Raw genomic sequence first — 57,671 nt, forward strand, 5'->3', positions numbered from 1 at the left:
GCGTCAGGTTTAGAAGATGGTAGCGGTCTCGTTCGCAGCGAGTCTTGGCCGCTTCCTTCGTTCCGTAGGTTTTGATTTGTTTCGCCCATTGGTTGCGTTCGCGGCGTCGCGTTCCCGTCGAAGCGTAGATGGCTTTTTCGTGGTTCGCGATCAGCGAAATCAGGCGAGCCAAGGCCGCCGCGTCGCCGTTCCAAGAGATGGTGATATGAAGGCCGCAGGATTCGTTGACCCGCGCCCCTCGATCCCGGATCGCGTCAACCGCGGTTTCGACCGTTCGCAATCCTTCGTGTCCGCGAAGGACCGGCGATACGAATTCGCAGGGTTTACGGCCGGCCGGTGTGCGGATGCTACTGTCGCGTTCTGCTGTCCAACCCGCCGGCAACCAAGCGACCGGCAATCCGTTGTGGTAGCCGCCGATCGGCGTGGCGTCGTTTCCGGGCATGTGGGTTTCGATTTCGATACCAAAGGCGATGTCGTTGGCGTGCATGGCGTGTCTCCGAAAGGCGTGTGTAATTCGTTTGCGTTGACACACATGAGCCATGCGTTTTGAGACACCTCAAGGCAATCTCGGCAGTAATGTTCCAGTAATCTCCAATTTTCTTTTTACGCCAACACGTTGCCAGTTTTGGCCCCCTGTGGCCGACCGAAACATGCGGCCGATCATGCCAAACATGCAATCCTGCCGCACAGTCGCCAACGTGTTTGCGCAGTCGCGATTCTTCCCACGGAGCCCGCCATGGAAGGCGATAACAAAGAACTGAACCCGAATGCGATGACCGCCGAACAGACGGCCGCGTTGTTTTCCCAATTGCGCCGACGAAAGGTCTCGGTCGTGGAGATCGAAACCGACATCGAAGCCGGCGCACCGACAAACACCGCCGGTCGGCTGAACCTGCTGACCTATACCGCATGGATGCTCAAGGAGGCCGGCCGTGGCGAATGACCCACGCAAACTGAAGCCGAGCGAGTGCTGTCGGCTACTCAACTCAACGCCGCTTGGCACCGTGATCAATGAACGCCAATTGCATCGGCACCGAGTCGAGGCGGGAAATCGCATTGGCGATGGTCGGCACGTCGACCTGCTAGCGTACGCCGATTGGCTCCATGAGAAACGTCACGCACCGAAACGAGTTTCCGAGGCCGATCCGTATGCGAAGCTCAAAGAGAGTGCTCGCGCACGCAACGCTGCGATCGCACTTGCCGGTCGCGACATCGGAGAGTTGCCGGCGGTTGATGATCCCGAGCGAAAAGCCAAGGCGGCCGGTTCATTCCGGTTTTTCTGTGAAGCCTACTTTCGAATGACGTTTCACCTTGCGTGGTCGCCGGACCACTTGAAGGTAATCAACAAGATCGAAATGGCGGTCGTCTGCGGCGGCTTGTTCTCTTTGGCGATGGCTCGCGGCAGCGGCAAGAGTTCACTCGCTGAAGTTGCTTGCATCTGGGCAGTGCTTAATGGCTACCGCGACTTTGTCTGTCTGATCGGCAGCGACGAAGGCCACGCCTGCGACATGCTCGATTCGATCAAAACTGAATTCGATAGCAACGATCTGCTCGCAGCCGACTACCCTGAAGTTTGCTTCCCCATCCAAGCCCTTGATGGAATTTCTAACCGCGCTAACGGACAACTCTTTCAAGGCAAGCGGACACAGATTGGATGGACGGCCAAGGAAATAGTGTTGCCGACCATCGCCGGCAGCAAAGCCAGTGGCGCGATCATCAAGGTCGCCGGCCTAACCGGCCGCATTCGCGGCATGAAGTTCAAACGTCCCGACGGCAAAACCGTCCGACCATCGCTTGTCGTCTTGGATGACCCACAAACCGATGAGTCAGCTCGTTCATTGTCCCAATGTGCCAACCGCGAAGCCATCCTTGCCGGCGCGGTGCTCGGACTTGCCGGCCCCGGCAAAAAGATCTCGGGCATCATGCCTTGTACGATCATTCGCCCCGGTGACATGGCAGACAATATTCTCAACCGCGATCTACACCCGGAATGGAACGGTGAACGAACTCGCATGGTCAATGCGTTTCCGAGCAACGAATCGCTATGGCAGCGTTACGCCGAAGTCCGAGCAGAGGGTCTGCGTGCGGGAGATGGCGGCGCGGCCGGAACCGAGTTCTATCGCCAAAATCGCGATGCCATGGATGCCGGCGCGGATGTCTCCTGGAAGGAACGATTCAACCATGACGAACTGTCGGCAATCCAGCATGCAATGAACCTGAGACTTCAGGACGAAGCTGCATTCTTTGCCGAGTACCAGAACGAACCATTACCGGAAGAAACCGTCGGCGCCGATCAGCTAACTGCGGACCAAGTCGCCGCCAAGATCAACAACCTACCGCGACGCCGAGTCCCGATCGCCGGCAACCATCTGACTGCATTCATCGATGTTCAAGGCAAGCTGCTGTTCTACGTCGTCGCCGCCTGGGAAGACGACTTTACTGGCTATGTCGTCGACTATGGAACGTACCCTGATCAGCAACGATCGTACTTCACGCTTCGCGATGCCCGTCATACACTTGCGTCTGCCGCCGAAGGCACCGGACTCGAAGGCAGCATCTATGCCGGCCTCCAGGCATTGACGGGCGAACTGCTTGGTCAAGAGTGGCAACGAGACGACGGTGCAGCGATGAAGATCGGTCGCTGTCTGGTCGACGCAAACTGGGGACACTCCACCAACGTCGTCTATCAATTCTGTCGGCAAAGTCCCCACGCATCGGTCCTATTGCCCTCGCACGGTCGCTTCGTCGGTGCGTCGTCGAATCCGTTCAGCGAATACAAACGCCGGCCAGGAGATCGAGTTGGACTCAACTGGCGAGTCCCGACCATTCATGGAAAACGGGCGATACGCCACGTGATCTACGATACTAACTGGTGGAAGTCCTTCACCCATGCCAGGCTCGCCGTCGCTATGGGCGACCGAGGTTGTCTATCCATCTTTGGCGACCGTCCAGATCAACATCGGATGTTCGCCGAACAGGCCACCGCCGAATACTACGTCCGCACCGAAGGTCGCGGCCGCACTGTGGACGAATGGAAAGCCAGGCCAGAGCAGCCCGACAACCACTGGCTCGACTGTCTCGTCGGCTCTGCCGTCGCAGGGTCCATGCAGGGTGCACTTCTCTTCGGCACGGATGTCCCCGCACAGCCTAAACGTAAGCGAGTCAGTTTCAGTGAGCTTCAACGCAAGAAAAGAAGTTAATCTAGCAATCCAAAAGCCCACTGTGACCGATGAAACCGCAGTCTTTCGTAGATGCCCGTTTCGGCGCGTCGGTGTCTCATTTAATAAACACCGCTGCAATGTCGGCCGCGATCTTCATGCCAGCGGTCGATGCACCCGCCGCGCCGAACAAGACCGTGGCGACGGCCAATCAAGGGCGGTTTCATGTCCGTTACGCGGTCCGATCTTTCCCGATCTTCCTGTGCCTCTTGGACAAATTTAGCGCAGTAATTCCCAAAAACATCGCGCGGCATTCGCGTAACAGTGGGCTCTTTTGGATGATACGAGGAAGACTTGTATGGTCGATGCCCCGTAGTGCGATTGAATCCGGACGATGAAGTGACTTCGGGTTTTGACTCGCCTGTAGTACACCGTCCGTTTTCCTTCAGTTGCTTCGTCTTCTGCCGGTTCGTGTTCGCGTCGGTACCGTGAAGTTACCAGCACATCTTGCGATTTTGAGCATCGTGCGCCGAGTCGCTGGTGAACTCCTGTCCGATCATAGATCTCAACTAGGAAATGAATCACCTGGTCAGCAGTAATTTGCCAGCGCGTCGTGCTTGACTCTTGAATCGTTATCATGAGCCGCGCTTGCCCGCATCACCTCTAGATTGATATTCAAATGATGGTTGCTTCTCTTCCGCTTCGCTCGGCGCTCATGAGCTTTCTGGCAGTCGCGATGATCGCGATTTCACCCGATTCTCTCAGTGCGCTGGGGCCTTCGGAAATAGTTGGAGCGTGGGTGATGTCCGTCGACTCACGCCTGTCACCCGAGTCGGTCGATGTCGAGATTGATCATCAACCAGACGTCTGGAAAGTAACGCTGCGAAGTGGTGCGGGCGCAGTCACGACCAACCGCGTGAACCTCGAAGAAGATGTCCTGAGAATTCGATACGGAGTCAAGCCTCTAGAAGTCCGAGTCGAGCTAACAGTACTTGGCAAAACCATGAGTGGGTCTGTTGTAACCGGTGAGGGCGATACGCTACGTAGGCAATCCATCACGGCTCACCGAGTCCCCGTGACCGATGCGTCCCCCGCGCCGAAGCAGTTGGTTGAATCGAAAAAGACGGTCGTGCAAGCTCGCGAGTTCTTCGGTGCATGGGAGCTCTCGTTGCGGCGAGTGAATGCCGAGTCGACCAGGGCTATTCGTCTGGGAATGGTCGTGACGGAATCAGATGAGGATCTTATCGTGGGCCACAGCGGGTTCGAGATGAAGGGACCGCAGAAAAGGGTCGACCAGGTTCAGAGCACGCCTGACGGACTCCGTTGGATCCTCGACGGCGGCATGTTTGGACTGCTGAACGTCGATTTGGTTTCGGAAGGTGAAAAGCTCCGCGCTAAGGTTAGCGGCTCGGATCAAGAGGCATTTTTAGTGGGAACAGCGATCCGCAAGCCCAAGGCAAGCGATGTCGGTGTTGATCGGGAACAATTGATCCAAAAGCCGGGTGCCCAACTGGTTGGTATTATCGGTGGCGAGGCACGAGTGGTCGAGGTCGATGGTGACAGGATCATCATTCAACAGCGTGAAGTCGTATCACGGATGTTTAACGACGATCCATTACTTGTTCTTTTTGAATGGTTCCGTCTTCCCGAAAAGTCGCGATTGATCGCAGCCGAATCAAATACAGCGTGGTCCGTCAACGGCGCGACCATTCAGAGCTGGGATATCCAGAATGCAGAGACACCTTCGGCACTCGGCAGTTGTAAGTTGCCGGGTAACCCACCAGAGATTGTCCACCGTTCGGGAAAACTGGTGTTCGCCGCGAACTGGAACGGCCATGCGGATACACAGCAATTCCACGTGATCGACGTATCTGATCCAAGCAGTCCGAGGCTGCTTGCGTCGCACAGTACGCCTAAGGGCTTAAGCAACTACGACATCGCTGTCGCGGGATCGACAATCTATCTTGCAAACGCGGGGGGGCTTCGCATTGCTGACGCGACGAGTCCGCAAACGCTTGTGACGCGAAGCAATTTCGTGGGGCGGGGGCGTTGGGTAAGAGGGGTCGACGTTGTCGGGGCAACGGCTTACATCGCAACTTCGATGCATGGTGGTGCCTCCTGGTTGCAGATCATCGATGCTTCGGACCCAATGGCTCCCGTTCAGACAGGAGTCTACAGATCGACGGGTGGAGCTCAGGACGTCTCCGTCTCCGGCGATTTGGCAGTGCTTGCTGATCGCGCAGCGGGCATTGTAGTGCTTGACGTTTCGGAACCTCAGAACGTACGCCGTGTCGGTTATTACCAAACAAAGGGGCGGGCAAACGGGGTAGACATCTTCGGAGAGCTGGCGTTTGTCGCGGTCGATGACGACAAGGGAGCGAGAGCACTGCAAGTGATTCGCTATACGGAGAAGGTCGAGGGAACCGAGTAGTCATCAACCCAAAACACATCGCTCTGTTGCGAGCGCAATTCAATTTACCCGGGAAAGAAATGGTACGCGGACTCTTTTTCGGGAGCTGCCGGTCGGTTGCAGTGTTCCGGTGGCCGACCGCGGATTGTCTGGTTAGAGCTACCGGTTGATGAAACCGGAGCACTTTCGGTGAGGACCATTTCGGCGCGTCGGTGCCCGGATTCTGAAGACACCGACGCGAGTTTCACCCCGACCGAACTCCGTTCGGTCGATGCAACTTTCATATCTTACAGGGAAAATTTCAAGAACATGTAAGGCGGAGGACGCACCCTAATATGTTCCGACTGATCAGTCATACCCGCCGAACTTAACGCTTTGCTTGCGTTTTCTAACCTACTGCAAAACGAAATTGAGTACATGACTCGAAACAGATTTTCGGTTCAGATAGGATAAGGCTTCGTGCTCACACGCTGTTTCCGTTTCTAAGCGTCTTTGCGGGAGCATTTGATTATTTGCGTCGCGACGCTTCAATTTCCTCCGATGTGATCTTGCCGTCGCCATCGATGTCCATCTTGGCAAACATTCGCTCCGCGTTGCCGATGGCTTCGGCGCGAGTCAGGATGCCGTCTCCGTCGCGGTCAATTTCTTTGGAATGTCCTTTCAGGAATCCGCCCATCGCACTTCGTGAACCGCCTCGACCGCTCAGTTCGGCAGCGCTCAGCTTGTCGTCGTTGTTCGCGTCATAACCCGCAAAGGCATTGGTGGCCTCGCCAACGATTTCGTCTCGGCTGATGATCTTGTTCTTATCGATATCAATCTCATCGGCATGAACCAGAATCCACGGTTGACGGGGACCATCGCCCGGTTGTGGCCCCTTCGGACCGCCAGCTTGTCCCGGAGGCGTTTCACCACGCGGTCCGCCACCTTCGCCACCGCGCCGCTGACCACCGGGGCCTCGAAGTTCGTCTGCCGTGATCTGGCTATCTTTATTGGTGTCGAGCTTGCGTAGTGCGGCTGCGGCTTCGCGAAGTTCTGCCTTGTCGATTTTGCCGTCGCCATTTACATCCAACGCCGCGACGATTGGATCACCACCGGTCCTACCACCATCAGGGCGTCCGCCGCCTTCGCCAGGACCTTGATTGCCTTGCGGTTCATTGCCGGTTGGACGCTGTGACTCTGGGCGTTGGGCATTCCGACGACCGTCGCCACCACGTCCTTGACGTGGCGTATAGTTCTCAGTCTTCGTTCCTTGCGTTGAAACAAAGTTGAACGTCGCCGATCCATTGGTGGCGACCGTGTACTCGACGGAGCGTGGGTCTCCGAAAACTTCGTAACGCACAATGAAGCTGCCCGGCTTCGGCCTCTCAAACCCGACGATCTTTGCCCCTTTCAGACCAGGAAGCGATGGCCGAACACCTTGTGCCCGCGGTTGAGGATCGACCTGGCCGTCGCGTTCAACCACTTCGCCGTAGAAGCCACCGTTTAAATAGGGGAACGTTTTCGTTGCATGGTAGTGATACTCGCCGTTCGGGCCGTTGTGTCCGTTCAACCAATCGAGATTCGTTGGCGGCTTGCCGTTCGGATCGTTGTAGCCGTAGATCGGATAGCCATCGAGAGCCACCGCAATCGGGTTTCCGGCACCGACGATCTTTTCCAGGTGCACGGGAGCGATGTGATAGTGGTAGTCGTCGGCTCGCCCACAATGCCCGCCCCACTGATCGAGTTCACCGGCCAGAAGAGTGTCTGTCTTTCCATCGTTCTTGATCGGATTGAAGATTGGTACGCCGTTGACCGCTAATGCAATCGCGCCACGAAAGAAATGCTCCTTCGTCGACATCGGGTTCTTCGCGGGAACCGGGTGTAGCGGAATTCTCCACGCGTTGTTGCCTGTGTACGACTGAGGCAGAGGAACTTGTTGTTGCCACGCTGTGATGCCGGTCATCATGGGATGATCGGGCATGCCTGTCGATTCAATGTACAGGAAGTTTTGATCGAAACGAACGTTGACTGTTTTATTGAACGGCTCAAACAGCTTGGCCAAATCGGGTGTTTTCGGCTCCGTCGCATTTTGGAATACGACCAGATGGTGTTTCGGCCGCTCTGTGTTGAGCCGAATGATCTTCTGCTCCGTTTGAGCCGAAGGCGCATGTGAATGCCCTTCATGAGCGACTGTCAGGCTGGGCACTGCAACGAGCAATCCGAGCGTGGTGATGATTTTGTGCATTGATTATCCTGTTCGTAAATATTCAGTGGTCTCACGCAAAGGCGCCAAGCCGCAAAGAATGAACTGCGAGATAAAACCTCTGCGCCTTGGCGCCTTGGCTTGAGAATTCATTTAACGTCGCTTCTTTTTCCGCCTCGGCGTCCACCGCCTCCTTCCGGAACGACGTTAGTCAAACCACGAAAATCGGGTCGGCCTTTCCCGTCGGGTGGCGACTTCACAACCGTGCGAAACAGGACGAGGTTGTCGAGCTTGATGTCCTCAGACCAGATGAACTTCGCTCCCGTGAAGTCGTGTTCAAAGAACGGCTCCTTCGGTCCGACTTCTTCTTCGGTGAACTCTTTGGCATTGGGCCACCTGCTGTCATCGAAGTCGATCGCGAACCAGTCTTTCGGTAGCGTGATATTTTCGACTCGTGGGTTCTTTGTGTCGCCACCAATCGGCCCCCATGAAAACTTCTTCGCTTTCCATGTCGCGTTGGTCACGGTGCCGTCGCCTAGTTTTAGGATGAAGCCGCCATCGCCGATATTCGTGTTGGCGTATTCCATCCCGGTTTTGGGGTCGGCGTTGTCAATACCCATCACTGCGATCGTCATCGGATAAGCTGGCAACACATCAACGGATACCACATTGTGGGGAACAAACGAGATGGAATCGACGGCGACCAGTTCTCCGTTGATGTACAGCTTGAACGAATTGTCCGCGTAGACGTTGGCTTTGATGGTGTCGTCGATGCGAGGCTTTCGTGGTGGCTGTTGGGCATTCGCGGTTGTTAGAACGCCCGACACAGACAGAATCGCAGCCAACATGCATGGAATTCGATTCATTACTTCTTTTTCCTGTTCGGAGTTGGCTTCTTTGTCTTGTTGGTCTTGTTTCCGCCACCGCCTCCCTTACGTGCGACCGGTGCTTGGTTCGGGTCGTACTGCGGATTTGGAATCGCCATTTGGGCGTCAACGTCGTCGAGATACTTCACCAGCAAGCCGTCCAGTTCTTTCGCCTTCTGAGGCAACTGTTTCGACAGATCGTTTTGTTCTGAGATGTCCGTATTCATATCGAACAAGGCAAGCCGACCGTCTTCGTAGAATTTCATCAGCTTGTGATTGCCGAGGTACAAGGCCGAATGGGGACCGTCACCACCTTGATAATGCGGGAAGTGAAACACCATTTCTTCACGCGGACGTTTGACGGTTCCCGTGCCGTTATCGAGCAGGCCGGCAATGCTGCCGCCTTCGATGCCCGGAGGCAGTTTCGATCTAGGAATACCGGCCCATTCGCAGTAGGTCGGATAGAAGTCGTAGCCGACGACTCGTTCATGGCACCATGAATCGGCTGGAATGCCGGGGCCGCGAATGATCATCGGACTGCGAATGCCGCCTTCCCAGACGCCGCCTTTGCCGCCAGCCAGACCGCCGCGTGCCCCGCCTTTGCCTCCCTTGCCGCCACCTCCGCCACCGCTACCGTTGTCGGACATGTAGATCACGAAAGTGTTGTCCGCCAGCCCGAGCCGGTCGATCGCGTCAACGACCATGCCGACTCCGGTGTCCAGATTCTCTGCGATCGCTGCACTGCCAACGCGTTTCTCTTCGACACTGGTGTTCATCCGCTGCGCGTACTTGGCAAGCGTTTCTTTCATCGCGTTTTGTGGTGCGTGCAAGGCATGCCACGACATCTGAATGAAGAACGGTTTGTTCGCTTGCTTGTTCTTCTCCATAAAGGCCACGGTCCGCTTTGCCATGCCAAAGATGTCTGCGGGGTTCGGGTCGCCGTACTGGTGAGCGTACTCGTTGCCAATCTCGCCATCGCCTTCGTCATATCCATGAGCGGCAGGGCCGCCGCCATTGATGTGCCACTTGCCATAGTGAGCGGTCGCGTATCCGGCATCACGAAGCAGTTCACCAATAGTAACATCCTTGCGGTCAATTTCGCGAATGTTGCGTGGCCCGATCATCTTGTATCCATCCGCTGCGGTGACGCTACTGGACGCTTTGGTCCAATGCATCGCCGCCGGACTTCTGCCCGTTTGCAGACTGATTCGAGTTGGCGAACATACGGATGCCGGAGCATAGGCCGCCGAGAATCGCATCCCTTGCGCCGCCAGTTTTTCGAGGTTCGGCGTGTCAACGATCGAACTCTTCGACCATTCGAGATCAGGGTGCATGGGGACGGATAGTCCGTTCCAAGCCTGATCGTCGGACATCATGAACACGATGTTCGGACGTTCTGCCGCGGCGGATGAGGCGGCACAGACGAGCGAAGAAAGCAGGAGGAAGGTTTCACGCAAAGGCGCAAAGACGCAAAGTTTTTTCATCAATCTCATCTCTCGTTTTCCTTTCTTTGCGCCTTCGCGCCTTTGCGTGATTCTCTTCCATCCAGCAGGTAGGAATAGCTCACATCACCGTTTCGCTGACTCCCGCCTTCAGCCGACGGCAAATACGCTCGGACATAATCCACGCGAGACGAGTCGGCATTGACGCGAACTCGAACATGTCCGCTACTGCCCTGGATTTCGCCGCCCAGATAGCCGTATTCGGCGGCGCTCTTGGTTCCGGATCGTGGATGTCCCGGTTGCGGAACAAGCTGATAGACGATGCCGTCAAGGTCTTGTTTGATGAACATGTGATCGTGACCGTGGAAGACAACATTCACGCCGTGATCAACCAGCATCTGATGAACGGGCTTCCCCCAGCCGGGACGATGCTGTGCAAATTCGTCCTTCCCAGAAGCACCTTTCCCACCCCATTCCCAGAACGGAGCCGCCTCTTTGCCGCCACGTTGATTGCGGTCACTGCCACCGACCAAGTGATGCAGAAACACAAACCGCAACTTCGCATCACTTTCTTCCAGCGACTGTTTCAGCCACTGGTATTGATACTCGCCGAGCGTCCAGTACCAGTTGTCGCTGTTTCCGCCGCGAGAGCGCGTTGTTGTGTGTCGAAACGGATCAAGCACAATGAATTGAGCGTCACCCCATTCGAACTGGTAGTAGTTCTCTGGCAAACCAACTTCCCGTTCGAGCCTGTCGTTGCCCGTGAAGAAGTCATTCGGAACAGGATTCGGCAGGTAACGTTTGCGAGTCGTTGTCGCCCAGACGTTTGAACCACGGTTACCGGATTCGCCGTCGTGATTTCCCAAAGCGAAGTACAACGCGGCGGAATGGCACAGGTGGCCGAGATAGTATCGCTGAGCCAGATACTGCGGCTCCGACAATTCGGGCTTCACGTATTTGCCCGTCATGAACGTGTCGCCCAGAGCAAAGTGGAAGTCGGGCTGATCCGCCAGAGCGTTTTCCAACGTTCGGAGGTAGACATCGCCACTGGTGTTTTCGTCCAGATGGGAATCGGCCTGCACGGTAAAGACAAAAGAGCTACCGTTGTCTCGCTGCGTGTGAAACGAAAATTCGTCGGTCTGCTGGTTTCGGCCGTCACCCTGATACATCACGCGATAAAAGTAGCGAGTGTTCCTCGCGAGCGAATCGATCACAAAGTCGAATGGTTCACCGGCGGCAAGACGTTGAACGGCCGTTTTGCTAGACAGCCTTCCTGCCTGATCGCCATAGGCCACATATGCTTTCACATCGCTGTGAAACAGTACGCGAACGGTCCCGCTGTTGTCCGTGAGTCGCCCCACGATGATATTGAACGGATGGTCGGGAACATTGTTCGCTGACGGTGGTTCTGTGTAGCCCCCGAGCCTGCTGCCGCCGCGTGGTTGCTTTTGAGCCATCGCATCGATCTGCCCACATAGAATCATCAGGGCAGCAACAAAAATGCCCCACCGACCGAAACCTTTGCGTCTTCGCGTCTTTGCGTGCACAAACTTTACGCAGGAAAGCAGAGTCTCACGCAAAGTCGCAAAGTCGAAAAGGAAAAGATATCGGCGAAGATTATTCACTTTTGATTCTCCGACCGGGTTCGTGATGCGCGTCGTGCGAGAAGAAATCTGAAGCCAGTTCGGATTGGTCCACCAACTCCAGCATCACGCTCTTCGGGCCACCTCGGCCTCGCGGAAGACCATCAAGCAGCATCTTGTGAACCGTTCCATCTTCAGCGTCAAACCAGACGTCAACCTGTTTGGGACCGCGAACGTCGCTTGATTTGCGAATACAGGTGAGCCGCGAAAGCAACGTGCCGTCGGCACCCGTTTCCTGCTCATCTGCAAGTTCAACGTCAAACCCGATTTTCAACTGTGACAGGTTGGCGTGAATATTTAGGAACGGCATATCCTGCTGATTGCCCGGCATTCCACCGCGGAAGCGATTCAAATCCGTGGAGACATGCACTGGTCCGTTTTCGCGGAACGACCAACTGACCTGACCGTCGCAACCAGAGGTTCTTGTCTCGCCCGTCTTCAGCAACACGGTCATCACGTATTCATCAGCACCACGTACATGAATCGTCGCCCCGTCGATTTGCTCGGGTGCCTCGCGATCCCACGCCTCCTGCGAGAGATTTCGCGGACGCTTATCACGCGGATACTCTTGGGCGACGCGAACTTTATAGGTGCGGTCAAACGGCTTAGCCGCTGCTTCCACCACCTTCTCAAGCGAAGCCATTGCCGCCGACACACTTTGGTGCGGGCCAAACACAACGAACATCACCATCACAGCGGCCGCGATCGTCAAAGCCGACGTCAAAATCGCAAACCTGCGTCGACTAAGCGGCACACTCTTTAGCGCAACATTCACAGAATCCGCCGCAAATTCTGCATCGATCCGCTGCATCACTGCGTGGATGCGCTCGGCCTCAGAATCGTCGTCGCGGCTGCCGATATCTGCCAGCATGCCATGAATCAGCAGCGACTGGGCAACAGTCTCACTCGCTTCGCTTATAGGCACATCGCTATTGCCTTCAGGACTTTCATCCGCATCATCCAGCCAGTCCGAAAGTAAATCGTCGATCCGATCGTTCATGATGTCGCCTCCGACGCCGCCAAAACGCCCTTCGTCTTCAAACACTCGGCCAACATCGCGCGACCACGCTGAAGCCGCTTTTTGCACGCTTCCAGCGACAACTCGAATCGCTCAGCCACTTCCGCAGCGGACAGACCATCAAAGTACCTGCCGCCGATCACCGACTTCTGCCGTTCGGGCAACGCATCGATGCATTCACGCAGAGCAGCAACTTTGTCGTCCCACGTGTCGCCCGCCAACAGGTTGATGTTCTCAAAGTGCCGGTCCACCACCTGCAGCACCGCCTCATGCAGCAGCACTGGAGCCGTTTTCCGTTTCCGGTAGTGAGCCAGCACCAATCGCGAAGCGATTCCTCGAAGCCACGGCCCAAATGGACGGTCCAAATCGCATTCATCGAGTCGCCGCCAAGCGACGACCATGGCTTCCTGAAACAGGTCATCGACTGCGGCCTCATCGCGGACCAGACTACGCAGATACACCATCAGCATCCGCGAATTTTCGCGGGCCAGAATCTCAAATGCTGTTCGTGCTTTCGTGTCCAAAACAACGTCCAATGATGGTTTGCCAAATCTGACGACACCCTTACTGTCGCGACTGGGCCATTTGGGGACAAAAAACCGGCAGAACGCTGAAAACCTAAGCTCGGTCCACATCAATTTGCAGCATTCCTTGCTTCGTCAAGCACGTTCGCTGCGCAATGATGCTGCAATGGTCCGTCGTTCGCAAACGGGAGGAGGTCGAATTGAAATGGCACAGCGAGTTAAGTTGCGGTGAAGCCATCACAATCTAAGGGCGTTGTTATTTCCATTGGAAGTCTCCGCTTGGTCACTCTCAACTGGCCGAGATTAGACCAACCTCAGCATTTTTAGCGATCGCCGAACTGCAGTAGGTGCAGGACACCGAAGCGGCTTTTCACGATTCTGTGCGGTGCACCGGCGGCCGACGCCGGTGTGTTTTCCAGCAGGTTCCGGCTTCATCGACCGACGCGAGTTCCGGTACTATCAAACTGAACGAGGTTGGACAACCCTCAGCATTTTAGAGGATCTCCTAACTGCAGGAGGTGCGTGACACCGAATCGATTTCGGCCTGCTGCTTGCATCGCCCGATGACCGACACCCGAAGTTCTACGTCGAACATGACCAATTCCGAGCGTGCGTGCTCGAAACCTTAAGCAGTCCGTCACTGTCGCGTGTTTCAACTTTGCCGGAATGCGGTAGCGAACGCGAAATCGAAAAAGTTTGTGCGTTCATCCGCCAGTTTGGTCGCCTCCGGAGTAGCTCAAGGAGTAGAGAGACAACTTCCCTCAGAGCGACCGAGACTGTGGCTGACGATCTGCAAGACGAAATACGAGAGAACGCATCGGGACCGGCAAAGGCGTCTGGCGACGCTGGAAGTGTCGAGCAGCACAAGCTGACCGAGCAAATCGCTGCGGACAAGCATCTCGCTGGCAAGGAAGCGGTTCGCAAAGCAAATCGCGGTTTGCGTTTTAACAAGATCGTGCCGCCATCGGCTGGCTGATCTTTCTTTTCGTATCGCGATGCGTATAGGGCTGCCGGGGACGGCAATAGGATATCAACACGGATGTTGAAGCGTTTGTCAGGGATAATCGAGCAAGCATGGCGCGGCGGAGCTTCTCGCTCCTCATCCACGCCAGGACGCTCGCCCCGGCAGCCCTTCTTTTCGCGGCTTCGTGCAAAGTACGACGCGGCGAATACAACGCTCGACAACATGAAACATTGGTCGCAGGCTGACGGATTGTCGGCGGCATCTGCAAACTCACCCGACGTGCGGCGAACACTTCGCAATCGTTCGCGATATGAGGTCGCGAATAACAGCTACGCTCGCGGGATTACATTAACGCTCGCGAATGACGTCGTTGGCACGGGCCCGCGATTGCAGATGCTTACGGCCGACGACGCCGCAAATCGCTTTGTTGAAGCGGAGTTCTTCGCGTGGGCCGAGGCGATTGGCCTGGCCGAAAAGCTGCGAACGATGCGGCTTTCCCGTGTCGCCGATGGTGAGTCGTTTGGGTTACTGACCAGCAACGATCGAATCGACGCACCCGTCAACTTGGACCTGCGACTATTTGAAGCCGATCAAGTCGCGACTCCAACGCTTACGCCCGAGACGCGTCGTTACCTCGACGGCATCCGTTTCGATGAAGCCGGCAATCCGGTCACCTACGACATCCTTCGCCAACATCCAGGCGACGGCATGTTTATGGTCGATGAAGAATACGACACCGTGCCGTCCGCCGCAGTGCTGCACTACTTTCGCTGTGACCGTCCAGGACAAATTCGAGGCATCCCGGACATTACGCCAGCATTGCCGCTGTTCGCACAACTCCGCCGGTTCACGCTCGCGGTGCTTTCGGCTGCTGAAACGGCCGCCGAGTTCGCCGGCATTCTCTACACCGATGCGCCGGCCAATGGTGAAGCCGATGCCGCCGAACCTTTCGAACCGATCGAACTCGAAAAACGAATGCTGCTGACGATGCCGGGCGGCTGGAAGATGGCTCAGATGAAGTCGGAACAACCTTCGACGACCTACGCGGAGTTCAAGAAAGAGATTCTCAATGAAATCGCCCGCTGCTTGAACATGCCGTTCAACGTCGCCGCTGGAAATTCCTCGGGATACAACTACGCCAGCGGGCGACTCGATCACCAAACTTATTTCAAATCGATCCGCGTTGAACAAACGCAACTCGCTCGTGTGGTGCTTGACCGCATCCTGCACGCTTGGCTTCGCGAAGCCATTCTGATCGAGGGCTATCTGCCCCATTCGCTTCGCACGCTGGATTCCACATTTGAGCATCAATGGTTTTGGGATGGTCACGAACACGTCGATCCAGCCAAAGAGGCCAACGCCCAGAAAATCCGTCTCGCCAGTCATACGACGACTCTGGCCATCGAATTTGCGCGGCAGGGGCGCGACTGGGAGACGGAACTTAAACAACGTGCAAAAGAAATCGCCCTGATGCGTGACCTCGGTCTGACGATCGAGTCCGAAACTGATTCCCCATCCGAACCCGATGTCACGGAAGACCATGCCGAAGACGCAGAACCCCAAACCGCTTGAAGCGGAAGCCGAATCCGTCCCCAGTTCGCTGCGTATCGTATGTGACGATGCCGCCACGATCACTTTGGCAGCCGCTGAAACGCCGGCCGAAGGGGAGGACAAACCGTCACTACGCAAGTTCTCGATGACGGCGTACACCGGCGGTGCGATGCGGCTGGGCGGGTGGCCCTATCCGGTGGTCGTCGATCTGGCCGGCATGCGAGTGACTCGCAAGTCACGGCCGATTCTGAAAGATCATGATCGCGGCAGCATTGTTGGACATACCGACGACATCACGATCACGGACAAAGCCTTGCAGGTCGCTGGCGTGATCTCAGGTGTCGGCGAAACGGCCCAAGAAGTGATCGCGACCAGCGAAAACGGATTTCCGTGGCAGGCCTCGCTCGGAGCGAGTGCGGACAAGGTGGTATTTATTCCGGAGGGCAAGACCGCGAAGGCAAACGGTCGCGAACACATCGGTCCACTTTACATCGCTCGCAAATCAACGCTCGGCGAAGTTTCATTCGTCGCCCTCGGCGCCGACGACAACACCGAGGCACGTGTGGCGGCGGGGCTAGCGGATGGCGACGGACCAAATGAAACCGAAGCTGACGAAACCCAATCCACGGACGACCTCGAACCCGTCAACGCAAGTTTGAATATGAGCACGAAGCCAAAGACCGAGCCGAAACAAACCAAGCCAATCTCACCGGTTGACGAAATGCGTGCCGAGGCCGCGGCCGAATCTCGCCGCATTGCCGGCATTCGGAAACTTTGTGCGGGAATCCATGCGGACATCGAAGCTGACGCGATCGAGCAAGGCTGGTCCACCACCAAGACGGAACTCGCCGTACTACGAAGTGAACGTCCCAAAGCTCCAGAGCAAACCCAAAACTCACCGCGTTACAGCCGCGAAGTCCTCGAGGCCGCCGCGTGTCTGTCCGTAGGGATCGAGGAAAAACAACTGCTAGCCGCTTACGGCGAGAAGACTCTCAACGCCGCAGATCCGCTGCGACATATCGGTTTGCGTGAACTGGTCGCCGAATGTGCTCGCATGGAAGGCATCGAAGTGCCGCGAGTGTTCGGGGACGGAACCGCCACCATCCGTGCCGGTTTCTCCTCGATGAGCTTGCCGTCGATCATGGAAAACGTCATGAACAAGACGTTGCTGGCGGCATACCAAAACACGCCGATCGCTGCGTTTGATTTGTGTAGCATCGGAACTGTGACCGACTTTAAAGAGGTCGCACGGTATCGTTTGCTTGGAACCGGCGGTTTTGAGCAAGTCGCCCCGGATGGGGAACTGAAGCACGGCAAGTTGTCGGAGCAAAACTATGCGGTATGTGCTTGAGTTCACCGAAGCCGATCTCGACCGACCGCCTTCCGAACCGGAGAAAGTCGCGGCAACGGTTCGCGAGATGTTTGACGGCGAAACGCCAGTTCGGACGATGGATGTCGCCGAGAAATTGGGTCGCAACTACGGGACGGTCAAAACGCACTTGCATCGAGCAGGGCAACAGAACCTGCTTCAGTGTGTTCCGCGCAAGGGTTGGCTACCAACCGAGTGCTAACATCGACCAGCAAGCCGCCCAGCTCCAAACCCATCGTTTGCTCAAAGCATGAGCGGAATACTTTTTCGGAGAAAGTTGATTCGACCCTCGTCTTTTGGCTTCTTTTTCTGGAAGGTCTACAGGTAGGCGGCTGAGTTTCGCTGCCGGGTCTTCCGCGCACGTTGCTCGAAATGCGGCATAGGTAACCGGGGAGGGACATTCGATTCATCGACCTGTCTCGCAGGAAAGTTCTCCAGAACTGCTATTCGGGCGCGCAGTCGGCTCTCCAAACGGCATAGGTAATCAGGGAGAGCGATCGTTTTTCGCGAATGGAATCAAACATCATGACGAACGCAACGGATGCGTTGACTGACAAGATCGATGTCGAGCCAGCGGGCGAGGCCGAAGTGAAAGCCAATGATGGTGGTCCAGTGGTTTTGCCCGATCACGCTGCCGAAGCGTGGGCGGGCGTGCTGATTGATATCCACGAAAAACGCGAGCGAATGGCTGCGGACGAACCGGTGAACACGGAAACGGAGTCGCCAGGCCATGGCTAATAGCCAAGACGAACCGACTCGGTTTTACAACGACGGACCATGCCATCCAATCACTCCGTTGTTGGTCAATGGCGAGAAGGAATATCGGAAGTGGTTTGCCAAGACCGCCGACGGTGTTCCGAAATGGACATCGCCGCAGATGAGATTGTTCGAACGCTTCATGCACGACCGCAGGTTGGCGAAGAAACAAGCCATCGTTGGCAATGATCACGGCGCCTGCTTGTTCGGTCCTGGTCACGAGATATTAGCTTCCAAAACGCGAGGGCAAGCACAAGCCGCTTGGATCGCGATCGAAGGTTGGCAGCACTTCACGGCGGCCGGTTTCGACAACGGCACGATCCGCAGCGTGGTCATGCCGGGTTGGAATGTCGGCGTTCAAAGGTGGGCCAAGGCACTGATCAGACCGGACCAAATATCGCTTCCACCAAGACCGCACGAAACCATCGATCCCGAAACGCAAGCGACGCTCGATGCTATCCGTGATTCGCTCGATCTGACCTACGACACGTTGCCCAGGGAGGCCGACATCCGGCCTCGCAGCCTGCGGCGTTTGCTCGATCGTTTCCCGCTGCTAAAGCGTCCCGTCATTCACGGGCTGCTTCGTGCCGGCGAAACGATGAACGTCATTGCACCGCCGAAGGTCGGTAAGTCCTGGTTGGCCAGCGATATGGCGCTGGCCGTAGCGACCGGTCGTCCTTGGCTCGATCGGTTCGAGACCGAGCGTGGCGATGTACTGATCATCGACAACGAGTTACATCCGACGACGTCGGCACACCGTATCCCGAAGGTCATGGCCGCGCGCGGGATCACGGACGCCGACGTCGCGGACCACCTTTTCGTTTCCAACTTGCGAGGCAACCTCAAAGACATCCGTTCGCTCGGTGCGTACTTCGATCACGTCTACGAAGAACGATTCAAGATGATCGTCATCGATGCGTTGTATCGAATGCTGCCAGCGGACTCGGACGAGAACGACAATGCGGCGATGGCGGGCGTCTACAACACCATCGATCGGTACGCCGAAATGCTCGGATCCGCTTTCGTTCTCGTGCACCACACGAGCAAGGGGAACCAGAGCTACAAATCCATCACCGACGTTGGTGCGGGCGCTGGTAGCCAAGCCCGCGCGACTGACACCCACCTGGTCCTTCGACCGCATGAACGGGACGACACGATCGTTCTCGATGCGGCAGTTCGCTCTTGGCCACCGCTCGATCCGTTTTGCCTGCGTTGGGACTTCCCCGTCTGGACGCCCGACGAATCACTGCAGGCCCACGCGCTCAAGCAAGACGGTCGTCGACGAAGAGCCAAAGCCGAGAAGCCACCCAAGGCGGAATGGACCGCCGAGCGATTCGCTAGCGAGTTTGTCGGTGCCGAACCCAAGACTGCCGTGGTCATCAAAGCGGCAGCCAAGGCGAGCGACGTTTCGGGCCGCCAAGCCCAGACGCTACTCGAGCAGGCCGAGGCGGAAGGATTGGTCCACCGCTGGCGGTTCGGGTCGAACCAGAAACATCAATTCGCCACCGAACCACAACCTGACTTGGCCGACCAAACCAACCCGTAAAAACCGACTGCTCGCGCGCGCACACACCCCCTAGTACCCCCTGGGTGCGTGCGCGAGGCACGCCCCAGGGTTTGGACTGCGTGTGCGCGCAAGCGCGGGGGCAAAGTGCGCGAGCGGGAGAGCACCCGACCAAGAACTCCAAAGACCAAACCAAACGCGACACGGGCCGACGTGTGCGGCCGTGTTGCCCAAGGACGCCGACCGGCGAGGACGAACGGGTCCTCCAAAAAAATGCGCTTTCCCAGCAGGGCCGCGGGAACAGCGGCACTAATAGACAGAGTTTGATTGTTGTACATGTCCGACTTTCGGAGGCCAGCGGATGGATGAAGACGAACCGAAGGCCATTCCGATCACGCATTTGCGAGATTCGCTCGGCTACTTCTACCAGCACGTCGCCGAAACCGATCGGCCACTTGTGATCCAACGATATCGCGATCAATCCGTCGTCATGGTGCCGCTCTGGGAATGGCGATGGCTCAAACAACTCGAAGCAAAGGTTCGCGCTGGCGAGCCAATCATTACGGAGGACGATTTAGCAGCTATTTCCCGAGATGTTTCGTGAGGTGTGCTTCAATTTGGAAAAGACGCATCACTGGGCATTTCAACTCTGCGGTCTGCGTCGATGCGTACGTTCGCATTTCTCGCAAACACGCTTCGAAACGCTCGTTGATGATCATCTCCAAATGAATGCTATACTCGGCCTGAATATTCGAATCGATTTGTGCAATGTGGTCCATCTGATTGTATATCGATCCAATTTTCGAGGTCTTTACGACGGGACTCCAAAGCATGAAATGCTTCTCGTAGTCCGGAAAGAATCGATTCACATATTCAATGTCGCGCGAGAACTTCTGCGTCAGCTTGGAAATGTTGTTCGGCCGTTTGTTCTTAACGTACTGCAATCCAGTCGTGAGGTGTATTGCGACCTCACAGACAAAGAGGCGTCTTGTTTCCAAGTCGATCCCCACAACGTCAATTTCACCCTGGGAGTCGACCGTATAGAGGTTCAGTTGCGTGAATTCGCAATCGCGAATGTAACGCAAATACGACGCTACCAGCTGTTCTCCTACGTTGATCATTGACTTCTTCGTGCTGCGTTGGATTTGAAATGCAGCATTCTATCACAGGAAATACTATGGACATTGACGCTCTTGTCGCCGACGCCAAAGAACTCTGCTACGCCGTCGCGCCCGCCGAACTCTCCGGTTCGCCGCTGTGGGTCGTGCCGCAAACCAATTTGCCACCAATGCTCGGCCGACACACGGTTTGCTACGGCTACACCTCGCCCAGCCTCGACATGCACCTGCATCATTGCTTCGCCGATTGGGAAGGCATCCGTGGGCCAGTGATTGTGCTTGGCAATCTGAACATCGAGCGGGACTTCCCCGTGCGAACGTACAACAAGATGCTCGGGACCACGCTGCACGAATTGGCTCACATCCTCGAACGGCCATCGCTGTTCCAACCGCGTCCGTACAACCAACAATACATCCGCGCCGAAGCGATCCGCGTCGCCGAAGCCGTTTCACGCGAGGAAGAGGGCGACGGAACCACGCCACCGTGGACCACGCATGAATCGCGGTTCATGCGGATCGCCTACCACCTGTACTTCCGCGCCCGATCGCTTGGTTACGACGTCCGCGCCGACGAAGTCTACAGCCCCGAGCGGTACGGCATGTCACCGGCCGCCACGTATGCCAACGCGATCAAGGCCGAAGCCGACACGCTGTGTGCCGCGACGTTTCGGCAGATCTGTTCGCTTACCCCACCGCCGGCTTTCAAAGCGGTCTACGAAGCCGACCAACGTTCCTGGATTAATTCCCAATCCCAATGCCAAAGGATGAACCATGAGCTTGACATCACTACTTGATAAGATTGCCGGTCGCCAACAACAACGCCGTCTTTCCAAATGGTCCGACTACAAAACGCTGGTCGCCGACATCTGCGACGGCAAAGAACCCGACGACGACAAGGTCGCCACGGTCCTGGCCGACAACAAGAAGACGCTCGACGAACTTCGCGACGACGCCAAACTGCTGGCCCGCCGGCGAAAGCTACGAGCGGACATGGACGCGATCGAACCACTCGAAAACGAAGCCGTGAAGGTGGACCAAAAAATCTCCGAGGCCGAACAGGCGTTCGAGGCGATGACCGCCAAGCACGAAGAGGAAATGTCGCCGCTCTACATTCGGCGAAACGAGATCAAAGCGATCCGCAAGCGAGCAACCCAAGCCCGCAGCGAACTGCGTGATTCGTGCGAAGACCGCGAACTTATCGCTGAGTACGACTCGGTCCTCGAATACCTCCACGAAGCCCAGCAGGAACTGGCCTGCCTGGATGAAGAGATCACCAAACGCGAAAGCTGGATCCGACAAGACAAGGAGAAAGCCGAGGTGACGCTGTTCGATCAGGAACGAAAACGCTACCGATCGCAGGTCGAAGAGCATGAACGAATCTTGGCCGACCTGAACTCCAAGAGAAAACCTCTGGACGAAGCCGTTGGCGAGTTCGAGAAAAAACTCTCCGCGATCGAGTCACGGCTGCTCGAACCGTGATAGCAGCTAGGATCGCCCATGACACCGCGCAAGCCAAATCGAATAAGCAATACACAACTATTGAAGTCTGATCAGTTGCATCATGTCGACTGACTTGTTCCAGCTATCACTCAATTGTGAAAGGTCAAAACGTTTACATTGAGAGATTGTCACCGAAACGCAAGCCGCATTTGAAAAGGACACCTGATTCAAATCGCAGCCTGAAAAAAACACGTTTTGAAGCACGAATCCATTCAGCATAAGTGAGTCGAGGCTTGCATTTCGGAAGACTACATTCTTCAATGATCGCTTCTTGAAAGAGCGAGATGCCTGTAAACTTCGTACGGCATCATGACCGGTGAACTGTAGAGTGCAATCCCGCAATGTGGCGTTGTCTAATTTGATTTTCACATCTTTGGCAAAAATCAAGTTTGCTGTAGTCAGATCAAGATCGCTCAGGTTGATGTCGTATCGACTATGAAAATCAGCTGGAAATCGTCCTTCCTTAACCTCATGAGTAGACTGCAGTTGAGTGAAAGAGAGATCGCCGCGAATCTTTAGTCTTTCGATGCGAGCGTTTTCAAAACTGACATCAGTGAAGTCACCGCCGACCAAGAATCCCCCGCGCAGATCGAAATCTTCTAGGCTAGGTGAATCACCCAAAGATTCGCGGTGAAATTCGTAGCCGCGTAAATCCTTTATCGCCCACGACTTCGTTGACTTCAATTGCTTTTCTGACAGATAGAAACGCACGTACGCACCTCCGTCTGCCGGTTTGATGTTAGTAATAAAGGAATCATTAAATGTTGCACGTTCAATATTGCAATCTGTAAACGCAGCACCTGACAAATTCGCGCCAGTAAAATCGGCATTTGACAGATCACATTCAAAGAATCTGGCGCCATTAAGGTCGGCAAAGCAAAATTGCGCATTCGAAAAATCGCACCTCACGAAGGTGCTGCCGGTTAGGCTGCGCCTTGAAAAATCCGACTCAGGGCTTATTGCGATATCACGTACAAGGGGGCCTAGCTCTGTCGAAAGCGTGGATGTGTCGGCTCGAGCCGGTGAGGCTAGAAAAACCGCTGCTGCAGCTATCGCGAATAACAGCTTTGAAATTTTAAGATTCAGACGCATCGACTTAAACCTAACAAGCTAGAGCGACTTGATCGTGAGGCTGGAGAAGTCGAGGCCACTTCCCCAGTGAGACTGCAAGCGGAACCTGTCAACAGTCATTTGCCGATCTTCCTCGTATGTCAACACACCGTTTATTGAGACAGATATTCTAAAAAGACTCGGAGCTAGTCGTTGGGCTCGAACCGCAATGCGACTGTTGGCTCGTGCAAGATTGCTTTCGTGAGTTGAGTGATACGCGCTGGAATTTAAAGGGGTGACTTTGCCGGTATCGGTCATGTCATCGTAGCTGCCACCGTACCTCACGCCTGTCATGAGCTTATTCAACGGTTCCTCGTAGTAAGGGGTTCCGGTGACTGTCTCCCCATTGAAGTTTGCGACTTCTAGCCCACCCGCCATCGAATCAAAGGCATCGTTGTCAATTATCGCTGCCTCTATTTCTCCATTTCCGAATTTTACTCCGCTATTTCCGACAAAACTTAACCGGCGACCGATTGACGCGCCTGTCCCGCGGTATGCCTGGACATAACCGTGTGTTCCGTCCCCGCGAGACCGATCGAAAACGTAGTTCGCTTCTAGTTCGAACCCATTGGCGTAACCTTTCGTGCTAAATGAGTCCCAAATTGAACCTGCGCCATCCCATTTCTGAGCTGCGTCAAGTGAACCGTTTCCATCAGAATCGTAATCGGGAACGGGCGTGGTAAACTTCCCCTGGTCGGCGACAGGAACGCCGGAGGAACTACGATCCTTGATAAAATCCTCTAAGGTTTTATCAAGTATCCAAGTGTCTGCAGCTACCAGACCACTCCACTGTGTGGACGGCTTCTCAAACCAGTTGCCGTCAATTTGCTCCAGCGATGGGTAAACCATTGGCTCGACATTGAAATGAACCGTATCTACCGAAATGGCTGGGTGCCCTATCCCCCAAACTTCCGCTCTAAGTGAAGCTCCCCCAAGAGCAACACCTTCGATATAAATGGTGTTCGGATGCGGATCGTTCAGGTTCCATTCAATTGTGCCTGTCGATTTGTTTGTTCCAAGCATGTGCTGCCGCTCTGCGGTTCCCCAAGCCCGTAGACCCTGCCCAACATGCAACACGAGTGTGTGGTAATTTTCGACATTTCCATCAATGTCCAATATTACTTTCGCAAGATCATTCTCGTCCGCGACCCGTGGGTTTCCCACTGTTTTGTAATCAGCAATCGAGTCACGGTCATCATCATCGCTGTTTAAGAAAATTCGTTTTCCGTCCTTGTTTGGCCCGTGGCCACCCTCTTCAATAGCGTCTTCCGTCGCTGACCGCTGGAGTGTTGCGTCGTTGTCGGAATCCGTGTCTAAGTCGATCGAGATTTCTGGTTCACAGGTCGTTGACACGAAATAATAGCCTGCACCGCTAGGCTGACAGGAAGCGTAGACGAGCCCCGCATCCACGTCATCGCGGTCCTCACCCTCTTCCAAGTACAGCGTGTACCACGGTGCATCGCTATCGATGTCGTGATCGTAATGAGCATGTTGGATGGTGAATCCGTAGCCAACAGGGGCGGAGAACGCTACGCCGTACTCACCCTCGTACAGGTCGTCGAAGCTGTAGTTCCCGCCTGCATCGGTCTCTTCGTGGTCCAAGTACGTCCAACTGCTGCCGTTCCACTGGTACAGCGTTACGAGAACATCTTCGACGCCTTGTTCGCCAGATGACTGAATTCCGTCGCCGTTTGCATCCAACCACGCCCAATTGCTGATGCTGCCCGTTTCGGGTTGGCTCGTGGACGTTGACGTACTGGTTGACGTCGATGTTCCTGTCGGAGTGGACGTGCTTGTCGAGGTGGACGTATGAGTGCAGGTGGCTGTCGAAGTATGCGTCGATGTGCAAGTGTGCGTCGATGTTGGGGTGCTGGTCGACGTCGACGTGCTCGTCGAAGTCGATGTGCTAGTGCTGGTCGAAGTCGGCGTGCTGGTGGACGTCGATGTACCAGTTGATGTCGAACTCGATGACGAACCTGATGAACTCGGCGAGTAGCTGGAACTCGAGGTACCGTAGTTGCTGCTCGACGGCGAATAGCTGAACGCCGAAGACATCGGTGCCGTGGCGACCGATTGCGAGTCGAACCGTTCCTGCGTGTAGTTCAGAACACCAAGGCGGGGTTCGGTCTCGGTGCCCATTGAACCGAACACGGCATCCACATCGTCGACGGTGACTTCGCCATCCTGATTGGCATCCGCATACGGATTGTCCTCAAGCCGCGTGCTGTCCGCCAGGACGTTGATAACCTGCAGAACGTCGACCGGCGAGACAAATCCATCACCGTTAACGTCCGGACGCACTTCACGAGCAAGGTTCGTTGGCGTGGCGGTCGCCGTGGCAACAGCGAGGTCAGCGGCGAATAAACGCCGCGATTGCAGCGTTTCAACGCGGAGGCGGCGTTTGCGGGACCGCGTGCGATTTGCGGTCGATGAGCAATTGGCCAAAATGATCCCCCCGGATCAAGGTGCGAGTGTGCGGATTCTCGGTTCTGAATGAGACACGCGGAGGACGCAGAAAGTTCCCGCAGAATTTTTGTCCGGAGGTACAATTCGACTGACTCAATTGCTAGCAATTAAGCCCTAGGGCGGTAATCCATGAGAAACAGTGGCGTGAACGTAGGCGATCGATAATCACTCATTCAAATTTGTTATGAAAAGATCAAGCTCTTTGCGACCAGCGTCAGCGGAGTACACAACAATTCTGGAACCTTGGACCTCCACCCCGTCTGCCTTGGAGTGGATTGAAAAACCGGACATCTGTGGGGCTGAGACCATTAATGGTATGTCGACACCAACAGGCAGCGCATCGAAGACGACTGCGCCATCCCGATTCGTAACCTGAGCCACTGGATGATCGAGAACCAGGATATAGGCAGGCTGAGCATTCCCAGTCGTAGGCATAACCTTTATCGTCGTGGGTTCTGGGCGGGTAAGAACGCGGTGCACCTCGGTATTGGACGGTGCTGTCCACGGTGGATTGCTTATACCTTGTACCCAAAGGCTTTCATCGACTGTTTTGGGGATGATCCAGGTATCAGTTGTGCGTCCAGCCACTCGAGACGGGCTGACTCTCCCATCCTGTATCTGGAATCGGTGTGTTTTCCGAGTTTCAACTGTCGCTTCCGCCCTCTTTGCAAGCCAGTCACTAAACCCAACTCGATGAAATTCAGACAACCGATTTTTTCTGGCGGCTTGTCGCGTGTTCGGTGCGTAGATAAACACATTCGGCAGGGGCGAGCAATCCGTCGTACCGTTGGCACCATTCTCATTTTCCAAAAAAACTGTAATCTTTAAGCTGAACTCTCGCGGATTCGATTCGTTTGCAAGAAGATTGTTGACGAAAACAATATTTAAAATTTAAACCGATTGAAATCGCGATGGCACGCACTTGCGCCCTTACCAATTCGCAATCTGTCATCATGTACCCCACTCTTTGAAAAAGTAGTCAACATCCTTGATTCCAGGCTGCTGCCGCTGCACGGTCTCGTACTTATAGTCACGAGTCTGATTCGCTTCGTTTGTGATACTCCCATCGCCGTCTAGATCGCGATTCAAAACGATTGCCAGAATCTCACTTCACTTTGAGGCAACTCGCATGGTCATTCAGTTGCTCAGATACAACAGAAGCGACGAGGCGGCGAAAGCCGAAAACAAAGATGACACGCTCGCGATGCCGATTATTTTAATAGCAAGGGAATCTTGAGGTTGCGAGTCTGACGCGTCAAATTCCTTTTCTTTCTTTTTTGCCGCAGCAAGTGAAACGAGAACTGAAAGTGGGAAAGCAATTACTACTGCATAAACCCCGAACACAAGAAATGTTGGTACGAAGCTCTGCATGAATTCCGGACCGCCTTCGCCAAATTTGAGTCTTCCCTCCCACGAAACAAACATCGCAAATATCCCAGCTGTGACAACCGGGTGAACCAAGCTTGCAACCAAAAGAAAGGGCAGAGAGCCAGCCTGCCGATACCAGTACACAGTCACCAGGAAAGGCACAAAGAAAAATGCGGCAAACGGGAACAACATAAAATTCTCTAGTACAAAGCCAAAGCACTTGCAGGGCACACCCGCGGAAAAAGCAGATCCACTCGCCCCCAAAATAATTGTTGAAAATGCCAAACAGCGAAAAACGCTCGGAAATGTCAAATGTCATTTGCCTATAGCCGAAGAACAGGAACTGTCTACGAGACTGCTGCCCCCATCCCGCTATCGGCATCGCTCAGTCCTCCACAGGGATCCAGTATTCCCCTGTGATCAGGTCGTACTGTCGCTCAAAAACGCCTAGCTCGGAACGACCCACGACATATTGATTGCCCAAGCTCGGACTACTTTGCCACAGCTTCACCAAGGTGCTTTGCTGGTAGTTTGAGACCAATCCACCATCGATCCAAACGCGATTGCTCGGAAACGCGCTTGAATCCGTATCTAGAAGAGAGAACTTGGCAAAGTTGTTCTGCATTGAGAAACCAACATCTAGCTTGAACCAAATGTCGCTAGACGTTCGCGTCATTACCTGATCGAATCCATCTTCCAAGAATGGGTCCGGCCGCCCATGGACTAGTACGCCCATTTCTCCAGACGTATCATCAATTAATGTTTTGTACCGGTCGCGGTCATCGATTTCTCCTTGGAACACACCAAACTCGTAACCAGCGTTGAGCCTTGAATCAATGTGTTCGAAATATTGGACTTTCGTTCCATCAAATCCGACAGCGTAGTTATCTCGACTGTAAAGACGGAAGTCGCCGTTGCTATACGGAGATCCTGGGTTTTCACCAAATTGCAGGAACGTCGTCGCTCCGAAGCCTTGAAGCCGCAATGTCGCCGCACTGGCTGCCTCATCCCCACCATCTACGGTAGAGAACGCCGATGAGACAGAGCCAACTCCACTGGCGGTGTACACATTAGCTATGAACGATTTTGACACGATCGATCCAAGGCTGATGTAAAAGCTCGTGATACCTCGATCGTCGTCGTACAGGTTGACTGTAATTTTGTCGCCATCTCCAGGAGTAAGCATCCCAACGTTGAGCGTGAACGCCGAAAGCCCAGGGGCATACTCTTGGTACACTCGCTGCTCACCATTGACGAGGACCTGAACTGCATGAGCATCAAGCATGCCGGCGTCGTCGAATTGGCCTGACAAAAAAGCTGAAGTGATCACGCCGAATTCATTGAAACTTGTCGTGAGTTTTGGATGTTGAACCCACTCTGGCGCGACGTTTAGAACAATGATTCCCGAATTGTACTCGCTACCCTGCTGCGGTGTGGCCGACGTTTTCATCCAATCGGCATTGGTAAGATTGCCACCAACTGGCCCGTCATCGACAATGTACACCCAACGATGGAAGTTAAATACGTTAGCCTCGCTAATGTCACGAGAAGCGGACACTGTAACGAGTTCGGACGAATCCTTTGCACCATCAAAGTCAGTATCAACCCAAATAGTTACTGGAACAAATGACACGGGTGCATTGTATGTTACCCTTCCAACAACTTTCAGTTGCTGCCCTTCGCTAATGCCAATTACAACGCTATCGTCGCTCCCGCGATAAAACATCGAAGTTACGACAGGGGCTTCATAGCCGCCGCCGGAAGTCGTCGTCGGACTAGATGTGTAAGTTGAAGTTGAGGTTGGTGTACTGGTCGAGGTTCCCGTCGGGCTAGAGGTGGAGGTGCTCGTTGATGTCGACGTTCCGGTTGGCGTGGATGTACTCGTCGAAGTAGAAGTCGATGTGTAGGTGCAGGTGGAAGTCGAGGTATGCGTTGATGTGCAGGTGTGCGTCGACGTCGGAGTGCTTGTCGATGTGCTGGTGCTTGTCGACGTTGACGTACTTGTCGATGTGGGTGTGCTTGTGGACGTCGATGTCGACGTACCAGTTGATGTCGAACTCGATGACGAACCTGATGAACTCGGCGAATAGCTGGAACTGGAAGTTCCGTAGTTACTGCTCGACGGTAAATAGCTGAACGCGGATGCCATCGGTGCGAAGGACGACGACTGCGGCTCAAATCGTTCCGGCGTGTAGTTCAGAACGCCAAGGCGGGGTTCGGTCTCGGTGCCCATTGAACCGAACACGGCATCCACATCGTCCACCGTAACCTCGCCATCCTGATTGGCGTCGGCATACGGGTTGTCCTCGAACCGCGTGCTGTCAGCCAGGACGTTGATGACTTGCAAAACGTCGACCGGCGAGACGAAGCCATCGCCGTTGACGTCCGGTCGGATTTCGCGGGCCACGTTTGTCGGCGTCGCGGTTGCGGTCGCAACGGCAAGGTCAGCGGCGAACAAACGCCGGGATTGCAACGTTTCGACGCGAAGACGGCGTTTGCGGGACCGCGTGCGGTTTGCTGACGATGAGCGATTGGCCAAAATGATCCCCCCGGATCAAGGTGCGAGTGTGCGGATTCTCGGTTCTGAATGAGATACGCGGGGCGTACAAAAAGTTCCCGCAGATTTTTCGTGAAAGACGCAATGCGACTGACTCAATTGCTAGCAGTTGGTGCGATCTCGGGTGACCAATACCCAAATCTCCGCATGACACTTTCGTGGGTTGTGACAATTTGGGCAATTTGCGACTCAGTCAGCGTTTCTCGCCAACGCTCCGCTTTTCCGCTTCGAAAAAACGTCCCGCTAGTGCTTTTTTTGCTGCGTTCGCCAAAACCGGCTTCCTTTTCTCGCTTCTGCAAACGACGAAAATCGGTCTCCGCGATCGCACGTTCGATTCGCTCGAGGTCCGGATCCCAACCCAGAAAGGTCAAGACATTGCGGAAAGTGATTTCGGTGCGGGCCAGCAGGTCTTCGTAGCAGACGACGTGAACGGGAAAGGCCCTCTGGTCGATCCACGACGTCACATGCCCGCTCCACGATTCAAGGTACTGCGTGACCAAATCCTGCTTTGGCCCGCCAATGGTCAATTTTCGATCGTTCATCATCGCGATCGCACGATCATGGTCGACGCCCCAGTGGTCGGCCACCGAGTCAACCACGTCGAGCGGGTTGCGAACGATGTAAATTGCACCGAGCGTCAACTCACGACGGATAATCGGGAAACCGTTGTGCTGAACGCGGGCGTTGTGCGTCTTGATCAAGACCGGCGGACGAATGCGGTTGGACAAATCGATTTGAACGGCTTCGCGTAATTCATCGATCTCTTGATTTGTCAGATCAGTTTTGCCGGCAATACGCTCGAAGGCCTGCCGGCGGGACTCCGACATCGTGGCGTGGTAAGCATCGCTCAGTTCAAAGTTCTCGTCGTCGGGCGACTTCTGATACGCCGCGAACAGCAAACGCATCCAGGTATTGCCGGACTTCGGATAAGATGCAAGCCAAACAAGTGATTTCATGGGTGCAGAGATCGGAGAGGAACGAATCGATGAAAATGAGGATTGAACGAGCAGTCGTGATAAACCTCGATCGCGATAGCCAGCGGTTGGCACGATTCTATCAGGCTTTGCCTGCCGATTGGCCTTTTCCAAAACCGGAGCGTTTCTCGGCTTTTGATGGTTCGCGACTCCCTTGTCCGCCTTGGTGGGTTGCAGGCGATGCCGCCTGGGGTTGCTTCCGTTCGCATCAGTGCGTAATTGAGCAGGCGATCAGCGACGGAGTCCAATCACTGTTGGTGATGGAGGACGATGCATTCTGCCATGCCGAATTCAGCACGCTCTTTAAAATATTCGAACGCGAACTCCCTATCGATTGGCAGTGGGTCTATCTCGGTGGTCAACACATTCAGCGCGAACAGGGACTGCCGATTCGAATAAGCGAGCATGTGTACCGGCCGTTCAATGCGCATCGTAGCCACGCTTACGCATTCAGCGGTGCCACTGCAATGCAAATGGTCGCCGCTCATTTGTATGATCGTGATGCTTGGGGCGAGAAGCATCACGTCGATCACCGCTTCGGTGAATTACACGCGGAGTTCGATGGCGGTTTGTACTGTCCTGATCGCTGGCTGATCGGACAAGAAGCTGGGTTTAGCAACATCAAACAGAAACACCTTGACGCAAACTTTTTCCCGGATGCGCGGTCGTTCTACGATTTGCGTATCGATCACCCGGTCGTTGCGGTAGTCGGCTGCACTCATCATCGAAGGATGATTATCTCGGCAATCCTTCATCGACTCGGGATCTCTTTCGGGACCGCAAGGCCGCCGGAGTCCATTGCTGACGCACCGGATTCCTATTGTGCCCCGGGTTTCGATTCCGTTTGCAATCATCTTGTCACGGGGCAGGGGTGGCATCTGGCGAACGACCGTGAGTTTCGAATTGCACGTCTTCGCCTGTGGGCTGATCGACGTTGGAAAGCGGCAAAGAATGAAACGCCGATCGGAGCGACGCAGCGAAAACTCGCATTGCTGCACCAAGACGTTCAGGCAGCTTGGCCTGAAACAACTTTCATCGCAGTTGCCGGCGACGATGAACGCATTGGTATTGAAGCGGTTCACGATCGTCAGGTTGAATCAGCGATCAACGAGTTAGCGTCCGAGGCGGAAGTACATCGCATCGAAAGGGTGGACTTCGATGACCCTGAACAATTGGTGCAACGGTTGGTTGCCCTGGTTGATTGGGAATTCAAACCCGCCGATGTTGCCACGGCGAAGCAAATGGCGATCTCTCTTTGCCGAAGCGTTTGACGCAAAATCACAGGGCGTTTTCCACCCGAAAAGGTTTCTGGAATTGTGGCCAGACAGAGCTGGATGTGTTTCCGAACCAGAGGTAACTGTGTGGTCCCGTTGGCTACCGTGGCCAACGGGGAACCTCGAAACGCCCAACAACGGGAACACAAACATGGCGACGAAGAAGACCACCAGCACGACCAAGACCGCCCCCGCCAAGAATGCTTCGGCAAAGAAGCCGGCCGCCAAGAAGCAGCCCGCGACCAAGACCGCCAAGACGACCACGGCGAAGAAACCGGCCGCGACGAAAACCGCCAACAAGAAGATGTCGCAGATCGACGCGGCTTTGGCGGTTTTGAAAAAGGCCCGCAAACCCATGTCTTGCAAAGAGATGGTCGAAGCGATGGCGAAACAAAAGCTTTGGACTTCCCCAGGCGGAAAGACACCCGACGCGACGCTTTACGCCGCGATCCTCCGCGACCTGCGAAAGGGCACCGACGCCCGCTTCAAGAAGGCAGCGCCCGGCCGGTTCACCAACGCCTAACGCGTACCGACCGAACCGCCACCGCCCACCGCGAAGGCCTTTTTCACGCCTTCGCGGTGTCTCGATTTCGCACATTCCAAGAGGACCAAACCATGAAGACATTTTACGTCGCAACCCTGGCCCGCTACGTTCTAGTTGACGCGGCCGACGAATCCGAAGCCGCATCGTTGGGCCAAAACGCCCTGTATGCGTTGTACGCCGACCTACGGGCCAAACACGGCCGAGACATCCCAATCGAAATCCGAACCGTTCGTCTGGCTACGGATGACGAGATCGATCTCTGGCAATTTCACCAACGCGTGCTTGGCGAAGAAACCGTTTCGCGATTGAAGATGGGCGATCGAATTCGGTTGATCCGTATGGCCGACGATCCCGATCCCATTCCCGTAGGCCAACGCGGGACGGTCGTTGGTATCCATCCGCATGGCGATTGGACGCAGGTTGATGTCGACTGGGACAACGGCCGATCGTTGATGCTTTCCATTCCACACGACGAGATCGAAATCGAAACGGAGGCGAACCGATGAGCAAACGCAAACCGAAATCGAAAGCCCTGGATTCGGCCGTTGGCTACATCCGCATGTCGAGCGACAAGCAGGAGGAAAGCCCCGAGCAACAACGCGACGAGATTTTGAAGCTCGCCGAGAAGCATGGATACAAGATCGTCCGCTGGTACGAGGACCATGCGATCTCGGGCGTCAAGACGCTCAAGCGAAAGCAGTTCCTGCAGATGATCGACGACGTCAAACGCCTGAGCGACTTCCGAGCGATTCTGTGCTGGGACCAAGACCGCTTCGGCCGTTTCGATTCGATCGAGGCGGGCGAATGGATTTCGCCGCTACGCCGAGCGGGCGTTGAATTGATCTGCGTCGTCCAAGGCCGGATCAACTGGGACGACTTCGCGGGCCGAATGATCTACCAGATCACTCAAGAAGGCAAAAACCAATTCCTGGTCAGCCTATCGAACAACGTCATGCGAGGCATGCTCAAGCAGGCCCGCGACGGCTATGGCAAACGCAGATCGCCCTACGGCTACGATCGCGTCTACTTCGACGAGGCCGGAAACGAAATGCATCGCGTGGTCGGAAATGCTCGGTTCGCTAAACCCAAAGGCTGGAAAGCTAAACTGGCTCCTTCGGAAGCCGAGCATGAAGTCGAGACGGTCAAATGGATGTTCGACGCCTACGCCAACACGGATGCCAATAGCCGATCGATCGCCAACGACCTAAACCGCCGCGGCATCAAGACGCGAAGCGGTATCGATTGGCAATGCCAATCGGTTCGCGTCGTTCTACGAAACCCGGTTTACATCGGCACGATGATTTACGGGGCGAACCCGCAGGGACGGTTCAACCGAGTCGGCGATGGTGCGCTCGGTGGGAACGAACCGGTTGTCATCAAGAACGCCCATCCGGCGATCATCAACAAGAAGACGTTTGATCGCGTCCAGAAAAAGCTCGACGCCCGCAAACGACCGAAGGGCCGAACTCGAGAAAGCGACTATCTGCTTTCGGGTTTGGTCACCTGCGGCAACTCCGGCGATCGCATGTGTGGTCGACGAGCCTCGGTCGGAACCAACGTTCAATATTATGGGGCTCGAACATCGACAGGCGCGGGCCAGAGTGAACATTGCTATTCGATCCGCAAGGACCAACTCGAACCGTTGGTGATCGGCAAGATCGTCGGCCTGATAAACACGCCCGACATCAAGGGGCAGATTCAATCGGCAATCGCTCGACGATTGAAGGCATCGGCAACAAAAACGCACGACACGAAATCGCTACGCAAGCGAATCGCCGAACTCGAAACGAACATCGCCAAAGGCGTCGAGCGGCTAATGCTGCTCGATGGCGAAAACCTCGAAGACGCCTCCCGCATGCTGGCCGATTGGCGATCGCAGCGCCGGTCCCTCGAAGAACAAATGCAAGCGTCCTCGCGAAACCCGTCGGGCTCACCAGACCGCGAGGCTGCCCGCGTCGCGGCCGAACTCAGGAGCTTGCGAGAAACGTTCGCCCTGGCCGATCCACGGTCGCTACGGGCCGCACTGGCGTCCGTGATCGAAGAGATCACGCTCTATTGGACCGATGGTGGCCCACGCAAATGGCGTTTCCAACGCGGCACAATTCGCCTTGGTGGCAGCTTGCGCCTACTGGCTAGTTCTACGACCAGAAATTCAGTAACAAGGCCGACACGTACGGCCAGATCCTGACGCTGACGCGACATGACATCATCAACGACGACTTGTCAGCGTTCATGGACATCCCACGCCAAATGGGACGCTCCGGCGCCGAGTCGATCGACGATCTGTTCTTCACGTTGCTGCTGAAGAACGCGGGCTTCTTCTCCTCAGGCAACGCGAACCTGCTCACAGGTGCCGACACCAAGTTCGGTCCCGATGCTTTGACCGTCGCCAAGACGACCTTCCGCAAGCAAAAGGCCGGCCCTGGCGGGAAGCCAAAAGACCAAAAGCCGATCAATATTCGGCCCGAGTACTTGGTAGTTCCAGTGGAGCTTGAAACCGAAGCTGAACTGCTGATGGGCTCGTCTCAATTGATGATCGATGCTCAGGGTTCGCCGACCAAAATCCCGGTCGATAACCCGCACCGCAATAAGTACCGGATCATCAGTACGCCTCACCTGTCGGATTCGTACTACACCGGCGCGAGCGGCACCGCGTGGTATCTGTTCGCCAACCCCAACGTGCTGCCGGCGTTTGAGATCGTGTTCCTCAATGGACGCCGCACGCCGGTTATCGAGCGAGTCGAAATGCCGCCGAACACGCTCGGCATGGGCTTCCGCAGCTACATCGACTTTGGTGTGAATTCTCAAGACCACCGCGCCGCCGTGAAAGTCACCGGCGAAGCGTGAGCTGAGGGATAGGCATCTACCTTTCCTAACAACCAACCAATTCACTTCCATTTGAGGTTTTCATGTCTTCAGCAGAGTTCGTTTATGACGGATCGGCGATCGATCACACGCCTGACGCCGATCTTGCAATGGGTGAAATCGTGGTGCAAGGCGATCTCGTCGGCATCACTAAGCGAGCAATCAAAGCCGACACGCTCGGCGCTATCGCCGTCGAAGGCGTTTTTGACGTTCCGAAGACGCCAGCCAGTGCCGTCGCATTTACGGTCGGTCAGAAAGTCTATGTCGACGGAAGCAACGAGCCACAGACGACGGCTACCGGAAACAAGTTGCTCGGCAAAGCGGTGCTCGCCGCAGCCGCCGACGATGACAACGTGCGTGTGCGTCTGAGCCAATAAGGAAAGGATGTTGACTCGCGATGCCCTCAACTTTCCTGCACGACGGTTCGACTATTGATTTCGTTCCCGCGGATGATGTGCCCGCTGGTTCGATCGTTGTGCTGGGAGAACTTGTTGGAATCAGCAAATTTTTCGTTGCAGCCGGCCGGACCGGCGCCCTCTCAGTCCGCGGCATCTTTGACGTGCTGAAAGACCCGTCGACCAACATCGACGTTGGCACTCGGCTTTATTGGTCCACCGCCAGCTGGCATGTGGTCAAGACGAGTGGCGGTCACCCGCTGCTTGGCAAAGCGATCCGGCCCGCGATTCCGGGCAGCTCCATTGTTCGCGTCCTGCTGACGCAGTAAATCCCGTTCATCTTGAAGAGGAAAACCACGTGAAAGGATTTCTGCGTGCATTTATCGCCGCCGGACTGCTCCTGTTTGCCACAGGATGTTTGCCGGACCGACCGGTGCAAGTCAAGCCGCTTCCTGCACCGCCAGCGGAACAGCCGGTTGCGAATCTGCCCTCGCAGCTTCATCAACGTAACTGGACTGGCGGTCTGAATCAGGGCAGCTGCGTCCATGCGTCGCTGGTCAATCACCTTCGCTGGCTGAACCTGTTCGAACTCGGCGAACGTTGGCGGGCGACCTACAGCGATGGCGAGTGGGACTCGCGATTGCGAAGTCGACTTGATGCGGCGGATACCGATTACAGCTACACCGTCAAAGCCGACCCACGTTTTCTTGATTGGGCTACGGCAACTCGGCGTGGGGCAATTCTGTGGTGGAAGCCAGCTCACTGCTGCACCTTCGTCGGTTGGGTCAACCGAGACGGGCGTCAGTACGCAGCGATTCTCGACAACAACTATCCCGGACGGTTTGAACTGACGCCACGTGAGCAGTTCGTTCGCTTATGGGCGGGTTATGGCGGCTTCGCGTTGACCGTTTTGGAAGACCCCGCCAGTTCTTTGCCTTATCCAAGTTACGAGGTCATCGAGTGAAAGACGAAATTCAAATTCGACTAAGCGTGGGACTGATCGCCGTTGCGGTCATCCATGCTGTACTGCTGGCAGCAGTGTTTACCGCATTGCATTCCCCGACGCCTGTACCGCAAGAGTCTTCATGGAAGTTGCCTCCGGCCAGACCGGTTGCACCTCCGACCGGCCAGATTGAAAAGCTGCAGGAACCACAGCGAGTCAATCTTGGTGCTCAGGGCGAGCTGAAGCAACAATCTGCTCAGCCGTGTCTCCCTTGTCCTCCGACGTCCCAGCCATCGCGATTAATGCCAACCGCGCCGACAGTGCGTCCGTACCACGTAACGCCAGCTTCGTCGCCAGCCACTTTGACCGTTCCGGCGCCGATTGTGGTACCTCCTGCATCTAGCTCCAAGCCGGCACCCGCTCGGAAGCAATATCAAATTGCTCTCTTCGTTGGTAGCGATGCGAAGAGTCAGCGGCTTTTGGATTGGTTCAACCGCGACAAACAGCTGACAAGACTCAAGTCAGTTTGCGAATTTCAGGTCTACACGTCGGGCAACGCCCTCTATCGGACTCGATTTGAAGAGATCGTGCCGGTCAATCAGTTCCCGGTGGTGCTGTTCCAGGACGCAAATGGGGGACACGTTCATGCGGCGGGACACACGATGCTCCCCTCGACCGCCGCCGAACTTTACGACGATCTGCGACACGGGTACGAACTTTATCAACAAACCCGTCAAGCTCAGCGGACCGGTGCTCTCAAAACCCGCGGCTATTCTTGGGACGATGCGATCTCGCCAACGCTGCAGCTCTCCTCACAAGACTGTCCCGACGGATACTGTCCCGTTGAACCAAACGATAACTGGCGTCCATTCGACCGAGACCGCGACGTCGACCGTGACCGGCTATTTGACCGCGATCTTGGCGGTCGCAACGCCCTGATCTGGGCCGGGGCCGGCGAATTGGCAACGCTCGCCCTGATCGTTGTCGCCATCATCCTACTCGGATTCATTCTCATCAAGCGAGGCATGTAAAGCTCATGATTCTAGGAATCGCAACCGTAGTCGTACTGGTACTCCTCGCCGTGGCATTGCTGCCGAATAAGAAACGTGACGGAGGCGGGAACGCACTGGGCGGAGGAAACAGTCCGCTTCATCCGTTCTCACGCCAACTCAATTTTCGGCAGCAACAGTTGCACGAAGAAGCCGAGGCGATCTCGGATGAGTATCAACGTCGTGCAAATGAAGCATGGCGTGACGAACTTGGCGAGAAAGCAGCTGCGTTGCTGCAGTCGAAACGCCCCACTAATTCGCGGGCGAGTAGTAAGTCGTGAGCGATATGCTCCAGCGAGGCCAGTCTTGGTTAGCGGAAAAGCTGACCAAGCACGCATCGCGAACCGTTGTCTATCAGCGTGAAGAATTATCCGCTGAGCTAGCGGCGACGATCGGCAAGTCGGAATACGAACAAGACGACGGCGAGGGAATCATCACCCGTGCCCAGGTTCGTGACTTTCTGATCAACACGAAGGATCTGTTGCAGTCCGACATCGGTACCTGGCCTCGCCGCGGTGATCGCATCTTGGAAATCGACGGCGATACGACGTTCGTGTACGAGCTGATGTCGATTGGAAACGAACCGCCCTGGCGTTACAGCGACCCTTTCCGCGTCAAACTTCGCATTCACACCAAATTGGTCGACACGATCACATGACAACAACGACACCAGCAACGGTCATTCAAATTGCTGACAGCGTCGTGGCGGAAATCAACGCCGGAGACTTCAGCAAAAAGAACCTCACAGCACAACGACTCTATGTTCCCAACTTCGATCTCGAAGACATGAAGGAGCTGCGAGTTACCGTGGTGCCACGCGAGGTCGAATACTTGCCGCTCGATCGAGTCAGCAACAAGTTTCACGCGACGATTGATGTGGCGATTCAGAAGAAGTTCAGCAAGGGCGATGCCAAAGAAATCGACCCGCTTGTGTTCTTCGTCGAAGAACTGGCCGATTACTTCCGACTGAAACGGCTCAACTCTTTCGTCGCCGCTCGGTGTGTGAAAGTGGAAAACGCTGTTCTGTACTCCACCGAACACTGGACGCAGTTCAATCAATTCACGAGTTTGCTGACGTTGACGTTTGAGCTCGCGAAGTGATCCAGATTCGGACGCGGGTTCGTTTCGATCAAGCGAAAGTCCAGAAGAAAGTTCAAACCGCCAATTTTCGATCGCTTGGTCATGCTGCCGCGACCATTCGAATAACCGCGAAGCGATCGATCCGTAAACGGAAGAAGCCGTCGAGTCCCGGTTCGCCGCCACATACGCAGACCGGCATGCTTCGCCGCGTGATTCGCTACGAGGTGGATCGGGACCGCGATGAGGCGGTGATCGGACCGGTCAACGAAATCGCTGGTCGCCTGTGGAACCTACACGAGTTCGGCGGTGTTGTCACAAAGCGACGCAAACTGAAGCGTCACCGCTTCCGGGTTGGCCAGCACGGCCCGATCCGCGTGACAGCACTCGGCAAGTTTGTTCGCACCCTTCTGCAAACCGCCGCCCAGGCCAATCGTGCCACACGGTTGGTTGAAGAAGAAAACGAACGCCGTGGTGCAAATAAACCACGACGTTATCCCAAGCGTCCATTCATGAAACCGGCCCTGCAAGCCAACCAATCACGTCTACCCAAGTTCTGGCGTGATTCCGTCAAGTAAATCGAGAGAAGGTCAATATGTCAGCAGAAGTAGTTCTCGGTCTCGACGCGGTGCTCACCATCGACGGTGCCGAAATCAAGAACGTCAAAGACTTGACGGTCAACCTCGAAAAAGCTGAAGCGGATGCGAGCACTCGTGACAACAACGGTTGGCGAGCCACCGTGGGCACACTCAAGGATGCCTCGATCGAGTTCACGGTCCTCAACAAAAATGGCGACACCTCGTTCTCGATGCTTCAGACGCTCTGGAGCAGTGGCACGCCCTGCGACGTCGACATCAGTGACGCCGGCGGTTCACTGACACTGACCTGCGAAGTCATGACCTTCAACGTTAACCAAAATCTCGAAGAGGTTGTTTCTGCCGACGTGACGCTTAAGCCAACCCAGTCCTCGACTGGTAACGGTATCAACGTCCCTGTCGGTAGCGGAACATAAACGCAGGCGTTAATTCGTCTCGCTTTCTCGCTACAAGCTGCTCACCACTTCTAGCTTCCTATGCAAAAATTCATTGATCGACGTGGCCGCGTTTGGATCGTCGATATCGACAACACCACGCTTCGCCGTGTGAAAGCACTTACCGACGTTCGCTTGCTTGATGTCATTGATGGCGATCTGATCACGCAGTTGTCCAGCGACCCGCTGTTGTTAGGCGACGTCCTATTCGCAATCTGCAAACCGCAAGCGGACCAACAGGACGTGGACGACGAAGCGTTCGCTGAGGGACTGGCCGGCGACGCAATCGACGAAGCCTGTAAGGCGGTTGTCGATGCTTTGGTCGCGTACTTCCCGGAGTCCCGCCGCCGTCTTCTTCGGAAGGCGGCCGACAAACAACGGTTGATCGAAACTCGGGGATTGGAAGCGATCGAACGCCGGCTGGACGATCCGAAGCTGGTGGACACGCTTCTCAACGACCTCGAGCGGAAACTCGGGGTGCCGACGTTGAACGCATCGTCGTCGAACTCGCTGGCATCGTCGGAGTCGACCCCGGACCACTCACCCTCCGCCAGCTGATGCAGATGGCCGACGCTCGGCGCCGGCATGACTGGAACATCGCGTCGAGTGTTATGGCACTGACCGCCGAAATCAACCGCGATCGCCGCCGTCGTCGCAAACCGTTCAAGCCCGACGATTTCAACCCCTACACGGCGACCAAGCCCGTTCCGGCGCGAGCTACCGTTCGCCAGGTCGCCAGTCTCTTGGGGGCAGCGTTTCACCCGTCCGTCGCCTCTCTTGGACCTTCTGATTCATGTCCCAAGTCCGAGCCGGAGCCGCCTACGTCGAACTGCTGACCAAGGATGCAGCGTTCGTCAAAGGTCTGCGATCAGCTCAGAAGCGACTACAGTCGTTCGGCCAATCGACGCGATTGCTCGGGACCAAGTTGATGGGGCTTGGCACCGCCGCCGCAGCCCCTCTAGCCGGCAGCGTCGCCATCTTTTCAAACTTCGACGACGCCATGCGAGGTGTCGCCGCCATTACTCAGGCGACTGAAACGCAGCTTGAGTCGCTTCGCAATACGGCCAAGAAACTGGGAGCCACAACCAGCTACTCCGCTAGCGAAGTCGCCTCGCTGATGACCGAACTCGGACGCGCCGGTTTCAAGCCCGAACAGATCGAGCGGATGACCGCCGCCGTGATGAACATGGCCCGAGCAACCGGTACCGACGCAACCCAAGCGTCCGGCATTATGGCGGCAACGATCCGCCAATTCAGCATGGAAGCCGGTGATGCCACTCGCGTTGCCGACGGACTGACTGCAGCGGCCAACAAGTCGTTCAATACAGTGGAATCGCTCGGCGAAGCATTGTCGTACGCCGGCCCCGTCGCCGCCGATGCCAACATGAGTCTTGAAGAGACGCTGGCAATTCTTGGCACGCTCGGCAACATGGGCATTCAGGGTTCGTCGGCCGGTAATGCGATGCGTCGGTTGCTCACCATCAGTGCAGCTGAATCCGAGAAGTTTCAAGCGGTCTTCGGCGTGGCAACCAAAGACGCTCGGGGTAACGCACGGTCGCTGGTCGACATCCTCGGCGAAGTTGCCGCTGCCACGGAGAACATGGGAACGGCCGAAAAAGCGGAAAAACTCAACGAAGTCTTCGGACTGCTGGGAATCACCGCTGCCAGTTCAATCGGCAAATCTGTAGCTGATACCCGAAAGCTTTACCAGGAACTTCAAAATGCCGGCGGGATCGCTGCCAAAACATCCGAGGAGATGGAAGGCGGACTCGGTGGAGCATTCCGCATTCTAAAATCCTCGATCGAAGGCGTCGCCATCGCGATCGGCGAATCGCTCGAGGGCAGCGTCACCAGCATGGTCAAAGCGTTCAGCCGAGCGGGATCCGGCGTCATCGAGTGGATCAACAAGAACCAGAAGATCGTTAAGATTGCTGCCGCAAGTGCTGTGGCGATCTTCACGATCGGTGCTGCACTATTCGCCCTCGGTTCGTTTGCTGCTGCTGCCTCATTCGCCGTCGGCGGACTCGCCACGATCTTTTCTTTTATCGGGGGCGCCATTGGCGTCATCGTCTCAGCCGTCGGCATGTTATTCACGCCACTGGGCCTAGTTGTTGCCGCGGTCGCAGCCCTCGGTGCCTACTTTCTCTATTCGACCGGCATCGCTGGCCAAGCGATCGAGTATCTCGGCAGCGTCTTCGAAGTCCTCAAAGCGGATACGCTTGCCGCCTTCGGTGCAATCGCAAACGCGCTGGCGGCCGGTGACATTACCGCGGCGGCCGATGTGCTTTGGTCCTACCTGAAATTGCAGTGGGTAAAAGGCACCACGTTTCTACAAGCCAAATGGGCCGAATTCACTCAATACATTTCCGACGTCTGGGCGGATTCCGCCTACGCCATTGGCGACGTGCTGATCGGTGCGTTGTCGGGACTCGCCAGCGTGTGGAACAGCACGCTAGGATTCATGGCCGACGGTTGGACGATCCTCACGTCTGCCGTGCAGAAAGGCTGGAACAACACTATTGGGTTCCTCAAGAAGGGATTCCTTAAGCTGCACGAACTCGTCGACATCGCCGGCGACGTATCGGTGCAAATTGGTGGCGTGCTCATCAACGCATTGGCCGGAGTTGAGAATGCCTGGGTCGAAACCGTTGACTACCTTGCCGACACCTGGACGGTGTTTGTGGGCCAAGTGAAGTCGATGTGGAATTCAACCGTTGGCTTTCTCAAGAAGGCATGGATTAAACTCAAAGCACTATTCGACGATGACATCAATGTCGACGTCGAAATGGCCAAGATTGATGCTGACACGCGTGCGGCCGATGCCGCCGAAGATCAACAGCGCCAGCAAGCGATTATCCAGCGGCAACAACGTCGAGCAAAACGCAAGCATCAAATCGAAGCGAACCGTGTCGAGATGCAGAAAGGCATCGCCGACCAGCTCGCTGCACGTAGGAAAGCTCGCGAAGGTCAGGACATCGACGCCGCCATCCGGGCGATCGACGCAGAGACCGATGCAAAGAACGCTGTTGTCGACCAATCCAAGGAGCAACAGTTTCGCAGCAACGACGCTGCGCAGACAAAGCGTCAACAGATCATCGACGACGCGACCACGGGCGTGCAAAGTACGCTCGACCAGATGCGAGCCGATGCGAAAGCGGCACGAGAAGCAGGGCGTCCCACTGCGGATGATCGCAGTAAGAATCGCGAAGATCAAATCAAAACCGCACAGGCTGAATTCGATGCCGCGGTGGATCGGGCCAACAGTGCAACGGCGCCGTCGGATGCTGAATCTAAGTCAGATGAAGGGGTCCCTCCGCAACCACTGGCAGTTCCGGCGAAGATGCCCGAACCTGGCGCAGTCGATATTCCCAAAGTCGATTTGCCCGGCATCGATGATCCTGAGCTTCAGCCTCCGAAACCCAAAGACTTAAAACTCGGTCTCGATCCTGATGCCAAGGATTCGCTGGATCGTTTTTCGTCAGGTCCAGAGTCTGATCCAGCACAGACCGCTGCCGCCGGTGATTTTGAGACGCTCGGGCTGGGGCTCGGAAGCGGCGCCGGGAAACTTGAGCAGCTCCGGTTAGAACCAGTCGAGGACGCTGGCGAAGTGATCGTCGCTCCTAAATTGGAGATTCCTGAGAAGGCCGATGCCGCGGTCCCCGTGAACGTCCCCGAGCCGGTTGATCCCGAAATACCTGAGTTGGCAATCGAACAGCCAATGCTGGATATCGCTGCCGTTAACGAAGCTCTTGCTTTGGTGCGTCAGTCGCTAAGCGAATTCGACGCAGCGATATCGGGCACAACCTCCGCCTTGCGATTGCCCGCCTCTTCAGGCGACGGCATCACCGACGACATGAAGCGAGCAATCATCGCGACCGCTGAAAACACGCGGCGACTCGTTGAACGCTCCCAGTCGGGAGGCTTGGTGTTCAGCTGATGAGTTTCAATTCGGGAGGTTACCAATTTGATACCGCGGCTCTTTCCGAGAAAGCGTCGCGAGGCAAGTCACACTCGGACTTTGCCGCCTACGTTGCCACCAACGACGGCGACGTCGACCCAACTGCCGCAGCCGATGCCGCCTTTTCCTATTACGACGCCAACCACCATGACCTAGTTCCGCATCTGCAGATCGATGCCGAATACATCAATGCGCGGCACGCCCTGGTCAGTATCACGCTGAATCAAACGAAGCTGGATCCTGTTTCGTTCAGCACCACCGGTGCGACGACCCACCTAAATCAATCTCTGCAAACGCGAGGCATCTACGCAGCGCCGGGTGCCATTGCTCCGATCTACCACGGAGCGATCGGCGTCAGCGATTCAGGCGTTGCCGGCGTCGACATCACTGTACCGGCATTCGAGTTTTCGGTACGCAAGAAGTTCGAGTACGTCTCGACGGCGTATCTACTGGCGATGGTCTCGATGACCGGGCGAACCAACTCGTCGCCCTGGTCAATTTTCGCTGCCGGCGAAGCATTGTTCCTTGGTGGCGAAGGAGGCGAGGACGAGAACAACTGGGTTGATGTCACCTATCATTTCGCCGCTCGGCCGAACGAGTCAAACCTGACCATCGGAAACATCAGCGGTGTTGAAAAATACGGGTGGGATTACTTGTGGGTTAAACACGGTGAGAAGGTCGTGGGTGATCGGGTGCTGCAGGTTCCCGAGGCCGCCTACGTCGAACAGGTTTATCGCGGTGGTAATTTCGGCGTGCTGGGGATTTCGTAAACGATGGCACGACGCGTCCGTCCCGGCGATCCATTCCATATCACCGCCGCTGAATACAACCGGTTGCTCGCCGCGGCGGATGCGGCTCATCGCAACCGCCTGCCTGGTGGCGGTGGTCCCCGCACACATGTGCGAAACGCGGCGACTGTCCGCGTCCATAACACGTCGGCAGCGACCATTCCGATTGGCGGTATCGTCGGCTTTCAGTCGCCACTGACCGATCCAACGGTGGGGCCGACCGAACTCGCACGCTTCGTTCGCGACGCGACGATCCAGTGCGTTGTCCCCAACGAACAGGAGCACACCGGTCGCGTTGGGGTTGCCATCGAACCGATTGCGGAAGACAAGGTCGGCCGCGTCGTGTTCGATGGCGTTGTGGCCGCGCGAGTCAACGTCGCCAAGACTTGGCACAAGTTTGCGGACATGGGTGAGACGGGGGGCGATACGCTTCAGTCCAAGCCGGATGGATCGGCCCAAATCCTCTGGCGAAACGATCCCAGCCAACTTGGCGAGCAATGGGCGGTGGTTCGCGTTGGCCGGTCTGCGGCTCCGGTTTACTTCATCGAAGTTCCCGCCGGTGGCATCGCGGAACGCCGAGGTATGCGCACGGGCAGTGCCGATTGCGACCTCTACCAACTCGACGAAGCAGGCGACGTTGAGCCCGTCGCTGATCCGGACGGTAACACGGTCCGGATCACCGCTCGCAACCATTCAGCACAGCGAATCCGTGGACCAATCGCCGACTCGCCCAAACAATACCTGCAAGTAAGCTTCGATGGGCAGCGTTCATGGGTGATCGACCCGCCGAAACAATCGCTTCTTTGTAAGCCTACAAAACGCCTGAAAGCAAAATCCTGGGGTGTTGCCCGAGAGCTGCGATTCGATGGAACTCGCTGGAAACCCCTTGGTCCGCGTGTGTCGGTCTACAATGTCTGTGACTACGCATTGCTGGCGAGCCAGCAGATTATCTGTCACTTCCATGAAGACACCAACAGCTACCTGACGATCGGATGCCGCTGTTGCGACGGCAGCAGTTCGTCCAGTTCGTCATCGTCGAGCAACTCTTCGTCGAGCGGATCGTCATCGTCTAGCTCATCGGAATCGCATTCATCGAGTGGCTCGTCTAGCAGCAGTAGCTCGTCATCCTCATCGTCGAGCAGTGGGTCTAGCAGCAGTTCGTCAGAGAGTTCGAGCATCAGCGGATCGAGCTCATCAAGTACGTCGTCGAGTCCCAGCAGTTCGTCGTCTCTTTCTAGCAACACATCATCAAGTTCAGATTCCATCTCATCGAGCGGCAGCCCCTCACTAAGTAGCGTTTCGTCCTCATCATCACCCTCGGTGTCGGACAGCAGCTCGTCATCCGGCAAATCCGCATCTTTTGGCAGCTCGGAGATTTCGGTCTCATCATCTGGGTCGTCATCGAGCCACTCGCAATCATCGAGCAGCGACAGTAGTCACTCCAGCGATTCCGGCAGCACTCCGTCGGTCAGTAGTTCGACGTCGACATCGGCAAGTGAATCGTCCGTCGGCGAATCGTCGGCGAGTGAGTCGGCAACGAGTGAGTCGAGCGGTTCCGTCTCAAGCGTTTCGCACAGCGAATCGAAGAGCGACTCGGACTCTCGCTCCGAAAGCTCGCCATCGCACAGTTGGGATGCATCGGCAAGCAGCCTCAGTGGATCAGATACGAGCGACTCAGAATCGCATTCCGAGTCCGCTTCTGTGTCACGATCAACCAGCAGATCGGAAAGCGATTCCGAAAGTGAACCAAGCGTCGATGAGAGCTCTGGATCACGGCACGTTTCCATCAGCGAATCACGATCGTTTCCCGGCAGTACTTCCGGTTCCGACAGTAATGCGTCCACCAGCGTGCCGGCATCATCCAGCGGCTCTGCCTCGGAATCCACTTCACGATCGACAAGCGATTCAGAATCCGACGGTTCCGACAGCGATCGCCCTAGCCAAAGTCATTCCATCGAGGAACCTTCCCATGACAGCAGCGGCAGTAGCGAACCGTGTTACAGCACTTGGGTCTGGTCCTGCGGATGGGAATTGCTCGAAAGCGATTGTGACGACCCCGGCGAACCACCCTCAAGCACAGGAAGTTACGACGGCCAAGTGACGGAGATGACCGCATGATTCATTGTCCCCACCTATCCGACGACAATGTGTGCTCGATTGCCACCAGCCTGGCCGAATGCCAAGTCAAGACTTCGCCAGCGGCTTGCAGCGCGTGCCAGAACGAAAGCAATCCACGGGCGATTAACGTGGTCACGATCGGCATGGCGTTGGTCAATCGCAAACGCCGTCGCAAAAACATCTCGCAATTGCAAACAATGCTCGGCAGCTATCTGCCGGAGGGCGATGTCTCGCCTGCAACACTGAAGATCACCCATTACCGGCCCGGTCCGGGAAACGAACTAAAAAACATGCTTGCATGGTTCGCGAAGCCAAGCGAAACGTGCAACTGCGAAACGCGAGTCGAAACGATGAACGACTGGGGCGCCGAAGGCTGCCTGCGAAACATCGACACGATCGCCGACTGGTTACTCGAAGAAGCTCAATTGAGAGGAATGCCCCATGGAAGGTTCACTCGCGTCATCGCCAAGTCACTCGTTCAAACTGCCGTCCGAAAGTTCCTACGCAAATTCCCCGACGGAGCACCCGAGCCGAATGACAACGAGGATCGCGATTGATCGGCCGATCGTCGAGCGAAGCTTTCTGATGAACCTCGATCGGCGCGAGGATCGGCTCAAAGAGTGGATGAAGCAACTGCCCGATCCCTGGCCGTTTCCACATCCTGAACGTTTTACGGCGATCGACGGCCGCCGTGTCGCGACGCCGCCCCAGTGGCGCGCCGGGAATGGAGCTTGGGGTTGTTACCGTTCGCACGCTTTGATCCTTGAAAAATGCCTGATCGAGCGAATTGACTCGTACGTAGTTTTTGAAGACGACGCCGGATTCTGCGAAGACTTCGCCGATCAACTCAAAGCCTACGTCACTGAGTTGCCTGCCGATTGGGGACTTGCGTATCTCGGTGGCCAACATCTTTATGCCGGCAAGCACCCGCCGCACAAAATCAGCGAGCATGTCTACCGGCCGTACAACGTCAATCGAACTCATGCGTTTATGGTTCGTGGTCGTGAAAACATGAAAGCTTTGTACCGACACCTCCACTGGAGCGATTGGCACTCGAAACATCACATTGATCACCATCTTGGGCGATTGACCCAGCGCCGCTACCAATCACTTGTGCAAGGCAAGAACGTCGACAAAGAGTCGATTGCGGTCTACGCCCCCGACCGCTGGCTCGTCGGGCAACTACCGACCAAGTCCAATATCTGCGGTCGCAAGTGGGAACAGACACGCTTCTTCAACGACGCCCGCAACGCCGACCATTCGGACGCCCCGTTCTTCGCGGTGCTCGGTCCCCATCGCTCGGGGACATCCTGCGTTGCCATGGTTATGCATCACCTTGGCGTTCATATGGGCAACCAGCTCGGCGGTTATGAAGCGACCGGCGGTGGCGAAGCCGTCGGATTAGCCCAGCTTTGTGAAAAGGCAATGCGATTTCCCGCCATCGATCCCACGATGTCAGATGAGCAGCTCACGCAACAGCTGAAGTCATGGATCGTCACCCGCAAAGCGGAAGCGAATCGCGATAAGACTGTGGCCGGCGGTAAATACCCGCACCTGTGCCGGTTTGTCGAGCATCTTCATGCTGGCCTCGGGGGTTCACTGAAGGTCATCAGCGTCGAGCGTGACATCGAAGCGTCTATTCGAAGCCTGCAAAACCGCTCAGAGAAACATCGAGGCCAATGGTTTGCTGCCAGTGATGAACAGTGCGAGCGTCTGCAGCGCAGCCTGATGCAGCACCGCGATGCATTCCTGGAAAACCATCCCGAGATTGACGTCTTCCGCATCGAGTTCGCCGAGTTGACCACACATCCCGAAGAGGTCATTCGCAATTTGATCGAGTTCCTTGGCATCCAACCAACCGACGATGAGATCGCCTCGGCCATCGACCACGTCAATCCTGAACTGCGGAAGTTCGGCTGAGCTCCAAGGCGTTGCCCAACAATTTGAGAAACCAAAACGCGTGATCACTTGCTCTGTATTCCTACATCACGACGATGATCCGGTGACCCGCGATCACTTTGCGAGACTCCAGCGTTTCTCGTCCGGTCCGACCGTCGCCGTCTCCTCCGCAACGCCTCTTGCGACCGGGGAGTCCATCGCTGACTTCTCGCATTCGCTTTGGCGTGCCCAAATCGAACAACGTCCGAAACTCAGAGCGAAATCAACGGACCTGCTACTGATCGATTGGTTTCGCAATCGTCGCGTATCCGCAGATCGATACTTCATTGTCGAGTGGGATACCCTGGTCAACCAGTCTATCGACAATCTGCTGTCACCCGTGACACCGTTTCCACTCGCGGCGCCGTCCATCCGTTTGGCCCATCGAGAGCCAGAGTGGTTTCGCCGTCAGCGACAGCACATCCCGGCTGACTTGCGACCACTAGCAACGGGCATGGTTCCCTTTTCTTGCATCATGGTATCGCATGCGGCGCTCAATCAGATTGCGATGCTCTATACCGAGGATCTGCAAGGGCTTGGCGAGGTAACCGGCGAATTACGGTATGCAACGCTAGCGGCCCGCTGTGGGATAACACCCGTCAGCATTCCGAATTTACACCGTGTCACCTGGATGCCGTTTCAACCGACTGGGTTAGGAGCGACGATCTATCATCCCATCAAACATTCGTACGTTGACCCTCAGCCGTGGATGGAAGCCGATGAAATAGCGGCTTTGGAATCACTTCTTGAGCCGCATTTTCACGTTCTAGAGTATGGCTGCGGACACTCAACGTTTTGGTTGGCCGATCGCGTGTCCAAAGTAACGACCGTCGAGCACAACGCCAAATGGCTCGCTCGCGTCACACCGTTTCCGCCCAACGTGGAGGTCCTCTTCGCACCGCCAGCCTGGCCATGCCCAAAGTTCGGTCCGGCCGAACCAGGACAATTCGAAGAGTACATCCACGCCGCAACTGATCGGACGCCCGACCTCGTGCTGGTCGATGGACGCGCCAGAGTCCCCGCCTGTCGCCACTGGGCATCCAGAGCGCCGACCATTCTTCACGACGCGCATCGGTCACGCTACGGCGAACTTCGAAAACAGTTCCTAGCCGGAAGTCTCGCCAGGATCCTACCGGAGGAGTCGCCGAATGAAACTCAGTGAGATCACCTTCTGCATCAAGACGATCCATCGCCCATGGTCCTGTCACCGGCTGGTTGAATCGCTCCATCAGCATATCGAGAGTCCTAACGTCATCGTCGTGGACGACGGACGTCCCGAGGCTAGATTCAGCGGCAAGTACCCTGAAACCGCAAAACGCTGCACCGTGATCAACATGGACAAGCACGACGTCGGTGTGGGTGTCGGTCGCAACGCCGCCGTCGATGCAGTGAAGTCCGAATACTTGTTCTTGCTGGATGACGATCACGTCGTGACGCCGAATCTGAATCTCGACACATTTATCGAACGCTTCGATAACCTTGACGTTGACCTTCTGGGTGTCCGGCAAGGATCCGGCGGTCGGCCGACGATGCTATCGCCGTTGATGAACGGTCAGCGAATTTGGATGCATCGCGGCGAGATCCGGCGAAACGGTCATGTCGCTTGGTGTCACATGTCCTCCAATGCGTTTCTCGCTCGCACCGAAACGATCCGATCCCTTCGGTGGGACGAAGAGCTGAAGACGTACGAGCACTGGGAGTTCTTTTACCGTGCAAAGCTGGCTCAGCTACAGGTGGCAGTCGCCGGCGATTGTTTCATTCGCCACGCCCACGTGACCAGCGACGCTTACCGCCCCCTCCGCGGACGATCAAAATTCCGCTCGATGGGACTTCGTAAGCACGGATTTCATTCGATGCGTTATCCCGGAGGCCAAATTGTCCGTGCGTAATCAAGTTACTTTTTGCATCAAAACGATTCATCGCCCCCAGTGCTGTGCCGCCCTTGTTCGCAGCATTCACCAGCATTGTGCCGAGGATCGCCCAGCGATTCACGTGCTCGATGATGGCAAACCCGAATTGCGATTCTCGGCCAATTGTCCCACTGAAGCGGCAATGGTGGATCGTATCATCGAGACAAAATACGACATTGGACTTTCCGCAGGACGCAACCGCCTTCTCGACGCCGGCGAAACTCCGATCGTGGTCTTCACTGACGACGATCACCTTGTCACCGAGCAAACAAAACTGGTTGACTTGGTCAAAACGCTGAACAGGTATCACGACCTCGACCTGCTCGCGGCTCTATCGAATCAGCAAGAACGCCCAAAGCTCATGCGAGTTGATGGCAAGACACTGCGGATCCCTCGCGGCCACTACCGACAGCGAGGCTCGATTCGTTGGTGCCACTATGTTGGCAACTGTTTCGTCGCCTATCGCGACATCCTGCAAGCGATCCGGTGGGATGAATCGCTCAAGGTCGAAGAGCACTGGGATTTCTTCTGGCGATGCAAGATCGCCGGCGTCTACGTTGCCTGTGATATCGATCATTCGTTTCGCCACGAGCATGTCGATCCGCCAGGGTACATTCGGCAGCGGCCACAGTTCCTCAAAGCAGCGCTTAGGAAACACGGATTAGAGAAAGTGATTTGGCGATGATTGACATACCAGCATTGGAATACCACCTCGCACACGGGTGCAATCTGTCGTGTCAGCAGTGCAGCCACTACAGCAACTTTCGTCTCGCAGGAAAATTGCCGACACCGGCGGATGCTCGCCGCGAGTATTCATCGTGGTCGAATCGCGTTCGACCTCGCCGTTTCGCCCTGCTCGGCGGCGAGCCGCTCTTGAACCCGCAGATCATCGAGCACATTCAGCTTGCCAGACAGCATTGGTCCGATAGCCAACTGATGTTAGTGACGAACGGTTTCTTCTTGCACCGTTTTCCCGAGCTGCCGAAAGTCCTGCTGGAAACGAATTGTCGCCTCGAAGTCAGTCAACACGGAACTCATGATGCCTACGTGCAACGGTTTCGGGAGGTGAAGCATCTCGTCTGGCGATGGCGAGAACAATATCCAGGAATCCAAATCAAGATACGGCAGTCGCATCGCGGCTGGATGCGGCAATACAACATGGAGGATGGCAAGCCGATCCCTTTTTATTCAAAGCCCGCCGCAGCCTTCCGATTATGCATGCAGAAGACCTGCACGCAGCTCTACCGCACAATGCTGTGGAAATGTCCGGCATTAGCCTACTTCAAGCAACTCGAAGCCAAGCTGAATTTGCACCACCTACCGCAGTGGCAGCCGTTCCGTGACTACCAAGCCTGCCCGCCCGACGCGAGCGATGCTGAAGTTCACCGATTCGTACAAAGCAAGGCCATTCCCCAGTGCGGCCTGTGCCCATCGCACCGCACCAAGTTTGTTCATCCAAACCCATTGCAACCGAGTGTCCTGCGATGACACCGCACGAGTCGTTCGAACCTGAAATGCCGCCACCTCCATTCATCCCGCCGTTCGATCGGCCGGGAAGTGAATCACCATTGTGGCCAGCCGATCCCGACCCGCCGGAAGGCTCCAGCACCGACGATGAGACTTCCAGTTCTGGTTCGCGTCCCGGCTGGTGGCCCGAGGATTGGCCATGGCCGCCAGAGCCCGGAGCCCCCGTCTTGATCGAAGCCCCGCCACCAATCCACACCTGGCCGCGACTGCCGCCCGACCATCCGTATCTCGTGCCGCCTGGCTATTCCGCACCGGACAACCTGCTGCCCGGTCACCCCGGCGAGTACTATCCAGGCATGCCGCCGTATCCGGTCGTGCATCCCGTTCCTAGTGACGAGGACTCATCGAAAGATGGCAGCGTGTCTTAATCACTCGCGTGCTGTCGACTGACAGTCGAAAATAATCAAAATCAACAAACTTCCCAAGCCGGCTAACCGCCGGCTTTTTTCGTTTTTGGATACAGCCGACATCCAGCTTGCTGAAACCAACGCGTCTCGATAGCTTCGGAACAACGCGAGGCAAGACCGCCAAGCCACGATCAAAAACCAACACTAAGAAAACATGGGGCGAACAAACCGATGTCCGAACCACTCTTAAGGATTCCGAACCATCACGCCGCGTCATGCGGCGACCCACCAATCGTCAACGGCACCGAAGGTCGCTGCTACATCGGCTATTTTGAGAACGAACATGGCGAGCAATGGATCTTTACTCGCGATCGAAAATCAGGAACAGCCACCCTCCACGGTGGCGATATCGGCTGGAATAAGGCGATCGATATTACGTCCGGATCGACCAACGTGTTGATTTTAAATCATTCAGAACAAGATTGGCTTAGAGCTTGCTTGAAGGCCAGCGGTGCCTTCCTCTAGGCAAATGGTCATTGCATTGAACGAAATAATGCAATTGCGTCAGAATCCATTCGCGATTTTGCATCGATAGCCTCGATCGACTAGATCTCGCACAAACTGTGCGAGATCTGGCCAGTCGTCTATGGCTACCACTCTCTTAAGCGGCGAATTTCAGGCCACTGAGGGCGTAGTCGAGAATCACTTCGAAGACGTCGTCACGTTTTCTTTGGAAGAGTTCTTTGTCGTAGGAATCTGGCAGCGTCTGGTCGAGCACTTCACCGAGGGCATCTTTTACCAGTTGCCGCGTTTGGGACTCTCGGAACCAGTCTTCGATCAAAACTCGTGGATGCTCCTGAAGAAGTCGCTTCAATAGTGCCTTGGCGGCCAGCTTGACTTTCTGCGTTTCAGCTTCGGTCATTTTGTCTTTCTTGATGAGATCGAAGATTTCGAGCTCATCCTCAGACAAGCCCTCACGCACATGTCGTTCATCCTCATCTTTCATCGATTCGGCAAAATTGACCAGCTCTTCGAAGTAGTTGTCGCTCGACGACGATCCAGAGTTGTATCGATCTACGATAGACTGCAAACGCTCGGCAAAGTCTCGACGGGACACGTTCTTGCTCACTAGCTCGTCAAGCTTTTTCTTGATGAAAGCAAGTAGGTCCGCAATCTCAATGTTCTTATGTTCGACTTTCTTGAAGTCATGTCTAAGAGCCTCGAAGTTGGTCTTGCTAAGATCCCAAACCCGACCCTTCTGGATGATCTTCCACTGTTCTTTGGGTTCCTTGACGACTTCACGGGCCGATTCATCAACGACTACGCTTTCGTCGAGCAGCTCCGAAATTTTCTGTTCGACTTCTGAAACGTCCTGTCCGTCCACCAGTGCGTCAACGATGCCTCGCAAGTACTGAAACACCGCGACGCGGCGAACAACGGGCTGCCCTAGGATCTCCGGCTTGCACGCCGAATAAAGCGACGAAACTGTATTCTCGTAAACGTAAAAGGACTTTCGCCATTCTTCGTTTCCGAGCAGCTTGTCGGCGTAGTCACCGAACAGCGACACTGACTTAAAAACCCGGCCAGCATCTCGAGATAGCTCGTCGAGCGGCATCCCACGGTCTTCGCAGAATTTGGTTGCCTCATCGAGTGCCTGATCCAGTAGATCGAAAAGGACGCCTTTCTCCTGGACCGGCATATCCGTACCATCATCGCCCTCGCCGTAGTCGCGAAGTGCCCTCTGCAGATTACGGAAAACGTTGTAGTAATCGATGATCTCGCCATTCGTCTTCGTAGCACCATCGATCTTTTGGCTGGTGACGCGGTTGGCGCGAGCGATAGTCTGCATCAGAGTGTGGTCGCGCATCGGTTTGTCGAGATATAACGTCGATACTGTTGGCGCGTCGAAACCGGTTAGCCACATCGCACAGACGAACACCAACTGCAGCGGATGGTCGGGATCCTTGAAGTTGTACTCAACGTCGTGACCTTCCTTGTCGACCTTTTCCATACGCTCGCGGTGAGGTTTGATATCCAAACCGCGTTTCTGGAACTTCTTTTCCTCGTCGGCCTCGTGGCTTACGACAACGGCCATCTCGACTCGCTTCATCCAGTCGAGTTGTTTCTTTAAGACGGCTTTTTCGGTGGTGTCTGCACGGGCAATCTGTTTCTGGATCGCCTTGCGTTTCTCTTTCCAATGATGCTGGACCTTGTCATACATGGAAACTGCGGTGAACTTGTCCAACGTGATGACCATTGCCTTGCCGAGGTAGCCTCGATTCGGAAAGTGCTCGACGATGTCTTGTGCGATGGTATCAAGCCGATCATCACGGCGAATGACTTCAGTTTCCTTTGCGAATCGATTTTCAAGCTTTTCCTGTTGAAGCTCGTCGATCTCTTCTTCTTCGAAGATTCGGATCAAATCTTCAGTCAAACCTTCATTCTGAATCAGAACTTCTGGAACACGTTTTTGGTGAAATAGCGGAACCGTGGATTCATCATCGATAGCTTGGCGGAAATTGTATTCAGAGACGTAATCGCCGAACCACTGATTTGTCTTGCGATCGCGGCCAAGCAGCGGCGTGCCGGTAAACGCAAGGAACTGAGCATTTTTCAAACCGGCACGCATATTCTGAGCGAGGTCTTCGTATTGCGTTCGGTGCGCTTCATCGACCAAAACAATCACGTCGTCACGATCGGTCAGTAGCGGATACTGTTTTCCCTTGTCGTATCGGAACTTCTGGATCAGAGTGAAGACCATTCGTTTATTCGTCCCGAGAAACTGACGCATTTGATCACTATCTTTCGGCTGACAGCACTCGTTGTCTCGGACCGTTTCGGTGTACAGAAAATTGCGATAGATCTGCTCGTCTAAGTCTCGACGATCGGTCACGACCACGAAGGTGAAATTGCCTGTCGCTTTGCGGAAGATCTTGCGAACGTAGAAGATCATTGAGAATGATTTGCCACTGCCCTGAGTGTGCCAGAAGACGCCCAGCTTGCCGGGCGTTTCTTCGCGACGATTGAACCGATCATAAGCGTTGTTGACCCCGATGAACTGGTGGTTCTGGGCGATGATCTTTTGGCTCTCCTTGTAGAACAATGTGAAATTCTCCACGTAGTCCAGCAGACGTGGCGGAGCGAGTAAGCCGTCGATCACACGTGGCAGGCTTTCGGAGTCCGCTGCGATCTTCTTTCGATCAACCTTCTCTTTCTCGTCATCAACGCGAAGCCATTGGAAAAAGTACTCCCAAGTCGCCGTCATACTGCCGACGCGTGTCTCTACGGCGTTGGACAGAATGCATACAGCGTTGGCGTGAAAGAGCTGCGGGATATCTTCCTTGTAGTCGGTCAGATTCTTGGTGTACGCATCCTGAATATTGACATTGCTGTTCTTCAGTTCAATAAAGACCAGTGGTATGCCGTTGACGAACAACAGAATATCGGGCCGACGAAAACGGCCAGCTGGTCCGATGCCTTGGATCCATAGCTGCGTAACAGCGGTGTAGGTGTTTTGCCCGGGCGCCTCGAAGTCGATGAAACGAACGCGAGTATGTTGCTTTCGTCCGTGGGCATCGTCGTATTCGACGGGTGCACCGTCTCGGATAAGTGCAGTGATCTCGCGGTTCGCTGCCTCCATCGAGATGTTGCCACGCCGAGCCGTCAACTGGCCGATAGCGTCATCGATCGCCGACTCCGGCACATCGTTCAAACGAGTGACAGCCTCGCGAAGCTTGATCGGCAAGAAACAATCACGCTTGTCGTTGCGTCCAGAACCGTCATCAAGACTCTTCGGTTCTTTAGTATAGCAGTTGAGCGTGCTGAACGCGTACGATTTTCCCCAGCGGTCCTCCATGACACGAATAATCTCGCGTTCGATGTCATCTTCGGAGAGGAAGCTAGGCATGGGCTAGCTCCTGTGGCAATGTTTCTAGGCATTCTTCCAATGAAGACATGCTTTCAGGTAGATGAACATCTAAATCGTCCAATGGAAGGCGACCAGAGATTAACCTTCCAATCACAAGTTCACGGCAAGCCTTCAATCTTCGATTTGCGTTATCCAAATGTAAACGCTGCGCCAGCATAGGTTTTACGATGTTATCGTACCGCTCAAGCAGGTTTTCCGTTGGCAACAAAACTGGAGCCCGTTCAAAGTCATCAAAAGCAGTTGCTGGATACGCAGCTCCTTTTGCAACTAGCTCGAGGTATCCAACGAATGAGTCTGTTGTCACTGTTTGGTAAAGAAACGCAACTGGAATGGCAGGCTTATGTCTCAGAACGGCAAATCCCGTGGAAACAATGAGATTGTCCGGTGGCTCAAGAACTATGGCGTGAGCTCGATTACCCGGACGCACTGAAGACCAAATGATGTCGCCATGACGAACCACACGTTTTGCTCGGCCAGGTGCGTCACCAATACTGACCTCTTCAAAGCCATTGATTACGTCAGTTGTAACTGAACCAATATCAACATAACGAATGGTTTCATGTTTTGTCGTCGACCCAAGTGATTCTGGATTCACATCTGCAATCGCCGAAAGTCTTGTGTCCCGCCAGCCTTCAGGAACTCCTTTGACGAATTGTGTGTCCTGGCAACCGGGGAATCGCATTCGGACGAACCATTCGCGATAGACTTCCTCGGCCATGCGCTCGAGGATCGCGATCCGCCGCCGGTTGTTCTCAATCAAGTCGTCATAAGCCGACAAAATTCCCGCAATTTTCCGCTGTGTTTTCAGGGGTGGGCAGAGCACTTTCACCTTCTCGAAAACAGATTTAGGAACGATTGGCGTGTCGATTCCTGAGTTGAAAGCAAAGATAAATGGTGTGTACGAACGAAGCAAATAGTAGACGAAGCGATAATCGTGCTTTTCGTTCACGATGATCGAGTTGATTTGCTGATTGGTGAGCGAAGGGCGCGACGTGATTCCCATCTTTCCAAACCCAAAACTCAGGCTGGTAAACATCACCGAGTTGGCTGGCAAAACTTGATTGGAAAATTTGTCGAGTGCCCGTTCAGTTATCCGCGACTCGGTTGTCGTGATGTAGAGTTCGCCGTCTTCCAGGTCTTTTGGCGAAACGAAGAGTTCGTCACCATCCCAATACTGCGACTCCGCCTTTGGAGGAGTTTTTCCAGTGACAACCCTGCCAAGGTCGCCGATCGCTTTTTCTTCCCAGGTTCTCAATCCGTAGTCCGCCAGCAAAAATGCACACTAAATTAAAAGGCTCTATTCTAGCGGATCTCGGGGCAAGAGACTGCGCCGACAAGGCTAACCTCCCGCGAGCGCAAGATCGGCTTCCTCTTTTGGCTTTAGTTCAAAGGGATCGGCGATACTCTTTCGGCCGAATCGATTCAACATAGCTGCGACGTCGTCGTAGTCCAGATTCTCTGCTTGCACAGTTCGTAGAACTTCTGGCCGCGCGATACTTG

Annotated in this window: 58 protein-coding genes and 2 pseudogenes (1 of these 60 running past the window's edge); 39 read left to right on the top strand and 21 right to left on the bottom strand. The window is 55.4% G+C overall.

What is annotated here, in order from left to right; genetic code table 11:
- Positions 1-487: amidoligase family protein (locus tag ABD971_RS03085; RefSeq protein WP_345319310.1), on the bottom strand; the 487-nt coding region annotated here is incomplete at its 3' end.
- A 129-nt stretch (positions 488-616) separates the two neighbouring features.
- On the opposite strand from ABD971_RS03085, the gene ABD971_RS03090 reads away from it, so the two are divergent.
- From ABD971_RS03090 to ABD971_RS03100, 3 genes are all read left to right on the top strand, one after another.
- On the top strand, positions 617-943 hold the full coding sequence (locus ABD971_RS03090) for a hypothetical protein (RefSeq protein ID WP_345319312.1): 327 nt from the start codon (positions 617-619) through the stop codon (positions 941-943).
- Positions 933-3,200 carry a terminase gpA endonuclease subunit gene (locus tag ABD971_RS03095; protein ID WP_345319314.1) on the top strand — a complete coding sequence of 756 codons (2,268 nt, stop codon included), beginning with the start codon at positions 933-935 and terminating at the stop codon, positions 3,198-3,200. The genes ABD971_RS03090 and ABD971_RS03095 overlap by 11 nt, the downstream gene beginning before the upstream one ends.
- A 637-nt stretch (positions 3,201-3,837) precedes the next feature.
- Positions 3,838-5,589: an LVIVD repeat-containing protein gene (locus ABD971_RS03100; RefSeq protein WP_345319316.1), complete on the top strand. Its 1,752-nt coding sequence runs from the start codon at positions 3,838-3,840 to the stop codon at positions 5,587-5,589.
- 487 nt (positions 5,590-6,076) lie between these two features.
- Here the strand turns inward: ABD971_RS03100 and ABD971_RS03105 are convergent, their stop codons facing one another.
- The 6 genes from ABD971_RS03105 to ABD971_RS03130 all read right to left on the bottom strand — a co-directional run bounded on the left by ABD971_RS03105 (position 6,077) and on the right by ABD971_RS03130 (position 13,243).
- Complete coding sequence (locus ABD971_RS03105) at positions 6,077-7,792, bottom strand: YHYH protein (RefSeq protein WP_345319318.1); 1,716 nt, start codon at positions 7,790-7,792, stop codon at positions 6,077-6,079.
- 107 nt (positions 7,793-7,899) lie between these two features.
- Positions 7,900-8,616, bottom strand: a complete 717-nt coding sequence (locus tag ABD971_RS03110; protein ID WP_345319320.1) for a hypothetical protein — start codon at positions 8,614-8,616, stop codon at positions 7,900-7,902.
- Positions 8,616-10,100, bottom strand: a complete 1,485-nt coding sequence (locus tag ABD971_RS03115; RefSeq protein ID WP_345319322.1) for a sulfatase-like hydrolase/transferase — start codon at positions 10,098-10,100, stop codon at positions 8,616-8,618. Before ABD971_RS03115 ends, ABD971_RS03110 begins: the two co-directional genes overlap by 1 nt.
- Positions 10,101-10,105: 5 nt before the next feature.
- Positions 10,106-11,515: a purple acid phosphatase family protein gene (locus tag ABD971_RS03120; RefSeq protein ID WP_345319324.1), complete on the bottom strand. Its 1,410-nt coding sequence runs from the start codon at positions 11,513-11,515 to the stop codon at positions 10,106-10,108.
- A gap of 160 nt (positions 11,516-11,675) precedes the next feature.
- On the bottom strand, positions 11,676-12,701 hold the full coding sequence (locus tag ABD971_RS03125) for a hypothetical protein (RefSeq protein WP_345319326.1): 1,026 nt from the start codon (positions 12,699-12,701) through the stop codon (positions 11,676-11,678).
- On the bottom strand, positions 12,698-13,243 hold the full coding sequence (locus ABD971_RS03130) for an RNA polymerase sigma factor (protein WP_345319328.1): 546 nt from the start codon (positions 13,241-13,243) through the stop codon (positions 12,698-12,700). Before ABD971_RS03130 ends, ABD971_RS03125 begins: the two co-directional genes overlap by 4 nt.
- Before the next feature lie 778 nt (positions 13,244-14,021).
- On the opposite strand from ABD971_RS03130, the gene ABD971_RS03135 reads away from it, so the two are divergent.
- The 7 genes from ABD971_RS03135 to ABD971_RS03165 all read left to right on the top strand — a co-directional run bounded on the left by ABD971_RS03135 (position 14,022) and on the right by ABD971_RS03165 (position 19,991).
- Entirely contained in the window at positions 14,022-14,219 is a 198-nt protein-coding gene (locus ABD971_RS03135) for a hypothetical protein (protein ID WP_345319330.1), read from the top strand.
- Between the two features lie 210 nt (positions 14,220-14,429).
- Positions 14,430-15,779 (top strand): phage portal protein, encoded by a 1,350-nt coding sequence (locus ABD971_RS03140; protein ID WP_345319332.1) that lies wholly within the window; start codon positions 14,430-14,432, stop codon positions 15,777-15,779.
- Positions 15,733-17,109 (top strand): hypothetical protein, encoded by a 1,377-nt coding sequence (locus ABD971_RS03145; RefSeq protein ID WP_345319334.1) that lies wholly within the window; start codon positions 15,733-15,735, stop codon positions 17,107-17,109. Before ABD971_RS03140 ends, ABD971_RS03145 begins: the two co-directional genes overlap by 47 nt.
- Positions 17,093-17,329: a hypothetical protein gene (locus ABD971_RS03150; protein WP_339942147.1), complete on the top strand. Its 237-nt coding sequence runs from the start codon at positions 17,093-17,095 to the stop codon at positions 17,327-17,329. Before ABD971_RS03145 ends, ABD971_RS03150 begins: the two co-directional genes overlap by 17 nt.
- 323 nt (positions 17,330-17,652) lie before the next feature.
- Positions 17,653-17,865 (top strand): hypothetical protein, encoded by a 213-nt coding sequence (locus tag ABD971_RS03155; RefSeq protein ID WP_339942148.1) that lies wholly within the window; start codon positions 17,653-17,655, stop codon positions 17,863-17,865.
- On the top strand, positions 17,858-19,429 hold the full coding sequence (locus ABD971_RS03160) for an AAA family ATPase (RefSeq protein ID WP_339942149.1): 1,572 nt from the start codon (positions 17,858-17,860) through the stop codon (positions 19,427-19,429). Before ABD971_RS03155 ends, ABD971_RS03160 begins: the two co-directional genes overlap by 8 nt.
- 319 nt (positions 19,430-19,748) lie before the next feature.
- Complete coding sequence (locus tag ABD971_RS03165; protein ID WP_339942150.1) at positions 19,749-19,991, top strand: hypothetical protein; 243 nt, start codon at positions 19,749-19,751, stop codon at positions 19,989-19,991.
- Here ABD971_RS03165 and ABD971_RS03170 read toward each other — a convergent pair.
- Positions 19,969-20,508: a hypothetical protein gene (locus ABD971_RS03170; protein ID WP_339942151.1), complete on the bottom strand. Its 540-nt coding sequence runs from the start codon at positions 20,506-20,508 to the stop codon at positions 19,969-19,971. The two genes, ABD971_RS03165 and ABD971_RS03170, sit on opposite strands and share 23 nt — an antisense overlap.
- Positions 20,509-20,564: 56 nt before the next feature.
- On the opposite strand from ABD971_RS03170, the gene ABD971_RS03175 reads away from it, so the two are divergent.
- Together ABD971_RS03175 and ABD971_RS03180 are read left to right on the top strand one after the other, a co-directional pair.
- Positions 20,565-21,299 carry a uroporphyrinogen decarboxylase/cobalamine-independent methonine synthase family protein gene (locus ABD971_RS03175; RefSeq protein WP_345319339.1) on the top strand — a complete coding sequence of 245 codons (735 nt, stop codon included), beginning with the start codon at positions 20,565-20,567 and terminating at the stop codon, positions 21,297-21,299.
- The gene (locus tag ABD971_RS03180) at positions 21,277-21,984 is read left to right on the top strand and encodes a V-type ATP synthase subunit I domain-containing protein (protein WP_339942153.1); all 708 of its coding nucleotides are present in this window, start codon (positions 21,277-21,279) and stop codon (positions 21,982-21,984) included. Before ABD971_RS03175 ends, ABD971_RS03180 begins: the two co-directional genes overlap by 23 nt.
- Positions 21,985-22,041: 57 nt before the next feature.
- Here the strand turns inward: ABD971_RS03180 and ABD971_RS03185 are convergent, their stop codons facing one another.
- Together ABD971_RS03185 and ABD971_RS03190 are read right to left on the bottom strand one after the other, a co-directional pair.
- Positions 22,042-23,097 carry a pentapeptide repeat-containing protein gene (locus ABD971_RS03185; RefSeq protein ID WP_339942154.1) on the bottom strand — a complete coding sequence of 352 codons (1,056 nt, stop codon included), beginning with the start codon at positions 23,095-23,097 and terminating at the stop codon, positions 22,042-22,044.
- Positions 23,098-23,115: 18 nt separating this feature from the next.
- Complete coding sequence (locus ABD971_RS03190; protein ID WP_339942267.1) at positions 23,116-24,834, bottom strand: SdrD B-like domain-containing protein; 1,719 nt, start codon at positions 24,832-24,834, stop codon at positions 23,116-23,118.
- A 100-nt stretch (positions 24,835-24,934) separates the two neighbouring features.
- Between ABD971_RS03190 and ABD971_RS03195 the strand changes: the two genes are divergently transcribed.
- Complete coding sequence (locus ABD971_RS03195; RefSeq protein WP_339942268.1) at positions 24,935-25,111, top strand: hypothetical protein; 177 nt, start codon at positions 24,935-24,937, stop codon at positions 25,109-25,111.
- 170 nt (positions 25,112-25,281) lie between these two features.
- Here ABD971_RS03195 and ABD971_RS35990 read toward each other — a convergent pair.
- The 3 genes and pseudogenes from ABD971_RS35990 to ABD971_RS03205 form a co-directional block, all read right to left on the bottom strand.
- A pseudogene (locus tag ABD971_RS35990) lies at positions 25,282-25,416 on the bottom strand (dockerin type I domain-containing protein); the annotation flags it as partial.
- A gap of 1,302 nt (positions 25,417-26,718) precedes the next feature.
- Positions 26,719-27,141, bottom strand: coding sequence for a hypothetical protein (locus ABD971_RS03200; RefSeq protein WP_339942155.1), 423 nt, complete (start codon positions 27,139-27,141; stop codon positions 26,719-26,721).
- A gap of 193 nt (positions 27,142-27,334) precedes the next feature.
- Positions 27,335-28,582, bottom strand: coding sequence for a hypothetical protein (locus ABD971_RS03205; RefSeq protein WP_345319343.1), 1,248 nt, complete (start codon positions 28,580-28,582; stop codon positions 27,335-27,337).
- A gap of 274 nt (positions 28,583-28,856) precedes the next feature.
- On the opposite strand from ABD971_RS03205, the gene ABD971_RS03210 reads away from it, so the two are divergent.
- Positions 28,857-29,039, top strand: a complete 183-nt coding sequence (locus ABD971_RS03210) for a hypothetical protein (RefSeq protein ID WP_339942157.1) — start codon at positions 28,857-28,859, stop codon at positions 29,037-29,039.
- Between the two features lie 170 nt (positions 29,040-29,209).
- Here the strand turns inward: ABD971_RS03210 and ABD971_RS35995 are convergent.
- A pseudogene (locus tag ABD971_RS35995) lies at positions 29,210-29,356 on the bottom strand (dockerin type I domain-containing protein); the annotation flags it as partial.
- A gap of 245 nt (positions 29,357-29,601) precedes the next feature.
- Positions 29,602-30,462: a sulfotransferase domain-containing protein gene (locus ABD971_RS03215; protein WP_345319345.1), complete on the bottom strand. Its 861-nt coding sequence runs from the start codon at positions 30,460-30,462 to the stop codon at positions 29,602-29,604.
- A 29-nt stretch (positions 30,463-30,491) separates the two neighbouring features.
- Here ABD971_RS03215 and ABD971_RS03220 point away from each other — a divergent pair, with 29 nt between their 5' ends.
- The 17 genes from ABD971_RS03220 (at position 30,492) to ABD971_RS03300 (ending at position 44,385) form a co-directional block, all read left to right on the top strand.
- A complete protein-coding gene (locus tag ABD971_RS03220; protein ID WP_339942159.1) occupies positions 30,492-31,751 on the top strand; it encodes a glycosyltransferase family 25 protein in 1,260 nt (419 codons plus the stop codon).
- Between the two features lie 154 nt (positions 31,752-31,905).
- The gene (locus tag ABD971_RS03225; RefSeq protein WP_339942160.1) at positions 31,906-32,277 is read left to right on the top strand and encodes a winged helix-turn-helix domain-containing protein; all 372 of its coding nucleotides are present in this window, start codon (positions 31,906-31,908) and stop codon (positions 32,275-32,277) included.
- A 92-nt stretch (positions 32,278-32,369) separates the two neighbouring features.
- Positions 32,370-32,804: a DUF4314 domain-containing protein gene (locus tag ABD971_RS03230; protein WP_339942161.1), complete on the top strand. Its 435-nt coding sequence runs from the start codon at positions 32,370-32,372 to the stop codon at positions 32,802-32,804.
- The gene (locus ABD971_RS03235; protein ID WP_345319348.1) at positions 32,801-34,486 is read left to right on the top strand and encodes a recombinase family protein; all 1,686 of its coding nucleotides are present in this window, start codon (positions 32,801-32,803) and stop codon (positions 34,484-34,486) included. Before ABD971_RS03230 ends, ABD971_RS03235 begins: the two co-directional genes overlap by 4 nt.
- Positions 34,487-34,506: 20 nt before the next feature.
- Positions 34,507-35,145: a phage major capsid protein gene (locus ABD971_RS03240; RefSeq protein ID WP_486348640.1), complete on the top strand. Its 639-nt coding sequence runs from the start codon at positions 34,507-34,509 to the stop codon at positions 35,143-35,145.
- 62 nt (positions 35,146-35,207) lie between these two features.
- Positions 35,208-35,540, top strand: coding sequence for a DUF2190 family protein (locus ABD971_RS03245; RefSeq protein WP_345319352.1), 333 nt, complete (start codon positions 35,208-35,210; stop codon positions 35,538-35,540).
- Positions 35,541-35,560: 20 nt separating this feature from the next.
- Positions 35,561-35,887 carry a DUF2190 family protein gene (locus tag ABD971_RS03250; RefSeq protein ID WP_345319354.1) on the top strand — a complete coding sequence of 109 codons (327 nt, stop codon included), beginning with the start codon at positions 35,561-35,563 and terminating at the stop codon, positions 35,885-35,887.
- Positions 35,888-35,916: 29 nt separating this feature from the next.
- On the top strand, positions 35,917-36,522 hold the full coding sequence (locus ABD971_RS03255; RefSeq protein ID WP_345319356.1) for a hypothetical protein: 606 nt from the start codon (positions 35,917-35,919) through the stop codon (positions 36,520-36,522).
- The gene (locus ABD971_RS03260; protein ID WP_345319358.1) at positions 36,519-37,532 is read left to right on the top strand and encodes a hypothetical protein; all 1,014 of its coding nucleotides are present in this window, start codon (positions 36,519-36,521) and stop codon (positions 37,530-37,532) included. The genes ABD971_RS03255 and ABD971_RS03260 overlap by 4 nt, the downstream gene beginning before the upstream one ends.
- A gap of 5 nt (positions 37,533-37,537) precedes the next feature.
- A complete protein-coding gene (locus tag ABD971_RS03265; protein WP_345319360.1) occupies positions 37,538-37,831 on the top strand; it encodes a hypothetical protein in 294 nt (97 codons plus the stop codon).
- Between the two features lie 5 nt (positions 37,832-37,836).
- Positions 37,837-38,208 (top strand): hypothetical protein, encoded by a 372-nt coding sequence (locus ABD971_RS03270; protein WP_486348641.1) that lies wholly within the window; start codon positions 37,837-37,839, stop codon positions 38,206-38,208.
- Positions 38,205-38,651, top strand: coding sequence for a hypothetical protein (locus ABD971_RS03275; RefSeq protein WP_345319364.1), 447 nt, complete (start codon positions 38,205-38,207; stop codon positions 38,649-38,651). The genes ABD971_RS03270 and ABD971_RS03275 overlap by 4 nt, the downstream gene beginning before the upstream one ends.
- Positions 38,648-39,205, top strand: a complete 558-nt coding sequence (locus ABD971_RS03280) for a hypothetical protein (protein ID WP_345319366.1) — start codon at positions 38,648-38,650, stop codon at positions 39,203-39,205. Before ABD971_RS03275 ends, ABD971_RS03280 begins: the two co-directional genes overlap by 4 nt.
- 17 nt (positions 39,206-39,222) lie before the next feature.
- Positions 39,223-39,639: a phage tail tube protein gene (locus ABD971_RS03285; protein WP_345319368.1), complete on the top strand. Its 417-nt coding sequence runs from the start codon at positions 39,223-39,225 to the stop codon at positions 39,637-39,639.
- Positions 39,640-39,699: 60 nt separating this feature from the next.
- Positions 39,700-40,215 carry a hypothetical protein gene (locus ABD971_RS03290; protein WP_345319370.1) on the top strand — a complete coding sequence of 172 codons (516 nt, stop codon included), beginning with the start codon at positions 39,700-39,702 and terminating at the stop codon, positions 40,213-40,215.
- Positions 40,216-40,450: 235 nt separating this feature from the next.
- On the top strand, positions 40,451-43,594 hold the full coding sequence (locus ABD971_RS03295; protein ID WP_345319372.1) for a phage tail tape measure protein: 3,144 nt from the start codon (positions 40,451-40,453) through the stop codon (positions 43,592-43,594).
- Positions 43,594-44,385, top strand: a complete 792-nt coding sequence (locus tag ABD971_RS03300; protein WP_345319374.1) for a hypothetical protein — start codon at positions 43,594-43,596, stop codon at positions 44,383-44,385. Before ABD971_RS03295 ends, ABD971_RS03300 begins: the two co-directional genes overlap by 1 nt.
- 203 nt (positions 44,386-44,588) lie before the next feature.
- On the opposite strand, the gene ABD971_RS03305 is transcribed toward ABD971_RS03300, so the two are convergent.
- From ABD971_RS03305 to ABD971_RS03315, 3 genes are all read right to left on the bottom strand, one after another.
- Positions 44,589-44,810, bottom strand: coding sequence for a hypothetical protein (locus ABD971_RS03305; protein WP_345319375.1), 222 nt, complete (start codon positions 44,808-44,810; stop codon positions 44,589-44,591).
- A 570-nt stretch (positions 44,811-45,380) separates the two neighbouring features.
- The gene (locus ABD971_RS03310; RefSeq protein ID WP_345319377.1) at positions 45,381-45,752 is read right to left on the bottom strand and encodes a hypothetical protein; all 372 of its coding nucleotides are present in this window, start codon (positions 45,750-45,752) and stop codon (positions 45,381-45,383) included.
- 87 nt (positions 45,753-45,839) lie between these two features.
- A complete protein-coding gene (locus ABD971_RS03315) occupies positions 45,840-46,289 on the bottom strand; it encodes a hypothetical protein (RefSeq protein WP_345319379.1) in 450 nt (149 codons plus the stop codon).
- A gap of 228 nt (positions 46,290-46,517) precedes the next feature.
- On the opposite strand from ABD971_RS03315, the gene ABD971_RS03320 reads away from it, so the two are divergent.
- The 8 genes from ABD971_RS03320 (at position 46,518) to ABD971_RS03355 (ending at position 52,768) form a co-directional block, all read left to right on the top strand.
- Entirely contained in the window at positions 46,518-47,078 is a 561-nt protein-coding gene (locus tag ABD971_RS03320) for a hypothetical protein (protein ID WP_345319381.1), read from the top strand.
- Positions 47,056-48,441 (top strand): sulfotransferase, encoded by a 1,386-nt coding sequence (locus ABD971_RS03325; protein WP_345319383.1) that lies wholly within the window; start codon positions 47,056-47,058, stop codon positions 48,439-48,441. Before ABD971_RS03320 ends, ABD971_RS03325 begins: the two co-directional genes overlap by 23 nt.
- A gap of 40 nt (positions 48,442-48,481) precedes the next feature.
- Positions 48,482-49,621 carry a hypothetical protein gene (locus ABD971_RS03330; RefSeq protein WP_345319385.1) on the top strand — a complete coding sequence of 380 codons (1,140 nt, stop codon included), beginning with the start codon at positions 48,482-48,484 and terminating at the stop codon, positions 49,619-49,621.
- On the top strand, positions 49,608-50,348 hold the full coding sequence (locus tag ABD971_RS03335) for a glycosyltransferase family 2 protein (RefSeq protein ID WP_345319387.1): 741 nt from the start codon (positions 49,608-49,610) through the stop codon (positions 50,346-50,348). The genes ABD971_RS03330 and ABD971_RS03335 overlap by 14 nt, the downstream gene beginning before the upstream one ends.
- Entirely contained in the window at positions 50,341-51,054 is a 714-nt protein-coding gene (locus ABD971_RS03340; protein ID WP_345319389.1) for a glycosyltransferase family 2 protein, read from the top strand. Before ABD971_RS03335 ends, ABD971_RS03340 begins: the two co-directional genes overlap by 8 nt.
- Positions 51,051-51,857: a radical SAM protein gene (locus ABD971_RS03345; protein WP_345319391.1), complete on the top strand. Its 807-nt coding sequence runs from the start codon at positions 51,051-51,053 to the stop codon at positions 51,855-51,857. Before ABD971_RS03340 ends, ABD971_RS03345 begins: the two co-directional genes overlap by 4 nt.
- Positions 51,854-52,264, top strand: a complete 411-nt coding sequence (locus tag ABD971_RS03350) for a hypothetical protein (protein WP_345319393.1) — start codon at positions 51,854-51,856, stop codon at positions 52,262-52,264. The genes ABD971_RS03345 and ABD971_RS03350 overlap by 4 nt, the downstream gene beginning before the upstream one ends.
- A gap of 210 nt (positions 52,265-52,474) precedes the next feature.
- Positions 52,475-52,768: a hypothetical protein gene (locus ABD971_RS03355; protein ID WP_345319395.1), complete on the top strand. Its 294-nt coding sequence runs from the start codon at positions 52,475-52,477 to the stop codon at positions 52,766-52,768.
- Positions 52,769-52,904: 136 nt separating this feature from the next.
- Here the strand turns inward: ABD971_RS03355 and ABD971_RS03360 are convergent, their stop codons facing one another.
- The 3 genes from ABD971_RS03360 to ABD971_RS03370 all read right to left on the bottom strand — a co-directional run.
- Positions 52,905-56,150, bottom strand: a complete 3,246-nt coding sequence (locus tag ABD971_RS03360; RefSeq protein WP_345319397.1) for a type I restriction endonuclease subunit R — start codon at positions 56,148-56,150, stop codon at positions 52,905-52,907.
- On the bottom strand, positions 56,143-57,444 hold the full coding sequence (locus tag ABD971_RS03365) for a restriction endonuclease subunit S (RefSeq protein WP_345319399.1): 1,302 nt from the start codon (positions 57,442-57,444) through the stop codon (positions 56,143-56,145). Before ABD971_RS03365 ends, ABD971_RS03360 begins: the two co-directional genes overlap by 8 nt.
- 66 nt (positions 57,445-57,510) lie before the next feature.
- Positions 57,511-57,671 carry the end of a hypothetical protein gene (locus ABD971_RS03370; protein ID WP_345319401.1) on the bottom strand. Its footprint extends 265 nt past the window's final position, so only the last 161 of its 426 coding nucleotides appear in the window; the start codon falls outside the window, past its right edge — the gene reads right to left on this strand; the stop codon is at positions 57,511-57,513.

It is taken from the genome of Novipirellula rosea (assembly GCF_039541335.1).
Classification (GTDB): domain Bacteria; phylum Planctomycetota; class Planctomycetia; order Pirellulales; family Pirellulaceae; genus Novipirellula; species Novipirellula rosea.

Bases quoted from the DNA above. Each gene is read 5' to 3' on its own strand.
- ABD971_RS03100 (WP_345319316.1), top strand. From the start codon at position 3,838: ATGATGGTTGCTTCTCTTCCGCTTCGCTCGGCGCTCATGAGCTTTCTG.
- ABD971_RS03105 (WP_345319318.1), bottom strand. From the start codon at position 7,792: ATGCACAAAATCATCACCACGCTCGGATTGCTCGTTGCAGTGCCCAGC.
- ABD971_RS03110 (WP_345319320.1), bottom strand. From the start codon at position 8,616: ATGAATCGAATTCCATGCATGTTGGCTGCGATTCTGTCTGTGTCGGGC.
- ABD971_RS03115 (WP_345319322.1), bottom strand. From the start codon at position 10,100: ATGAAAAAACTTTGCGTCTTTGCGCCTTTGCGTGAAACCTTCCTCCTG.
- ABD971_RS03120 (WP_345319324.1), bottom strand. From the start codon at position 11,515: ATGGCTCAAAAGCAACCACGCGGCGGCAGCAGGCTCGGGGGCTACACA.
- ABD971_RS03125 (WP_345319326.1), bottom strand. From the start codon at position 12,701: ATGAACGATCGGATCGACGATTTACTTTCGGACTGGCTGGATGATGCG.
- ABD971_RS03140 (WP_345319332.1), top strand. From the start codon at position 14,430: ATGAAACATTGGTCGCAGGCTGACGGATTGTCGGCGGCATCTGCAAAC.
- ABD971_RS03145 (WP_345319334.1), top strand. From the start codon at position 15,733: ATGTCACGGAAGACCATGCCGAAGACGCAGAACCCCAAACCGCTTGAA.
- ABD971_RS03150 (WP_339942147.1), top strand. From the start codon at position 17,093: ATGCGGTATGTGCTTGAGTTCACCGAAGCCGATCTCGACCGACCGCCT.
- ABD971_RS03155 (WP_339942148.1), top strand. From the start codon at position 17,653: ATGACGAACGCAACGGATGCGTTGACTGACAAGATCGATGTCGAGCCA.
- ABD971_RS03160 (WP_339942149.1), top strand. From the start codon at position 17,858: ATGGCTAATAGCCAAGACGAACCGACTCGGTTTTACAACGACGGACCA.
- ABD971_RS03165 (WP_339942150.1), top strand. From the start codon at position 19,749: ATGGATGAAGACGAACCGAAGGCCATTCCGATCACGCATTTGCGAGAT.
- ABD971_RS03170 (WP_339942151.1), bottom strand. From the start codon at position 20,508: ATGATCAACGTAGGAGAACAGCTGGTAGCGTCGTATTTGCGTTACATT.
- ABD971_RS03175 (WP_345319339.1), top strand. From the start codon at position 20,565: ATGGACATTGACGCTCTTGTCGCCGACGCCAAAGAACTCTGCTACGCC.
- ABD971_RS03180 (WP_339942153.1), top strand. From the start codon at position 21,277: ATGAGCTTGACATCACTACTTGATAAGATTGCCGGTCGCCAACAACAA.
- ABD971_RS03185 (WP_339942154.1), bottom strand. From the start codon at position 23,097: ATGCGTCTGAATCTTAAAATTTCAAAGCTGTTATTCGCGATAGCTGCA.
- ABD971_RS03200 (WP_339942155.1), bottom strand. From the start codon at position 27,141: ATGTTGTTCCCGTTTGCCGCATTTTTCTTTGTGCCTTTCCTGGTGACT.
- ABD971_RS03215 (WP_345319345.1), bottom strand. From the start codon at position 30,462: ATGAAATCACTTGTTTGGCTTGCATCTTATCCGAAGTCCGGCAATACC.
- ABD971_RS03220 (WP_339942159.1), top strand. From the start codon at position 30,492: ATGAAAATGAGGATTGAACGAGCAGTCGTGATAAACCTCGATCGCGAT.
- ABD971_RS03225 (WP_339942160.1), top strand. From the start codon at position 31,906: ATGGCGACGAAGAAGACCACCAGCACGACCAAGACCGCCCCCGCCAAG.
- ABD971_RS03230 (WP_339942161.1), top strand. From the start codon at position 32,370: ATGAAGACATTTTACGTCGCAACCCTGGCCCGCTACGTTCTAGTTGAC.
- ABD971_RS03235 (WP_345319348.1), top strand. From the start codon at position 32,801: ATGAGCAAACGCAAACCGAAATCGAAAGCCCTGGATTCGGCCGTTGGC.
- ABD971_RS03245 (WP_345319352.1), top strand. From the start codon at position 35,208: ATGTCTTCAGCAGAGTTCGTTTATGACGGATCGGCGATCGATCACACG.
- ABD971_RS03250 (WP_345319354.1), top strand. From the start codon at position 35,561: ATGCCCTCAACTTTCCTGCACGACGGTTCGACTATTGATTTCGTTCCC.
- ABD971_RS03265 (WP_345319360.1), top strand. From the start codon at position 37,538: ATGATTCTAGGAATCGCAACCGTAGTCGTACTGGTACTCCTCGCCGTG.
- ABD971_RS03270 (WP_486348641.1), top strand. From the start codon at position 37,837: ATGCTCCAGCGAGGCCAGTCTTGGTTAGCGGAAAAGCTGACCAAGCAC.
- ABD971_RS03275 (WP_345319364.1), top strand. From the start codon at position 38,205: ATGACAACAACGACACCAGCAACGGTCATTCAAATTGCTGACAGCGTC.
- ABD971_RS03285 (WP_345319368.1), top strand. From the start codon at position 39,223: ATGTCAGCAGAAGTAGTTCTCGGTCTCGACGCGGTGCTCACCATCGAC.
- ABD971_RS03290 (WP_345319370.1), top strand. From the start codon at position 39,700: ATGCAAAAATTCATTGATCGACGTGGCCGCGTTTGGATCGTCGATATC.
- ABD971_RS03295 (WP_345319372.1), top strand. From the start codon at position 40,451: ATGTCCCAAGTCCGAGCCGGAGCCGCCTACGTCGAACTGCTGACCAAG.
- ABD971_RS03300 (WP_345319374.1), top strand. From the start codon at position 43,594: ATGAGTTTCAATTCGGGAGGTTACCAATTTGATACCGCGGCTCTTTCC.
- ABD971_RS03305 (WP_345319375.1), bottom strand. From the start codon at position 44,810: ATGTCCGCAAACTTGTGCCAAGTCTTGGCGACGTTGACTCGCGCGGCC.
- ABD971_RS03320 (WP_345319381.1), top strand. From the start codon at position 46,518: ATGATTCATTGTCCCCACCTATCCGACGACAATGTGTGCTCGATTGCC.
- ABD971_RS03325 (WP_345319383.1), top strand. From the start codon at position 47,056: ATGACAACGAGGATCGCGATTGATCGGCCGATCGTCGAGCGAAGCTTT.
- ABD971_RS03335 (WP_345319387.1), top strand. From the start codon at position 49,608: ATGAAACTCAGTGAGATCACCTTCTGCATCAAGACGATCCATCGCCCA.
- ABD971_RS03345 (WP_345319391.1), top strand. From the start codon at position 51,051: ATGATTGACATACCAGCATTGGAATACCACCTCGCACACGGGTGCAAT.
- ABD971_RS03350 (WP_345319393.1), top strand. From the start codon at position 51,854: ATGACACCGCACGAGTCGTTCGAACCTGAAATGCCGCCACCTCCATTC.
- ABD971_RS03355 (WP_345319395.1), top strand. From the start codon at position 52,475: ATGTCCGAACCACTCTTAAGGATTCCGAACCATCACGCCGCGTCATGC.
- ABD971_RS03360 (WP_345319397.1), bottom strand. From the start codon at position 56,150: ATGCCTAGCTTCCTCTCCGAAGATGACATCGAACGCGAGATTATTCGT.